This is a genomic window from Gilliamella sp. Gris1-4, from assembly GCF_001690335.1.
In the GTDB taxonomy this organism is placed as follows: Bacteria; Pseudomonadota; Gammaproteobacteria; order Enterobacterales; family Orbaceae; genus Gilliamella; species Gilliamella apicola_P.
Window position 1 is genome coordinate 1 of sequence record NZ_LZHA01000043.1, and the last position, 57671, is coordinate 57671.

Genomic DNA, 57671 nt, shown 5'->3' on the forward strand with positions numbered 1-57671 from the left:
CTTTTTTAGACCACAAATTAAATCGCCTATAGACAGTGCTCCATTCACCAAACTCTTCTGGCAAATCTCGCCAAGGAATACCGGTTCTCATTCGGAAAAGGATCCCTTCAAACGTCATCCGATGCTCGGATTTATTATAAACTCGGCCGGTATTTTTCATTATTTGTAGTAGCTTTTCCCACCGTTTATCTGTTAGCATTGTTCTTGGCATGATGAATCGAGTTATGGTTGTTTTTGGCTGAATTATTATAACTCACATCATGCCGTCTAAAAAATAATCATGAAAGATCAACACGCCCTACTTATTTTGGCTATTTGTTTGATTCTCAATAAAGTGACCAAACATTATTTTTTAACACAAGAATAATAGAGTTTTATATTAGATTTCAAACATAGTTATTGCATAAATTAACTGTACATAAATAACCAGAAAAATTAATGGGAAAAACTTTACTTTTCAATCTACCGTTTATTTTTTAGTATTTATGTATAGTTACTTTATATTATTTTAAATAAAATCAATATAATAAAGAAAAGATTTTATGTCGTTAAAAGCACTCTCATACCATTAACAAAAAAAACTAATCTTATTGTTCATTTACATTTTTTACAAAAATCTCTCACCATGAAGCTAGCTAAAAGTTGATCAGTTCTCTATACTACCACTGTTTAAAAAACAAGTCTATTTTTTAAACAATTAGATAAAAAACAAAACGAAACAAAAACATAAAAACACTTAATTGGTGAAATAAAATGCGCAATAATTACCAGTGCCAGCATAGACAAACTTATGTTTCAAACCTTTTTAAGCATTTAAATCTTCAAAGTTTCACGCAAATCCAAATTTCATCCAAAAAATCTGCGAAATTGTTTGTATCCACTCCTCGATTAAAATTTATCTCAAAATTTCCAATTTCGTTGTCTCTGACTCCGCTATTGCTATTACCGTATTCATTTTCTTTACAAGCATTGTCCGCAAGTACAATTAATAACGTTCATGGTAGTGCGCCGTATTTAACATTTGATGGGGGACAGACAAAGGTAACAGATACTGACACGTTATTGGGTATAGAGTTGCCGGATGGAAGGGTTATCACGCCATTAACTAACACATCAAGTTCGGCAAATCCGATAATAGTTTCCGATGGAGGAACACTTAATGATATCCATATGGTGGTGCCATCAGGGGAAAATACAGTCAGCTTAAGTGACTTAGTTTCCTTAGGTAATTGGGGAGATGATGATGGAGATGGACAGGGAGCTGGGGGAGTAGCGGCATCAGGGAGTATATCGTTAGCAATAAAGGATAAAGATGGCACTACGGTTAGTCGTGGCGATACATTAAGTAAATGTAGTGCACCTTATAAGGTAACTTTAAGTAGTACAGGGGGAAGTTTAACTACACAGTATGGTTTGCCAAATAGAAGTACATTTAGTGGAGGCAGTGTAGAGTATTACATCAAGCCGGATTCTTCAGGTAGTTGTTATTTTGTGCAATCGGTCAGACCGAATTTGTTGGTGGGTGGAACAAGTGACATTGTTTCTTTCGACAACCCTCGTTATGCCGGTCCATCTAACATATGGAATCCAGATAAGGGCTTTTTAGTTCAGTCAACAAGTCCATCATCTTACGACAGAAACTTTCCTACTACAGGAGCAGATGGTTTGTATTTTGATTTAGAAATTCCTACTGAGATAGATGCAAGTCAGTTGAGTTGGACAGTTAACACAATTGGTAGTCTAGGTGTGACGGTGAGTTGGGTAACGCCGCTAACAGGGACATTCAGAGACCCAAGGAGAGATACTGTACCAGCTGATCTGTGGATTACGGATAAATCCAAGAATGTAACACGGGTAACGTTGCATGGTCCAGAGGCAAGAAGCCAGTGGAGTAATCCTGATCCTTTTCAAATTACCGTGCCATCTTTGCCACAGACCTTTGAGTTGGTGGGTAGTGATGGTAGCGGTCATGAGGTTCGTTATGGATTTGTATTGAGGCAGTGGTTCGTCCATCGGGGTGGTCGAGAAGTTAACCTTTTTAATCAAGCAGCATGGTGTAATAGTTTGGGTTATCGGATGTCACGGGTAAGTGATTTAACCAACGCGGTCAAAACAGATAACCCTCCTATTTCAGGCGCAGCCCCTAGTTCATCAGGTAATTATTACCAGCGTCACATAGGAGCAGGATTTTTCACGGAGTGGGGCGACATGAACCTCTACGTTGATGCGGGCTTCGTCCGCAACCCCTACTGGGCAAGCGACGCAACAGGTAGCGGCGATGGCTTGATTATCTACTCGAACCTCGGTCCCGTCAACATCCGTAGCGTTTCCGATAACGGTTCTGCTGTTTGCACCGCACCTTAACTTTTATTTCTTATTCTTTAATACTTGGGCCGCGGGGGAGGTTATGGTGTCTGAGAGGACAATATAAAAAAGAATAAAGCCCCCGCGAAGTTGGGCGTTTTCCCTTAGGGTTGCGCAGTTGTGGCAAAGCCAAAATAGCGCCGCCCCCGCCTCCGCCGCCGACGCCGACGCAGAAAGCGTCGATGGCAGTCTTAGTGGATTACGCTGTGGCGGTTTAAAGCTGTGGTCTATTTTAGTTTGGCAAGGTTTCGGAATGACCAAAGCAAAAACTTCCGAAACCACCACACCAAACCGATTCTATCCGCCAACAAAAAAGACATTATTTTCCACAAAAAAAGTGGTAATTAAAATTATTGATTTCATTATGGTTTTGTTTTATTTTTTTACAAAAAACAGACACTACCATTCTTCACTTAATAAAAAACCAGACATTACGTCTGGTTTTTTACTTTTTATCACGACAATATTTAAAAATCTAAATTCGCCGCTTTAAGGGCATTTTCTTCAATAAATAGTCGGCGTGGCTCAACTTCATCACCCATTAATGTGGTAAATAATTGATCCGCTTCAATTGCATCTTTTATGGTGACTTGCAACATGCGACGACTGGTTGGATCCATTGTGGTTTCCCATAACTGTTCTGGGTTCATTTCACCTAGTCCTTTATAACGCTGAATAGTTAATCCACGACGTGATTCTTTAATTAACCAATCAACAGCTTCATCAAAAGATTCTACGGGTTGTTTGCGTTCTCCACGTTGAATAAAGGCGCTGTCTTCAAGTAGATCTTTTAATTGTGCACCAAGGTGGCAGATATTACGGTATTCATTACTATGGATGAATACTTGATCTAATGGATAATTAGTATCTACACCATGAGTTTTTACTTTAATGATTGGCACATATAGCTGTGCTTTTTCATTATATTCAGCTGAATAAAGGTAGCTGCTACCATGTTGTTCTTTATTTGATAGTTTTTCAACAAGGGTTTTTGCCCAATTTTCGGCTTGTTGTTGGTTTTGTAAAATACTTTCGTTTAATACATCATGATAAACCAATTCCGATAGCAACGCTTTTGGATAGCGACGTTCCATTTTTGTAATAAGTTTTTCGACTTTTTGATATTCAGCAATTAGTCTTTCTAATGCTTCGCCTGCAAGTGCTGGTGCATGGTCATTGACATGTAACGATGCATCTTCAAGCGCTAAGGCAATTTGAAATTGCGTCATTGCCTCATCATCTTTGATATATTGTTCTTGCTTGCCTTTTTTGACTTTGTATAAAGGTGGCTGTGCAATATAGACATAACCTCGCTCAATGATTTCTGGCATTTGTCGGTAGAAGAATGTTAATAATAACGTTCGAATATGCGAGCCATCAACGTCGGCATCGGTCATGATAATAATGCTGTGGTAACGCATTTTGTCTGGGTTATATTCATCACGGCCAATTCCACAACCTAATGCGGTAATTAGTGTTCCGACTTCTTGAGATGAGAGCATTTTGTCAAAACGGGCTTTTTCGACATTTAAAATTTTACCTTTAAGCGGTAAGATTGCTTGATTTTTGCGGTTGCGTCCCTGTTTTGCTGAGCCCCCCGCAGAGTCCCCTTCCACTAAGTATAATTCAGATAAAGCTGGGTCTTTTTCTTGGCAATCAGCAAGTTTACCTGGTAATCCGCCTAAGTCTAAGGCGCCTTTCCGACGTGTCATTTCGCGCGCTTTACGGGCGGCTTCTCGTGCTCTTGCGGCATCGATGATTTTTCCGACAACAATTTTGGCATCACTTGGGTTTTCAAGTAGATATTCTGTTAACTTTTCGCCCATTACGGATTCAACGGCGGATTTTACTTCTGATGATACCAATTTGTCTTTGGTTTGTGATGAGAACTTAGGATCAGGTACTTTAACTGACACTACCGCAATTAACCCCTCACGAGCATCATCACCTGTGGCGCTGATTTTTGCTTTTTTGCTGTATCCTTCAGCTTCCATATAGTTGTTTAATGTTCGTGTCATTGCTCCACGGAAACCGGCTAAGTGAGTACCGCCATCTCGTTGTGGGATGTTGTTAGTAAAGCAATAGATGTTTTCTTGGTAACCATCGTTCCATTGTAGTGCTACTTCAACACCAATACCGTCTTTTTCTGTGCTGAAATAAAATATTTTAGGATGAATAGGATTTTTGTTTTTGTTTAAGTATTCAACAAACGCTTGAATGCCACCTTCGTAATGATAGTGTTCACTTTTACCAGTACGCTCATCAAGTAATCTTATAGATACACCTGAGTTTAAGAATGATAATTCTCGTAGTCGTTTTGCTAATATTTCGTAGACAAACTCAATATTGGTAAATGTTTCTGGGCTTGGCCAAAAGCGTACATAAGTGCCAGATTCAGATGTTTCACCAATGACTTTTAGTGGCTCTTGCGGTACACCTAAGTTATAAACTTGTTGGTGGATTTTTCCATCACGATAAATAACTAATTCTAATTTATCTGATAAGGCGTTAACAACTGAAACACCTACACCATGCAAACCACCAGATACTTTGTAAGAATTATCATCAAATTTACCACCAGCATGTAATACGGTCATGATAACTTCTGCTGCTGAAACACCTTCTTCTTCATGAATACCTGTTGGAATACCACGACCATCGTCACGCACAGAAACAGAGTTGTCGGGATGGATAGTTACTTCAATATGGTGACAATACCCAGCTAATGCTTCATCTATGGCATTATCAACAACTTCAAAAACCATATGGTGAAGTCCTGTGCCATCATCAGTATCACCAATATACATACCTGGACGTTTACGGACAGCATCAAGCCCTTTGAGTACTTTAATGCTAGAAGAATCATAAGAATTGGACATGGATTTCTCGACTTTTTTGATTGTTTATATCGTTCTGTATATTTACGAAATTATACCAGATCTTATGTGAAAAATCTTATCATTTTCATCGATCATATGGGTAATTTGCGATTGGTTAACTGCAGTTATGAATACTTGTGAATTAGCTTGTTTTAAACGTTTGGCTAATAATTCGCGTTTATTGTTATCTAATTCAGATGCAAAATCATCAAGTAGGTAGATACAAGCTTGGGTATTTTGCTTAGAGTAATATTCACCTTGAGATAAACGTAATGCGCACATTAATAATTTTAATTGACCACGTGATAACAGATCTTCAACTGGAATGTTATCAACTCGTAATCGAATATCTGCTTTATGTGGTCCGGCTGATGTGTAGTTAAGGAGTTTGTCTCGTTCATACTGTTTGCGTAATATTTCAGCATAATCAGTACCATGCTCCCAACCTTGATAATATTGGCAATTAAGTTGGTATTCGGGTAAAAAATCATGGCATGTTTGTATAATTTCAGGAAAAATATGTTGTGAGTAGTTTTCTCTAATGTGGCTAATTTTTTCAGCGATGGGCACGAGTTCTTTGTCCCAAGGTAATAATTGATTATAGCTATGGGATTGCTTTAATAATGCATTGCGTTGTTTAAATAAACGCTTTAGGTTATTCCATAAATACACAAATTCTGGGTAATGATGAAAACATCCCCAATCAATAAATGCACGGCGATATTTAGGTCCACCAGTCAATAAATCAAATCCTTCAGGTGTGATTAGTTGTATGGGTAATAATTTGGCTAAATCGGTTAATCGATAACCTTCATCTCCATCTATTCTGATTTTGTTATCATTATTACGCGATTTAGCAAGTCCAATTGAGTGAATTTGTTGATTGGACGTGTTTAGTTCGCTGAATAATACTAGCTCTGGCTGTTCGTGTTGAATAATTCGATTAGATTGAGTATGTCTAAATGCACGACCATGACCAAGCATATAAATAGCTTCAAGTAAGCTTGTTTTTCCACTCCCATTATCGCCAACAATGAAGTTGAAATGTGGCGATAAAGATAACTGTGCATAACTAATATTACGAAAATGATGAACTTTGATTTTTGAAAGAGTCATATGCTTTAAATTATTCCGGCCGAAGCCGGAATATTAAGTAGGATTGGATTATAAGCGCATTGGCATAACAACATAAGTTGCTGTTTGATTATTGATATCTTCTATTTGTACACTTGATGTTGCATCGGTTAATAATAGTTGTACGCTATCACATTTCAATGTATTTAATATATCAAGTAGATAGGTTACATTGAAGCCAATTTCAAGCTCTGCTGATTCATATTTTACGTCAATAACTTCTTCTGCTTCTTCTTGTTCTGGGTTATTTGCTGTAATTTTTATTTGATTGTTATGGACATAAAGTCGAATACCACGGAATTTTTCATTAGATAAGATTGCGACTCTTGATAGGGCGTTTTTAAGTTCTTCGCAAGATACTTCAAGTGGTTTATCTGGGTTGCGTGGTAATACTCGTTTGTAGTCAGGGAATCTTCCATCAATGAGTTTTGATGTGAAAGTGAAATCACCAAGATTAACCCGTAAGTTATTATTACCAATTTGCATATTGATTAATTCTTCGTTATCACTAACCAGTTTTGCAAGCTCTAGTACCCCTTTTCTTGGTAAAATGACAGAATGATTAGTTTTAGTATCTTGTTCAATAGGTTGTGCGCATAAAGCTAATCGATGTCCATCTGTTGCAACTGATTTTAGTAAACCATCTTCAATTTCAAATAACATGCCATTTAGGTAATATCTTACGTCTTGATTTGCCATTGAAAATTGTACTGCATCAATCAGGCGTTTAATGGTTTTTTGTGGAACTGAAAGTTCAACATCACTTTGCCAATTTTCTAAATTTGGAAAATCGGTAGCTGGTAGTGTTGATAATGAAAATTTACTACGCCCTGATTGAATCATCAATCGGTTATCGTCAACGCTTATCGAAATTTTGGCATCATTAGGTAAGTTTCGACAGATATCAAGAAACTTTCTTGCTGGCACGGTTGTAGCACCAGGTTCACTTGGTTCAACTAATGGTAGATGAGATATCATCTCTATTTCAAGATCAGTTCCTGTCATCGATAGCGTGTTATCACTTACTTGTAATAATAAATTCCCCAAAATTGGTAGTGTAGGGCGACTACTTAGTGGAGCACTTACAAGTTGTAATGGTTTTATTAGTTTTTCACGATCTATAATAAATTTCATAGTATTGATTCTTTTTAAGTTGATAATGTTCGAATTAAATTGGAGTAATCTTCTTTAATATTATTGCTTTCTTCTTTTAACTCTGCGATCTTTCTACATGCATGTAATACAGTCGTGTGATCTCTGCCACCAAAGCCATCACCAATTTCAGGTAGGCTTTTATTGGTAAGTTCTTTGGCAAGCGCCATTGCTACTTGTCGTGGTCTTGCTACAGAACGTGAACGACGTTTAGAAAGTAAATCTGATACTTTAATTTTATAATATTCGGCAACTGTCTTTTGTATATTTTCAATAGTGACAAGTTTTTCTTGTAAAGCGAGTAAATCTTTTAAGGCATCTTTAACAAAATCAATGGTAATAGCCTTTCCTGTAAAATTAGCATTAGCGATAACTCGATTAAGTGCGCCCTCTAATTCACGAACATTAGAACGTAATCGTTTAGCAATAAAAAATGCGACTTCTTCAGGTAATTTTATTTGATTTTCCTCGGCTTTTTTCATTAAAATCGCAACTCGTGTTTCTAGTTCAGGAGGTTCAATTGCAATGGTTAGTCCCCAACCAAAACGTGATTTTAGTCGGTCTTCAACGCCATTAATTTCTTTTGGATAGCGATCTGACGTTAAAATAATTTGTTGATTACCTTCTAATAAAGAGTTAAATGTGTGGAAAAATTCTTCCTGAGATCGCTCTTTATTGGCAAAAAATTGGATGTCATCAATCAACAATGCATCAACGGAACGATAGTAATTTTTAAATTCTTCAATAGCATTATTTTGTAGTGCTTTGACCATGTCTTGCACGAAGCGTTCTGAGTGCATGTAAACAACTTTTGCGTTGGCTTTTTCTGCCATTATTTGGTTACCAACAGCATGCAATAAATGCGTTTTACCTAATCCTGTAGAACCATATAAGAATAACGGGTTATAAGCTTTTCCTGGGTTTTCAGCCACTTGTTTTGCAGCCGCAACAGCAAGTTGATTTGATTTACCCTCAACAAAACTATTAAAAGTGTGCTTATGATTAATACCTGAATGATACACTTGATTATTATTGGTTTCTTTTGTTGTTTTCCATGCCGGAACAACATCTGCTTTTTGTTGGTTACCCTGTTCTTTTTTATCTGTGGATACGGTTGAACCAACTTCAAGAAATAATTTTAGAGAATCGTCATTAAAAAGTTTATTTAATAATTGTGAAATAGTAGTTAAATATTTATTTCTTACCCAATCTAGAACAAATCTATTGGGCGCATAGATATAGAGTTTATTATCAACCATTTCCGCTTGCAAAGGGCGAATCCATAAGTTGAATTCTGTTGTGGGGATTTCTTCTTGTAATTGAGAAAGGCAATCTTGCCAAATAGCGGTAGGCACGGCAACTCCTTTAACTTTGCTTACTAACAATATCGTAAAGTATTATAATCTTTTTTGTGGATAATTTGTAGATCTAAGGTAATATTTAATTTAGTTGTTAACAATAAAATAAGAAAAAACCCGGTATTTAACCGGGTTTTAATGAAGAATCTAAAAACAAAAATTAATTTGTTTTATTAGTTACTCGAACTTCTTTTTCATTACGAGCTTTAACTTCAATTTCAACACGACGATCTGGTGCTAAACATGCCTTTAAGTCAGCGCCACGAAGTGCGTTACATTTTGTTCCAGTAACTGGTTGAGATTTACCCATACCATGAGCAGTAATTAGGTTAGCAGGAACACCTTTTTCAACTAAGTATTTCATTACTGAGTTAGCACGTTGTTCTGATAGTTTTTGGTTATAATTAACTGAACCAATACGGTCAGTATGACCAATTACTACGATAGCGCTTTCAGTTGGGTTAAGTTTAACAAGGCTTGTAAGTAAGTTATCTAATGCTTGACGACCTTCAGCTTTTAAATCAGCTTTTGCATAAGCAAATAGTACATCTTCATTTAATACATAACGGTTTACTTCAGTTTTTAGTTCAACCGGAGCTGGAGTAGCTGGTGAACCTAAACGGTAAGTAATACCTAAACTTACAGTACCTGCGTCTGGAGATGCGTCAGTTTTAGTATGAATATGTTGAACATATTGGTATTCTAAACGAGTAGAGAAGTCTTCGTCGAAACGATAGTCAAGACCTAATGCATAAACTGGAGATAGGTCAGTTTTTGTACCATTGTCAAGTTTATCATATTTTTTAACTAAGCCACCATTTTTCCATTTAGCGATAGTAACCATACCACCTGCACGACCATAGATATCTAGTCCATCAATGATAGGATAGCTTAATTTACCAGTTAAAGAAACGCCTTGTGCAGAAACTTTACTATGTCCTACATCATAGCTTCTTCCAGCATAACTGAAAGATCTTTTATATTTAGCAGATCCTAACCAGTCATAGCCTAATTCAAAAGCTAAGTAAGGATTTGCTTGGAAACCGAGGAAAGCTCCACCAGCAACGTTGCTACGGTCTGATGTACTAATGCCAACGTTATCCCATACACGAACTTTATTTGCATCTAATCGATAAAGTTCTGACCAACCTAATTTTGCACCTACATAAATAGTGTTGTCATCGTATGCTGCGTTAGCTGCAGTAGCTGTTAAACTTGCAACTGCGATTGCTAGAGCTAGAGTAGTTTTTTTCATTTTATTGCCTCAACTTAAATGTTGTTATAGACGTTGTTTAGTTTCTTTATTGTTATAAAATTATGTTACCCATAATCTGTTGCCTAGTATAGCATAGATAATAGGCAAATCTATAGTTATTGCTGTCACAACAAAAAAATATTTAAATAATTTTATCAAATAATTTTGTTAATTGTTATGTAAAAGTCATTAATGGAATTTGCTAATGTATTAGCCATAATAAAGAAGTCAGCTTCTAATCTTTTATCAAATTCATCTGAACCGATATCTTCGTTTTCATCCAAAATAATAGAATCGAACTTAATTCGTTTAAATGTTAGGTCACTATTAATAATAAAGCTAACGCCTCTTTCATCAATAATTTTTATTTTAGTGATCCATTTCCCTGAATCGAAATGGACACGCATTTCATCACTGGTGATTTCTTGATTTTTACAGCTAATAATTCCATTCCCTTCAAGAGGATCTTTTAGTTCGGCTTGATCGCCTAATAAAAATGGTGGGAATTTTAGGTTTTCCTTAGCCCATGTGGTCATAACCTGTTCAAGCGGTTTATCAATCGATAAAGGCGTTAAAGCGAGTGAGCCAAGCTCTTTACGTAAAATCGCTAAGATATCTTCTGATTGTTTAAAGCTACTGCAGTCAACAATAATGCGTTTATTATGCGTATCTAACCATAACCAATAATGATTATATTTACTAAAAGCTCTTGGCATTAGATCGATCATAACCTCATCTTTTAAGGTGGCTTTTTCGTTTTTAGTTAGTTTTCTGCTTAGTGCTTGTTCTTGTTTATCGATTTTTTCTAATAAAGCTTGTTTTATTACGGGAGCTGGTAATATTTTTGTTTCTTTTTTTATCCGTAATAATAAATGCCCTTGCATGTCAACTATAAAATCATCTTGATTATTATCATGATAAGGTGAAACCCAGCCCATCTTTGTGGTGTCTAAATTACCACATGGAGTAAAAGGGTGAGACTTTAGCGCTTTTTCTATTGCATCTTTATTAAGTAACGTGTCGCTATTAAGTTGGTAAATTATGGCATTTTTAAACCAAAGCATACTTTTCTATTTCCTGCATTTTTGTGATAAAGAGTTATCATTGTTTAAATGAGTAACAACTTATAGAGAATAATAAGCTGTCATTATTTGGTTATTGAGTATAAATGTATATTTATCAGAAGCTATAAGATACACCCATATAAATCGAGGTTACCGTGCTATTATCCACCATTGGGCTATCTGCCGCATCACCAGTTAATTTGTCAATATGAACACCACCAAATGTCGCAATATTTGGGGTTAATGAATATTGTGCAGCTAATTCAGCATAAGGTGTCAATGACGCATCAGCATTAAAGTATCGTAATCCTGAACGAGAGGTTTCTTTATGTGAAACACCATAATAATAATCATTGTGCTTATTATTAGCCCAATTTATACCGATGGTGGGCGCAACAATCAAATTGCCTTGCATATAAGGAACGGTATAATCAGCATTTACTAAAATACTATTACTTTCATTTAATACATCAGTTCCTACACTACTGGAAAAACTTCCCCAATTGGTATCAATAGAATACTCGATTTCTGCAAGTAATGTTGAATGGCGGCTATCAAGTAGCCTTAATTGGTGGTTATCTGAATTATGTGGCTTAAATTCGTTAGATAAATAACGTGCGCCAATAGAGACGCTTTGATTGTCTTGATTATAAGCATAAATACCTGCCGACAGGTCATCGATAAAAAACAGACCATTATCATAATCAATATGAGGAATAGGGTAATAATTAGCACTATAACTTTTATACGGTGAATTAGTCCGACCCACACCAACCCCGATAGAGGTAGAGTCAGCTAATGCAATTTGGGTAACTCCTAAAGTTATTATTGATAAAATAGATAGTGTACAAAATGTTTTTTTCATTTTTCATACCCATATATAAAAGGTGATCACCTGTCGTTATTTATACTAATTTTATATCTTATTGATGGTTAGTTTTGCCGTCACACAATCTATACATTAATTGTACATTGTAACAAACAAATTTCCTGAATAATAATGCCACATTTTATCATGTTTGAATATCAATTAGTGAGACTAACTTATGAGTAAACCAACTTTAGAAATGATTAATAGCCGTCCTGATGATGCTATCTTGTTAGCAGATGAGGCAAAATATTGTTCTTTTGGTGATACAGTGCATTATGTAGAACCACCAAAAATTTTTGATGGTTGTGAAGGTAGTTATATGTATGACAAAGAAGGCAAAGCTTTCCTTGATCTACAAATGTGGTATTCTGCATGTAACTTCGGTTATGCCAATGAACGTTTAAACAATGTTCTTAAAAAGCAAATTGATACCTTACCACAATGTGCTAGCCAATATTTACACCCAACTAAAATTGAATTAGCTAAAACTATTGCTCAAGGTATGGAAAAGCGATTTGGTTATGAAGGGCGAGTACATTTCAATGTAGGTGGTTCACAGTGTATTGAAGACTCTTTAAAAGTTGTTCGTAATGCTACTGGTGGTAAATCATTAATGTTCGCTTTCCAAGGTGGATACCATGGTCGAACTTTAGGTGCTTCATCAATTACATCAAGTTATCGTTATCGTCGTCGCTATGGTCATTTTGGTGATCGTGCGATGTTTGTTCCTTTCCCATATCCTTTCCGTCGTCCAAAAGGCATGACAGCGGAGGAGTATGGTGAACATCTAGTCGCAGAATTTGCGCGTTTATTTGAAACTGAATACCACGGTGTTTGGGATCCAAAAGTTGGGCAAGCTGAATATGCAGCGTTCTATGCTGAACCTTTACAGGCAACAGGTGGTTATATTGTTCCTCCTCGTAATTACTTTAAAGGACTTAAAAAAGTTTTAGATCAGTATGGTATTTTATTGGTGGTTGATGAAATCCAAATGGGCTTTTATCGTACAGGTAAACTTTGGTCAATTGAACACTTTGATGTTAAACCTGATGTTGTTGTTTTTGCTAAAGCATTAACTAATGGTCTTAATCCACTAGGTGGTTTATGGGCGCGTGAAGAATTAATCAATCCTCAAGTATTCCCAGTTGGCTCAACCCACTCAACTTTTGCATCAAATCCATTAGGTACAGCTGTTGGTCTTGAAGTATTAAAAATGACTTCTGAAACAGATTACGAAAAAATGGTAATGGATAGTGGTGCTTATTTTCTTGAGGGTTTAAAAACACTTGAGAAGAAACATAAAGAAATTGGTGAAGTTGATGGTTTAGGCTTGGCACTTCGCGCAGAAATTTGTACAGAAGATGGCTTTACGGCTAATAAAGCCTTAGTTGACAAAATGGTTGATATTGGTATGTCAGGTGATCTTGATTGGAAAGGTACCAAAATGGGATTAGTGCTTGATATTGGTGGTTACTATAAAAATGTGATTACTTTTGCACCATCATTACACATTTCACGTCAGGAAATTGATCAAGGTATTGAACTTCTAGATCAGTTAATTACCCGAGCGAAAAAAGAACTTTAATTGTTTGATCTTCATAATCCCGTCAATGTCTATTGGCGAGATTATGTGTTACAGCCAATCATAGATTTACCTTATGAAATACATTAATCAGTTAGAACCTAATGAATTAATAGACAATTTTTTAGCCCATCCTCCGCAAGATTTTTCAGTTTGGCTGAGCGAAGATGGTGTGCCTATTTTTTCTGCTAAGTTTGATCTTCTTACCACTGCAGATGATGATTTCAGGCATAAAGTTCAGAAATTTCCTTTTTATAATAAATGGCGACGTTATTTAAAACCTCATACTTGTTTTGTTGGTGCTACTGTTTCGGAATATGCATTATTAACTGATAACGTTGATGCGAATCAATTGGCTGAACACCTTAAAGCAGCTTATGCTAAGCAGTATCCTTTTTTTATTGTTAAAGATATTCCTGTTGCGTCTCCTTTACTAAACGAAAAAGACAACCATTATTCAATGCATTTTATTTCGTCATTAAAAGAAAATGGTTTTATCGAAGTTGAAGGGCAGGCATTAGCTTGGGTTCCGATTGACTTTGCAAATATGGACGAGGTTTTTTTACGGTTTTCTTATAGCCGACGTAAAAATTTTAGAAGAAAATTAAGATCACGTGAAAAATTAAATATTAATGTTTTGCATAGTGGTGATGATTGTTTTTTTGATGATACTGTTCTAGATGAGTATTATCAATTGTATCTTAATGTTTATCAGCAAAGTGAAATACATTTTGACTTATTGACCAAACCGTTTTTTACCCAACTATTACAATGCAAAATCCAAAATGCACATATAGTGACTTATCACTATAATGATAGGTTGGTGGGGTTCAATATTTGTTTTGTTGTTAATAATATGCTAGTTGATAAATATATCGGTATGGTTTATCCACAGGCAAGGGAACTTAATCTCTATTTTATAAGTTGGTTTGTTAATCTTGAATATGCTTTACAGCAAGGTTTTAGTCACTATATTGCAGGTTGGACTGATCCCGAAGTAAAAGCTTCGTTAGGTGCAAAATTCACCTTTACTAAACATCTTGTCTATATTCGCAACCCATTATTAAAAACCGTATTGCGTAGATTCATTGGTCATTTTGAAAGTGACAAGGAGAAAGTAACATGACATGTCCTATTATTCTCAATTTTGATAGAAGTGTTGGTGAAATTTGTCATGCTAAAACGATTGATTTTACCCAATGGCAAGATGCGATTCGTTTTGGTTGTACTAAGAAAAAATTTCACCAATTTAATGATGTGTTACAGCAATCTTTACCTGAAAGCCATGGCACGGTATTAATGGGTAGTGGTGATTATCACCATATTTCATTATTACTGATTGAAAATCTAGCTAAACAATACTCTGCCGAGAATCCAATTCAAGTCGTAATTTTTGATAATCATCCAGACAATATGCGATATTTGTTTGGTATTCATTGTGGTTCATGGGTTAGTTATGTGGCAAGTTTGCCTTTTGTTAGTCATGTACATGTACTTGGTATTACGTCTCATGATATTGGGCTTTTTCATTTTTGGGAAAATAGATGGTCAACGCTTTTTCATAAAAAGTTGACTTATTGGAGCTTGGAGGTTAATGTTGCATGGGCAAAAAAAATTGGTTTAGGGCACGCTTTTCGACATTTTGCAACACCAGATGATCTTATTGCGAGCTTTTTATCAGAACAGTATCACAGTGCACAACCCGTTTACTTATCGATTGATAAAGATGCATTGAGCGAAGATGTAATTCATACCAATTGGGATCAAGGTAAGCTACAAACATATCATATTCTTGATACTATATCATCAATAAAGCCTAGAATTATTGGTAGTGATATTACGGGAGAGCTATCTATATGGCAGCCATCAAATTGGTTCAAACGTTTACTCAGTTCGCTCGATAAACAACCTACCATATCGCCAGATAAGCTTATCAATTGGCAACGAGAGCAACATCAACTTAATTTAACCTTATTAAAGGCATTAGCAGTATAAACTGGCAAAAAAGTTTTAGGAAAGCAGGTATTTTAGGTATAAAGCCTTACCTACCTTCCCATTATTGTGATCAGAATTTAATGTTGATGATTGTGTAAATTTTGTTTAGATAATTTACTTTCTGCTAAAGCTAAAAAGAGAATACCTGAAACAATTAATATTGCACCTATTAACTTGAATAATGTAATAGGTTCGTGAAATAACCAGATTGAAACAATCATAACTGTCACAACTTCAAAATGTGATGCAGCAAAAGCAGGGCCTACAGGTGCTTTTTTTAATAATGTCATCCAAGTGAAGAAAGTAAGAATATATCCCACTATTGAAATATAAATCCAAGGATTGGTAAATACTCGAATTAACCATTGAATACTCATTTCTAATGGTTGAGCTTCGATAGCCGTTAATTTAAAACTACATTGCGCAATTGTGTCAAAAAAAAGCAATACAGAAAAGCCAATTAAATAAAATCTAGCCATATTAAGACATTCCTACAAAAATGACACCAGCAGTGATTAATAGCATCCCAATTAAGCGATAAATGGCTAGCAATTCTTTAAAAATAATTCGACCAACTAACATAATCGTAATGATATTAAATGAAGCAAGTAATACGCCTTGAGAAAGAGGGACTAAGGTTAAAAAGGCTAACCATAATAAAAATTCAGCAATATAAGATATAACACCAACCCAAATCCACTTATTTTTCGATAAATCTAGCCAGTAGTACCAACCATCGCGATTATTTGGTGCGATGGCTGCAAATTTAAAAGCGACTTGTCCTAGAGTATCAAAACAGATATTACTAATCCAAAGTATAATAACTAATGGCGACATTATGCTTTTATTCCTTCTGCGATATTATCAAAGAACGATGCACACTCTTTGATCACTTCACGACGTTGGCTGTCAATAGTAATTAAATGATAACTATCATTTAATACCACTAATTTTGTTGAGCCTGATACCGATTTTTCAACCAATTTGGCATTAGTTTCTATATTGGCGATATCATCATTGCCTGAATGCATAATTAAACAAGGCGAAATTACTTTAGGTAATTGTTTGCGCATCTCTTTTGCCAATAACTGCATTTCGGCAAGTGCAGGAAACGGGTTACCAGCAAGCCCTGCTGATGCCGCATCGCCACTTAACATGCTTTCGGACACTACTGCGCGAATGCGTTCATCTTTAAGTCCATAGGGTGGTTTTTCAATGAAAACCTTTTTTTGAAAAATACCCAATTTTTTAAAATAGACTAATAAGAAGAAAAGTTTTTTTGCCCAAAATGGCATACTCCAACCATCATAACAAAATGTGGGGGCTAAAACACCAACACCTTTAATTTGTTTAGGTCTATCGGCAGCAAGTTTTAGTGCAAGTAGCGCACCCATTGATAATCCAGCAACAAAAACATTATCTACATGCTGTGCTAAATAATCTGCGCCATTTTGTACGCTTTTATACCAATCTTGCCATGTTGTTTTACACAGATCTTCTTCAGTACCACAATGCCCAGCTAATTGGATTGCATAAACAGTAAATCCAGCTTTATTTAATCCATTAGCTAAAATGCGCATTTCATTGGGGGTACCAGTTAAACCATGAATCAAAAGTACGCCATTTTTGTTACCTGGTAGAAAGTAAGATAAATCTTGAATTGTACTCATTAATATTCCTTATTATTTTACCATCATGACAGGGATAACAGCATGTTGCGCCTGTTTTAATGCCGAGGTTACATCTGCGAAACTAGTAATCTTACAATGTTCAATTTTATTTTTTTCACAATAATTAACTAACTTGTCTTTGGCAAAAACGAAATCAACATTATGTGATACGCAATAGTCTGATGTGCCGTCACCAACATATAATATTTGCGAAAAGTGCTGTTGTTTTTTTACATGATTACATTTGCAATTGCCACTTTGCTTAATACAGTCCTTATTTGCATAAGGAAACTCAAGGCGCCAACTGCGTGCATTATTATGCATCAATTTATTAGCAAAAATAGGTAAATGTTCAATACCATGACGTTTTAAAATAAACTCAATGGCATAATCTAAACCGTCGCTGAGCACATGTACGGGAATATTGTTCTGTTCTGTATAATGAATAAAAGATTTAAAATCTGGGTCAATTTCAATTTGTGATAAAACTTGATTGAGTTCATCTAAGCTTGCATCCATTAATGCAATTTGTTTACTCATACATTCTTGAGAGCCAATTTTACCGCTAACCCACAATTCTTCAAGCTCATCACAACCATGTTGACCAAAGTGGCTTAGTAAAGTATCTGTGACATCTTTAACACTAATCGTACCATCAAAATCACACAAAACAATTGGCGTGTGATTTTGTGGATAAGATGGATGAAAAAGATGGTTTGCTATTGATGAAAAAGTATTCATTTTGATAAAAAATAGTCTATTTATAGATATTAGCGTAAATTCTCTCATAGAGTGGCTATAAACTTTGTAGCCTCTTTGTATATATTTTGTAACGGGAAAAGAATTATCTGTATAATGAGGTATCTCTAGGTACAAGCTACAGTAATCGAGAACAGATAATGAGTGAACGTATATTAATCATTGAAGATGATCAGCGCTTAGCCAATTTAATTCAAGTTTATCTAATTCGGCAAGGATATCTTGTTGAATGGCATAATAGTGGCGAAGGGGCAGAAGAAAAGATTCAACAACTTAATCCCGATCTGGTTATTTTAGATGTAATGTTACCTGTAAAAACAGGTTTTGATATTTGTCGAGATATTCGTACATGGTTTAGTAATTTTATACTGATCATGACAGCAAGTGAAGATAATATTGATGAAATTGTTGGGCTTGAATTGGGAGCGGATGATTATTTAGCAAAACCAGTTGAACCCAGATTATTACTAGCGCGAATACGAGCTTTATTACGACGGAAACAGATAGAAACCGACAAAGACAATACGAAAGAGTTTGTTTTACCACAGAATAATAAAACTTTAATATTTGATAATCTAGTCATAGACGGTGAAAACCGAAAAGTACTCTTGCACGAGCAAGAAATTGATTTAACCACTGCCGAATTCGATCTGCTATGGTTGCTTGCTTATAATGCTGGGGCAATTCTTTCTCGAGATGATATTTTTTCTCAAGTAAGAGGGATCGATTTTGATGGTAGTGATCGTTCTATTGATGCTCGTGTTTCAAGACTTCGTCGTAAATTACTTGATGATCCAGATAATCCATCTCGCATCAAAACAGTGCGAGGAAAAGGCTATTTATTTATGCGAGAAGGAGAAAATCATTGAGTCAACTATTAGCCAAGCCGTTGTTTTTTAATCGCCGTATTGTATTTTATCTAGTTATTTTACTTTTATTGCAAAGTATTATTGCTTATGGCGCTTTATTGGTTTTTGATTCATTACCTTCATCATTAACCGATATGCCAGATGATCATGTTGTATTTCGTGAATCTCAACGAGGTACAGTGAATCTGATTCGTATGCAAATTAAAGAACATAAAGATCGTCCCCTTCAAGAAGTGGTTAATGAATTGCAACCTTATTTTGGTTACCCTATCGAAGTGTTACCAATTAACACACCGTTACCTGATACTGTACTTAACGAGTTAAAAAAACTTGGATTTTCTTATGATGGTGATAATGAGGTTGTTTATATAGATTTAAAAGATGGTAATTTGCTTCAATTAGGTCCGATTGTAATGCGGGATATTTTGGCATCCAATACTATGTCATTGACCATCTTTCTTGTTATTTGGGCTTTGTTTAGTGCTATTGTTTTTTTTATTTTAATTTATATGGCTTTTAGTGCCGTATGGAAGGATCTAGTTAATATCAGACAAACTGCCGAGCAGTTAGGACAAGGTAATTTAAAAGCCCGAACCGAAAATGTTAAAGGTTGGTTATTTAAGCCACTAGCAAATGTTTTAAATAATATGGGAACGCATATTGAACATCTAGTTGGTACCAATCAAACAATCTCACATGCGATGGCTCATGAATTACGTACTCCTCTTGCCCGTATGCGATTTGAACTTAGTATGCTTGAAGAGTCAAGCGATGAAAAAGAGAGATTTGCGCTACAAAAAGGCATGAGTGATGATATTAATGAACTTGAGACATTAATTAATGCTAGTTTAAATTACTTTAAAATGCAGCAAAGCAATATTGAACTAAACTTCACGAGGGTATCATTAAAACAGTGGAGTGAAAAAGTTTGCCAATCCCTAACATTATTTAAACCAAAAGGATTTGAACTAACTTGTAATAGCCAAGAAGCATATGCAATGATTGATACTAATTTAGTTGAAACCATAGTTAAAAATTTGTTACTAAATGCTTTTAAATATGCTGCACATAAAGCAGTTTTAAATATCACAAAACAAGAAAATCGAATCATCCTTGAAATCGATGATGATGGTGCTGGTATTCCTTTTGATGCGCGTGAAAAAATATTTATGCCGTTTGCAAGGCTTGATACTAGTAGAACTCGAACTACGGGTGGCTATGGCTTAGGTCTCGCTTATGTAAAACTTATGGCAGAATTTCATAATGGTAAAGCTTTTGTTGTCACTAGCCCACTAGGAGGAGCAAGATTTGTGGTTTCGTTAAAATCAGGTGATGAATAAATATAATCAGTTATATTTTTTAGCAAAAAAACTTTCGGTAGATCATTGATTTTATTGGATTTTTGTTTTTTTGTGTTTTTTCCAAAAAAATATGTTTTTTTGTTAAAAATAGCAGGGTTTAATCAAAGACTAATTTTGTCGATGTGAATCGTTTGTTTTCCATTTCAGAAATAAGAAAAATTTGCTATATTCGTCACATAATAAGCAATAATATAGCAAATATTCTCAATTTGTTATTAATAAAGATATCATCAGAGGTTTTTTATGAGCGGTTCATTACCGAGCGAGACAGATAATCGTCCATCTAATTTTATTCGCCAAATTATTGATGCTGATTTAGCAGCAGGAAAATATAAAACTACGCACACTCGCTTTCCACCAGAACCTAATGGTTATTTACATATTGGTCATGCTAAATCAATATGTTTAAATTTTGGTATTGCGCAAGATTATAAAGGTAAATGTAATTTACGTTTTGACGATACTAATCCAGCTAAAGAAGATATAGAGTATGTTGACTCGATTAAAGAAGATGTCCGTTGGTTAGGGTTTGAATGGGATGGTGAAATTTGTTACTCATCTGACTATTTCGACCAATTATATGAATATGCTATTGAGCTAATCAATAAAGGACTTGCTTATGTTGACGAGCTTTCAGCTGATGAAATCCGTGAATATCGAGGAACACTTACTCAACCGGGTAAAAATAGCCCTTATCGTGATCGTAGCATCGATGAAAATTTAGCGCTTTTTACCAAAATGAAAGAGGGAAAATTTGCCGAAGGAAAAGCATGTCTGCGTGCTAAAATTGACATGGCATCACCATTTATTGTGATGCGAGATCCAGTATTATATCGTATTAAATTTGCAGAACATCACCAAACAGGTAATAAATGGTGTATTTATCCAATGTATGATTTCACCCACTGTATTTCAGATGCGATCGAAAATATTACCCATTCACTTTGTACACTTGAATTCCAAGACAATCGCCGTTTATACGACTGGGTATTAGATAATATTACAATCGAGGCTCGACCTCATCAGTATGAATTTTCAAGATTAAATCTTGAATATGCGATTACTTCAAAACGTAAATTAAATTTACTTGTGTCAGAAAAAATTGTTGATGGTTGGGATGATCCACGTATGCCGACTGTTTCAGGCTTACGACGTCGGGGTTATACACCAGCTTCGATCCGTGAATTTTGCCGTCGAATTGGTGTGACAAAACAAGAAAATACCGTAGAAATGAGTACTCTTGAGTTTTGTATTCGCGAAGATCTTAACGAAAATGCACCTCGTGCTATGGCGGTGCTTGATCCGGTTAAAGTTGTCATTGAAAACTTCTCGGATACTATTGATGAAGTGCTTAGTATGCCGAATCATCCAAATCGTCCTGAGCTGGGTCATCGGGAAGTCACTTTCACTCGTGAAATCTATATTGATCGTGCGGATTTTAGAGAGGAAGCCAACAAAAATTACAAACGTTTAGTATTAGGTAAAGAAGTGCGGTTGCGTAATGCCTATGTGATTCGAGCAGATAGAGTTGAAAAAGATGCCGAAGGTAATATTCAAACTATTTATTGTAGTTATGATCCAGCAACCTTAAATAAAAATCCTGAAGATGGTCGTAAAGTCAAAGGTGTAATTCATTGGGTTTCAGCTAAATTTGCAAAACCAGCCGAAATTCGCCTGTATGATCGTCTATTTAATACGCCAAATCCAGGTGCAGCAGAGGACTTTTTATCAACCATTAATCCTACTTCGTTAGTGATTAAGCAAGGTCTTGTTGAACCTAGTTTACAAAAAGCTCAAGCGGGGCAAGCTTATCAATTTGAACGAGAAGGTTATTTCTGTTTAGATAGCAAGTTTGCAACTGAAGATAAACTAGTGTTTAACCGAACCGTAGGGTTAAGAGATAGTTGGAACGAAGCGTAATTTAATATGCCACAATTCGCCGGTTTAAGTCGGCGAATGTTCGTTACCACAATGACTTAAGCCAAAATCAAAGCCTTTTATTGTCTCTATCATCTTACCTAATTAAAAATTATCAGTATTTAGATGTGTGGTGCACTCAATGGAGTAAATTTCTATTAAGTGCTTATTTCTAGTCATTTTTATATTTTAGCTTTCATTTTTATGACTTTTTAACTTCGTTAAGTAATTTTAATGCAATAATAATTAATATGATAGCGCCAATAACTAAGCTAACCCAAATTAACCATTTAGGTAAAATGGAATCTCTTGTCGGATCATTATTTGCTTGGGATAATACTTTTTTACCTGCTAGTTTAATATTTTCACCAACAAAGGCTTGTGGCACATCAACTACAGATATTGAATCTGAAAGTAATGCTTTTTCACTTAACGATGCAGACGTTGCTTTTGCTGATCCCCAAGCTAAAATGAAGGGACCATTATTGGCGCTATTAAAAACAACACTCATGCGATTGCGGTAAGCTGTTAGTTGTGGTGCTTCATCAAAGCTTGCGTTGATGGCTTTAATTTTTAATTGTTTAATAATTAATCCAGCACTGATATGTTGGCTATGATCATTGCTATCTATGTTTCGAATAATATAGTCATCAAGGTTATGCCATGTTTTATCTTTGTCATCGGTTTTATAATAGATGCTAGTAGGTAAAACCATACGTGGGTTTTGTAGCTTAATTGATAACTCTCTAACTGGTTGAGGTGATGGTAACTGATAAGTTGCTTCTTGACCATCTGATGATGTTAGTTCGAAGTTAATTGGGAAAAGAGCTAATTTTGGTGTTTCTTTTCTTGAAGTAAATTCAATTTTTTTGACGTTAGGAACTGTGGATTGATCTGACTTTAATAATAAAATCCAATAGCGTGCTTTGTAATTAGTGTTTGCTGGTATATCAATTGTATTTACTTTAAGTGACTGATTACTATTGTTATCAGTCAAAGACATCATTGGAACATTATTGAGTGCAGTTTGCCAATTACTTAAATCTTGGCTATAAAGCAATTTAGCAATTGCTTGCCAATTTTGATTTTCAGCCACATCAAAATCAATGGATAAACGGCTTATGGCTTGTTCTAACTTAACATCTTCGGGAATTTGCAATAAATACCTTGCGGTATAGTCACCTTGGCTATTTGCTTTATCGAGATAAATTTGAACATCTTTATTGTTGATATTGATATTATACTGTTCAATCGCCATTTTGCTTTGATTTTCATCTTTTTTTTCATTTAACGCGTAAATAGCCACTGGAAAAGTTTGATTATTATCACTTTGCTGATAAACATTGACTAATGCATAAGGTACAGGCTGACCTTTTTGGTTAAAAATGCGAATATCATCTAATGAACTTGATAATGTTTGTGTATAAACATCATGAGTCAGTTCTATTCGGCTATACATGCTAGTATCGTTGGAGATATCAATCATGGCACCATAGGCATACTGATTAGTTTTGTCTATCGCTTGGCTAAATCCACTTATTAATAACAGCGAACTCAATAGAAATTTTTTCATAATTTTTTATCCATAATAATCAATGACATTCACGAATTTTTATTTATTGTTATATTAAACTGAATGATATTATCAGAATGATTTCTGAAAACGTCATTGTTAAACTTAAACCTATTTTTTATAGTGTATTTATTCATTAGTATTACCATTTTTTAACTTAGGTGGTAATGGTGCTAAATACCCAATTAACAGCATTAATAACGCAACACCAATAAAGGCAAATGCACGAAGTAATCCATCAAGCTCACGGATATCTACAAATATTAATTTAATAATAACGATCACTTGAATAAATTCACCGCTATACCATATTTTCCGAAGTGAATAACGGTGTCCAATAGTCACCAATATTACTGCAGTTAACATCCAAAGTAATGATGCAGTCATTTGGACAATATTATTGTGCCATAAAGAATTAGCTGTCCAAGATATGTCAAATATTTGGCTTAAGCAGCGTAAAACGATACTGTTTCCCCAGAAAAAGGTTAAAACAATTAAAGGCACTAGAACCATATTAGGTAATGGTATTTTAAAGCTTGCAAGATTCATTATCCTGCTATTTAGTTGTAAATGGTTTATTGCAAGTTTTAACCAAACGCTAAACATCATTAAAGTAAAGATTGCACTTTCTTCAAGTGGATTAATGATAGGAACATAATTCCAATAAATGATTTGGCCACTCATACTAAGCCCAACTATTAAATAAAATCCTAAATAGATAACAACAGGTAATAAACCTATCATCCAATAAGATTTAATTAATGATGTTGTGGTCATAATTTGGCGTTTAATCAGTGTATAAAATAGCAGAATAATGCTGCTAGCAATAGTTGCAGTTACACTCCATTTTATTACATCGTATCCCCATGGTAATTGGTTAAGTAAATGAGTAGATTCTCGTGTTATCCAGTATAAAAACATCCAAAATAAACTGATGTGTAACATATCAAATAAACGATGGGTATTTTGTTTATTTATTTTATAACTACGATTTACAATACTGTTTGTGATAAGTGTTTTTTCAATATGTAAATAATAGTAAGCACTAACAAAGGCTATGACCCAAACCACGCTCCAAATGCCAGAGTTTAATAAATAGCAGGATTCGGCATAACTTTTAAACAAAGCTAGTAATATCATTAGCCATAAGGTTAACCCAGAATAACAGAGCTGATGCCAATTGATTTTTTTCCCAACGATATACCATAGCCATGAAGAAAAAGTGAAGCATAATAAAATTGGTAATACTTTTGATGTTGTATTGTCAATATGTAAATGAACACTTGATAAAATCCAGATTACCCAAAATATAACAGCAACAGCGATAAACATCGTTTTAAGTAAATTATTTGTAGTAATTCTACGACCATAGCAATGCCATAAACAGGCATTCACTAGCAAAATGGCACTTATAATACCAAGTAGTAGTGTAAGTGAGCTCGGATTTAATTGTTCACATTCGAAAGATATACAAGCGGAAACAATACCAAATAATGTAATTGCGACACCTAATAAAGCAGTACGATAATGTTTTTGCGAAAGCAAAATCCAACTTAATGCTGTTCCTTCAAATAACCAAATTGTGGCAGTCCAATTGGCACTAAAGGCAAGTGGAATAGCCAACGTACTAAATGATAGACCAATGGCCAAGCCATAAAGCGAGATTTTTTTTGCTGAAGATTTCAACAAGCGCAGAATGAAATAAGAGCCAATAATATAAAACAGACCAAATGCCAATGATGAAAATGCAGGTCCAAATTCCCACTGATTGGTAATAGAATATTGTAATGCAAAACCGGATAACGGTGTGCCAAATAGTAAAATTAAATCAATAGCATTTTGATTATGTTCTTTATTAAAACTTCGAACCGAGAATAAAACAGCTAAAATACCATAAATTAACATATTGGCGATGATAAATATTTGGCATTCAATGTAAAACTCAGGGCGGAAATTACTCATTCCCCATAGTAGAGATATTACAAAGGTGAATAAAAATCCTAATAAATTAAGTATTCGCCAAGACTGCCAGATGCTAACAACTAAAATAGCACTGGAAATCATCAAATAATAACTAAATAAAGCAATATGATTGCCTGAACCATTGGATAGTAAAATCGGTGTCACATAACCGCCGATACTGGCTATAATTGCTAGACTCATAGCTCTTTGCAAAATGGAAAATAAAATGCTTGTTGAGCAAATAATTAACAAAATAGCAAACGTAATTAACATAGGTACAAGTTCGTATAACCTATAGGCGGCAAATATGGTCAGATATAAAATAGCAAAAGCACCGCCTTGTAGTATTAAGGCGTAGATTTCTCGTTTATGTCTTAATTTCCAACCGATTCCTAACAAAACAAAACCTAATACTAAGCTTCCTAAGATTCTGATCTCAGGTGAAATATAATCATGTTCAATACTGTATTTAAATAGATAGGTTAGACCTAAAAATAAGATCACAATAGCAATTTTGGCAATTACATTGCCTTTAATTAACCAATTAAAAAAAATAAATAACGGATTGGGTCCAGTATTTGTAACTGGTCTGTATTGTGGGTTAAATGGATCTGCTGTTTGTAATGCAGCTTCATCAAGATTGATTTTTTCTTGTTCTGGAGTTTCTATCGCCAGAGATTCGCTAGCTAATGTTGGTAACTCTTCTTCCTGACTGAATTCTTGATATTGAGAATCGGGTTGTTCTACTGTTACTGAATCAAGTTGCATATTTTCTTGTAACAGGGCGGGTTCATTTTGCTCATTAAGTTGCAAAAGTCCATCGTTTAAATGGTTATTATTAGCTGCACAAGGTAGAGAAATTTCGGTTGGAGGCTCTATTTGAACAGCAATATCCGCTGTTTCTTCAGTAGTATTGCTATTTGAATATTCAAATTGCGAATTAGTATTATCGTGCTCAATATCCTCTTTTTCATCTGAATTTTCTTCTAACTCAGCCGAACTATTTTGTTGATAAAGTTGTTCTTTGAGTGATAAAAGGACCTCTTGTACCTCTGTTAACTGAATTCTTAACCGGACAATTTGATCTTTCAAACTAAAAAGATTAATAAATGCCACTATAATTATTACTACTGCGAAGAAGAAATAAAAAAGAAATTCCATTCTAATTTTTCCTTATATTTTTTATTTCATGATCATTTATTTGTTTTTATAGTTAATTAAAATAATAAGTTAGTATTTTTCTGATGAACAGTAAATCAGTAATTAATCAATAAATCAATAAACCAACTATTATCTTGAAATTTGTTGTACTATTTCACTCATATCAACAGCCATTGCAGTTAAGCTTCTGGCTGCTCGTTTTCAAGAGTGACATCGGGGTCGTTGTATACTGTCATATCCATAAGGCCAATTTCTTTATCGGTTGCGACAGCGGCTGTCATAGCTCCAGATACATTAGCTAAAGTTCTTGCCATATCAATAATTGGATCAACAGCTAAAACCATACCAATTAATGGGAAGTATTCGGCCATGCCCATACCTGATAAAACAACGGTTGCGGCAACTGTTGCAGTGCCAGGAATTCCAGCTATACCAATTGAACCAATAACCACTACAATGACAAGCATAATATAAAATTGGATATTAGTATCAATGCCAACCATATGAGCTACCATAACAGCAAGTAAAGCAGGAAAGAAACCGGCACATCCATTCATTCCCATGGTACTACCTAGAGAGCCAACTAAATTTGCGGTACCTGTATTAACACCCATTCGGACGGTTAGTGTTGAAATAGTCATTGGTAACGAACCGACAGAGGAACGACTTGTAAAGGCTAATAACCATGTTCCTAGCGCTTTTTTTATAAACATGATTGGTGAAATACCATGAATCACAATAATGGCAACATGTACAATCAACATAATCAATGTGGCGATGTAGATCGCTGCAACAAAACTTGAAACCTGAATAATTGCGGGTATTCCGTTAGAAATGATGGTGCGAGCAAGTAAAGCAATTACTGCATAAGGCATGTATTTTATGACTGTCATCGCAATCGACATGATGATCTTATAAAGTGCTTCAATAAACGTTTTAAATAGGGCAATCGGTTGTGAGTTTTTCTTTTCCATTCTGTTGGCGGCAATCCCCATTAAGGCAGAGAAAATGACCAATCCAACAATATTTTCGTTTACCATTGATGCAATAATATTGCTCGGAATTAGATTTATAAAGGTATCAATAATATTAGTGTATTGTTTTGCCTGAGCTTGATGTACAGAACTTGAGCTTATTTCACCTAATGCAAATAGATTAGCTAACAAAATACCAACAATACAGGCAATTGCTGTTGTAAACAGTAACCAAAAAATTCCTCTGAATGCGATTTGGGGTAGATTTTTTTTACCAGAGAAATCGATAATTACTTTAACAATAGATACAAATATGAGTGGTATCACTAACATTCGGATAAAAGCGATAAATGCTCGACCAAATAGTCCATACCAAGTTGCGGTTTCTTGCATCCAGATTGTTGATGTGTCAGGAAACCCTGCTACAGCTTGAATGCTTAAACCAAGCACGGCACCAAGTATTAACCCAACTAACATACGTATTGAAAAATTAACCTTTCGCTTTTGTAATGGTCTCATTACTGTAAAAAAACAGATGAGCAATAACCCAATACCAATTAATGTCTGGTAATGAGTAATAGATAAGAACTTTTCAAAAAAGACTCCTTGAAAAATGGCATCTGGCATATTTAATCCTCACCCTTTAATAATAAATTTAATTATCTAGTAAAATATTTATTGATAGGTTTATTAATACCTATCTTATTTTGCGATTGAGCCTACAATATTTAAAATATCCCACGGTCTGGAAAATGGTGGAGCATAAAGAAAATCCATCATGGCTAATTCATCAATTTTCAAATTCATCCATATTGCGGTTGCAAGAGTGTTGATCCTTAATGCCGCACCTCGTCCTCCAGCTATTTGACCACCTAAAATCACTCGAGTGTCGGCATGATAGATAAGTTTTGCTGTTACACTTGTTTGACCGGCAACATAATTACTGTGATTTTTATCTTTAACTATGACAGTTTTATAAGGAATTCCAGCTTTTTTGGCTTCGCTTTCAGTTAAACCTGTTCGTCCTGCTTCAATATCAAAGACTTTTAAGGCTGAAGTGCCAATAGTGCCAGGATATTCACAATTTCCGCCACCTAAATTTTCGCCTACAATTTTGCCTAGTTTGTTCGCCCCTGTAGCAAGTGGAATATATACCATTGAATGACTAACTCTATGGTGAAGGGCAACACAATCTCCAGCAGCATAAATATCTGCCATATTAGTTTGTCCAAAGCTGTTGGTGATTATGGCACCATTTGCAAGTGTCTTGATACCAAGGTTTTTATAGATATCATTGTTTGGCCTAACACCGGTTGCAATAATAACAACATCGGCTGGATATTGTGATTTATCAGTAATTACATGTGTGACGTTGTGCGATCCTTCAAAGCCAAGTACTCGCTCTTGCAAATGTAGATCACAATGTTGTTTAATATTTTCTTCAATTAGTTCAGTAATTTGTCTATCAAATGCATCGATAAGAATTCTGTCATCCAATTGAATCAATTTGACGTTTTTTTGTAAAGCAACAAGCGATTCAGCTATTTCAAGCCCAATATATCCAGCACCTATAACAATCAAATTTTTGATATTTGAGTTGGATAATGTCTGTTTGATAGCTAACCCGTCATGCAGGTTGCGTAATGTGAAGATATTTTTTAGTTGGCTATTTTCAAAAGGGGGAATGATGGGACTTGCACCAACTGCAAGTAGTAACTTGTCATAGCTATCATCAAAGCAATTGCCAGTATTGAGATCTTTAACAGTTAATTTTTTTTGATTAGTATCAATAGCAATGACTTCATGTAAAGTTTTTATTTCAATACCATCTTTTTGAAATTGTTCGGGCGTTCGGGATATCATTTCGTTGGCGTCAGTAAAGTGGTTACCAATAAAATAAGGTAAACCGCAAGCACCAAACGAAACAATATCTGATTTTTCATAAATACGGATGGTTGCCTCAGGGTTTATTCTTTTAGCCTTTGCAGCAGCACTTGCACCTGCGGCTTGAGCGCCAATGATGATTATTTTCACTTAATTTTCTCCTCAGTGCTCAGATACTGAATTATAAAATAATACCTTATCATACCCCATAGATTACCTTGGTGATAGATAGTTAGCATTAATATTCGTTAATTTAAAATTTTATTCGTTTGAAAATCAACAATTACTTGTTTAGTGTAATTTTTTTAGTCGTATTATTTTTGTTAAAAAGTTTCCGATAACTATGTGTTTCAGTATAAATTATTAAGTATAGGTGGCTGAGTTTGGTTGATTAATGTCATGATTAAATTAATCTGTAAGTCTGTGTCATTTAATGTGGGAATATAATAAAATGATTTTCCACCTGCATTTAAAAAGATTTCTCGATTTTCTTCGTCAATTTCGTAAATAGTTTCAATACAATCTACCGAAAATCCGGGACAGATGACGTGCACATTGTTAACACCATTTTTTGCTAATGTTTGTAGTGTATCGCTGGTACTTGGCGTAACCCATTTACCTTTTCCAAATTTAGATTGATAAGCCATTTGAATTGGTATATTTATGTTATTTGTTCGGCATTTTTCGATTAATAACTGTGTGGTCATTTCACAACGCTGAATATAATCATCTTTTCGTTTGTAAATATAACGCTCTGGAATCCCATGATAAGAAAGTATAAGCACTTCCGGCTCACCTTTGTATTGAAATGCTTGCTTAATTTGTAAATAAAGTGCATTGATATAGCTTGGATGATCGGCATAATCACGAATATAGTCAATACTATTTATGGTTTTGTCGGTTGCTATAATTTGTTTAAGCTTATCAAGTACAGCGAGTGTTGTAGTCGTTGAGTATTGTGGAAAAAGTGGCAATACCGTAATTTTTGAACATGATTGAAGCTTGTTCAATGCAGATTGAATATTGGGTTCACCATAGGTCATGGCTAATTCACATTGAATATTTGGTAAGTGGAGTTGTAATTTATCACATAATAATTGGCTGTAATGAAGTAAAGGTGATGAGCCATCTATCCAAATTTTTTGATAATGATGGATAATATAAGGCACTCGTTTAGGTATTACAAGGTACTTTAAAATCGGATACCAAAACAGTTTCGGTAAATCAACGACATGGCGATCGAGTAAGAACTCGGTTAAGTACCGTTTTATTGAATCTGGTGTTGCCGCGTTTGGTGTACCTAGATTAATCAGCAATAACCCTTGTTTTTTATTCACAAGTAATCCTTATTTTGAGCAAAGATAATAGTTGATAATGTTAAAAAGCCTATGTAGTGCGCCTTGATTTTGTTTTAATACTTGATACGCTTGTTCGCCAATTTGTTGACTACGCGTTTTATTTTCTAAAAGCCCATTAATCGCTGAATAAAGGGAATCGGCTGTGCTAGCACAAATGATCATGCCATCAGCTGAAATAAGTTGCTCACAAATCACTTTAAAATTGAAAAAATGTTCGCCACTAATGATTGGAATGTGGTGAAGTGCGGGTTCTAATGGATTATGCCCTCCATGTTTCACTAAACTGCCACCAACGAAGGCGATATCGGCAATACCATAAAGCTCTATTAATTCTCCCATCGTATCACCCAAAATGACTTGGGTTTGTTTAGCTGGAATTTGACCGCTACTGCGGTTTATATAATTTAATCCGCAATCATTAATTAATTTTTTGACGGTTTTAAAGCGTTCTGGGTGGCGGGGGACAATAATCAATAACAAATCAGGATATTTTTGTAATAACCGCTTAAAGGCAGATAAGATGATTTCATCTTCTCCATTATGTGTACTTGCGGCAATAAAGATAGGGCGATCTAATTGCCACTGCTGTTTTAGCGTTTTGATTTTTTGCTGTTGTTGATCTGTTAAATCAATATCAAATTTAATACTACCAGTTATTGTTAAGCGATCACGAGGTAAGCCCAGTGAAGTAAAACGTTCCCCATCTTGCTTATTTTGTGCGGCAATTGCACTAATTTTTGATAGTAAATTGCTAATGGATCGCCCTAGTTTACTGTATCGATTAGCTGAGCGTTCTGATAATCTGGCATTGGCAATAATTAGCTGAATATTTCGTTTATAACACTGACAGATAAAATTAGGCCAAAGCTCAGTTTCCATAATGATCACTAATTTGGGCTTAACCGTATTTAAAAAACGATTTATCGCGCAGGGCAAATCATAAGGTAAATATACATGGCTGACGCTATCACCAAGTAATGATTTAACTTGCTCTGAGCCTGTTGGCGTCATGGTGGTAACAGTGATAGGTAAACTAGGATACTGTTGTTTAAGTGCTTTGATTAGTGGGATGGCTGCTATCGTTTCACCCACCGATACGGCATGCACTAAAATACCGTTAGATTTAACTTTATTTTTGCAAAAACCATAGCGTTCAAGCCAACGCTTTCGATAAGCTGGTGCTTTACGACTACGCCAAAGCAGTCTTAGCCAAACCAGTGGTTGAATCAAATATAATAAAAAAGTATATAAAATTTGCATACTAATTATAAGTTGGTTAGATCAAAAAAGTGTTCACGATAATAAACAAGTTCAGCAATTGAGTCACGAATATCATCAAGAGCTTGATGAGAACTCTGTTTGCTAATCCCTTTTAGTATTTCAGGTTTCCAACGTTTAGCTAATTCTTTAATTGTGCTGACATCTAAATAGCGATAATGAAAATAACTTTCTAAATTAGGCATATAGTTAAATAAAAAACGACGATCTTGCCCAATAGTATTACCACAAATTGGAGAGCTGTTTTCTGGTACCCATTGTTTTAAAAATTCGATGGTTTGTTGCTCGGCCTGTTGTTCACTAATAGTACTTTTGCGAACACGCTCAATAAGTCCTGATTTGCCATGGGTGTTTTGGTTCCACTCATCCATTAATGCTAATTGCTCATCAGATTGATGAACTGCAATCACAGGTCCTTCAGCAAGAATATTTAAGTTAGAATCGGTAACAATGGTTGCGATCTCAATAATGCGATCAGTTATTGGATTGAGTCCAGTCATTTCAAGATCTATCCAAATAAGATTGTTACTATTAATTTGAGATTGTTTGTTCATAATTTGCTATAGAGATTTTCTTTTTGATACTGAGTAGTGTAGCATAACTGACAATCTGTTTTAGTAAAAAATGAGTACTATGGCAAAAAATAAACTATCCAATAATCAAAAAAGACGTGTAGCGGCAAAACATCAGCAACGATTAGCAATAAAGCAAGATGAGAGTCTAGCAAATTTTTCGTCACCTCGTGACGGTGTAGTAATAAGTCGTTTTGGTAAGTCTGCTGATGTTGAAGATAGTGCAGGTCTTATTTATCGTTGTAGTATTCGTCGCACGTTACCTTCGATAGTCACTGGTGATAAAGTAGTATGGCGCGAAAGTTTAGAGCCAAACACCAATGGTATTATTGAAGCGGTTCACCCGAGACATTCTCAACTTGTCCGGCCTGATTTTTATGATGGCGTTAAACCCGTTGCCGCAAATGTTGATCAAATCGTGATTATTTCGGCTGTCTTGCCAGAATTATCACTAAATATTATCGATCGTTATTTAGTTGCTTGTGAATGCACGGATATAAAGCCTATTATTGTTTTAAACAAAATTGATTTACTTAATGATGATCAACGCACTGAAGTTGAAAAAAAGTTGACGATTTATACTCATATCGGTTATCAAGTTTTGTATGTCTCATGTCAAAATCAACAAGGCATTGCTGTATTACAAGAAGTTTTGCAAGGTAAGATTTCCATTTTAGTTGGGCAGTCTGGTGTGGGAAAATCAAGTATTATTAATTTACTGTTACCTCATCAATCACAATCAGTTATGACTGGAGGTATTTCAGAAATATCCGGACTTGGTCAACATACAACTACTTCCTCTCGGCTTTACCACTTACCAAATGGTGGAGATATTATTGACTCACCAGGGATCCGCGAATTCGGTTTATGGCACTTAGAGCCTGAACAAGTGATTAGTGGTTTTAAAGAATTTGATAATTATTTAGGCGGTTGCCACTTTCGCGATTGTAATCATTTTGATACGCCAGGTTGTTTACTACAAAAAGCAGTACAAGACGGTAAAATTGCACCATCAAGGCTTGATAACTATCATCGAATTTTACAGACAATGCAAGAAGTTAAGGCAAAAACTAACAAAATCTATAAATAATCAGCTTAATTTATTTATAACAAAATTAACTTAAATAAGTTATATTTGTGTTCAAGTCATTACTTGCTGCTCACAATTAGTGGTAACCTTCTTGAAAGTCATTGCTAGATTGTGAGCAACGAATATGTTATTTAACATCTATTTTTTTAATGCAAAACCAATAGCTACATATGCCCAACCTTGGAAAATAAGGTCAATACCTAAAAACATACCTAATACCCAAAGACTATCATATGGCCAACCTGCAATAATCATAAATCCTAAAATTAATGTAATAATCCCTGAAGTTAAAACCCATCCCCAACGAGGTAAATTGCGGTTATTCATAGCCGCAAATATTTGTGTAAAGCCGCTCATAATTAGCAAGAATGAAATCACCAATGTTAAGGCTGATGAAACCGCAACAGGTTGGAAAAATGACATTAGACCAATAAAAATGTATAAAATTCCCATTACTGCCCATAATGCTGACTGACCAAAATCTTTAATACGAAATGAATGTAGCGCTTGGGCAATACCTGCAATTAAAATTAATGAACCAATAAAATAAACAGAAAAGACGGTTGCCATGAACTGATAACCTAATGCTAAGCCCCCCAATATAATTAAAATAACACCAACTAAAATAAACCAGCTTGATTTTTCTTTAAGATTATAGACTTTGTTTTCGTTAGATATCATGTTATTTACCTATTTTTATAAGTTAATTTTGGATTTCAAATTAAAACCACTTTTTAAGACTTATAGTTTGTCAATGGTGATTTAGTAAATGAAAAGAAAGGTAGTGAAGGTACAATTTATTGCACAGTAATTAGTTTCTGTTCAAACCGTTACTGTGCATATAAATTAGTTAATATAATAAATCTAATTTTAGAATTAATCTTTATCTTTCAGTGCTTCTTCTAGCGTTGAATAGAACATTAGTTTGTTAGAAATTGGAACAATTTTTGCGCGAGCTAATGTTTTTAATGGTTGAAACTGTAACTCACAAATTGATAGATCAACTTGTTCAGGTAGTTCATCAATAAAATGAATTAAAGCATTGAGCCCACCAGCATCAAGAATTGGTACCGCATCCCATTGTAGCACTATGTGTTCATATCCATTAATCTTTTGATAGATTTCTAAAAATGTACGTTCAGCGGCAGCAAAAAATAGTGGTCCGTTAATACGTAGTACTAAGGTTTTATCGTTACTGCGATTAAGTTCAACTAAGCGAGTCATACGAGCGATACGGCGCATAAATAGGATTGAAGCAAGTATAATCCCAAGTGTAATTGCAATCACCATATCAAATAGCACTGTTAACGACATGCAAATAAGCATAATCAAGATATCATCTTTAGGAGCACATTTGATAATATAAATGACGCGTTGAACTGCACTCATATTCCATGCCACGATAAGTAATAATGCCGCCATAGCAGAAAGTGGGATAAATGATAATGCTGGTGCGAAGCAAATAAGAGCAAGTAAAACAACTAAAGAATGCAAAACGGCTGCAATAGGCGAGGTTGCACCTGCTTTGACATTTGCCGCTGAACGTGCAATAGCCGCTGTTGCTGAAATGCCACCAAAAAATGGTGCAATAATATTACCTAAACCTTGGCCAATGAGTTCACTATTTGAGTGGTGTTTAGTGTGTGTCATTTCATCTAATACCACAGCACAGAGTAATGACTCAATTGCGCATAACATTGCCATGGTCAGTGAAATTGGTAGTAAGGCAGTAAATGTTGACCAATCCCAAGTAAAATCAGCGTGCTGCCAAGGTAAAATAAACTCTGGTAGAACAGAGGGTATGCCATGACCTATCGTATTCTCAGCTAGTGTATAGGTAAATCGTGAACCAATTGTTTCAATTTGATAGCCAAATTGATTAAAAATAAACATAACAGCAATACCAGCAATTAGAGCTGGTAGGTGTCCTGATATTTTAAGTCTAAGTTTTGGCCATACTATTAACACAATCAGTGTTACTACACCGACTAAAGTGTCAGCAATATTAATGGTTGGTAGTGTTTTAGCTAGTTCCGTAACTTTACCAATATAACTTTCTGGCATATGCTCAAGTGTTAAACCAAAAAAATCTTTAATTTGCATGGTTGCTATAGTTATGGCAATGCCCGATGTGAAACCTAATACAACGGGTAAAGGAATATATTCGATTAATCTACCTAATCGAATTAATCCCATTAATACAAGAAATATACCGGATAGCAATGTTGCAATTAGTAGTCCAGATAATCCGTATTGTAATGATACAGGGTATAAAATAACTACAAATGCTGCTGTAGGTCCAGAAACACTAAACCTTGACCCCCCCGTTAATGCAATGATAAAACCACCTATAATTGCTGTATATAAACCATGCTGTGGAGGTACACCACTAGCAATAGCTAGTGCCATTGCTAGTGGTATAGCAATAATCCCAACAGTTATGCCAGCTATTAAATCTTTAATAAAACGAGTTGTGTTGTAAGGGGTACTTATACATGCAGATATAAATGCACAGCTAATTTTTGTACCTGAAAGGCCATATAATTTCATTGTGTTTAATTAATTAAAAGGAAGTTGTATCGAGTGTCTAATAAGATAATCTTTTTTACGAAAAATGAAAGAGTGTTATGAAAATAATCATCTTTTTTGTGAAATAGTTTTATAGATATTGTTTTATTAACACTATCATTTTATAAGTACTGCTTATTTTGATTTTTATGCTAATCTACACTATAGATAGTGATGTTGAGGCCATTTTTAATGGTATATTAACGTTGTTTATTTCAAGGGGAAAAGCGAATGGTTATGGTTCGTTTTCGTAAGTGGTTTATTGTTTTTTTATGTGCGTTTTCTTCTGTAAGTCTTGCTCAACAAACTATGTGTGTGGGTTCTAAAACAGCCTATCAATATGATGCTGAACAAAAGATTACACCAGCGCCGACAGGGTATATGGCTTTTTACATTGATCATGTTGGACGACATGGCTCACGTTATATCAGTAAACCAAAATCTGAAGATATTGCTTATCAAATTTTGTTAATGGCTGAAAAGCAAAATCAATTGACTAGCTTAGGAAAAGATTTATTTAGGCAGATAATTCGTATTGCTGAGTTAAATAAAAATCATTACGGCGAGCTTACTGATTTTGGTCGTAAAGATATTGCTTTTATTAGTCAGCGTATGCAGAAGAATAATCCAACTGTTTTTAAAGGAAATAAAATTGATGTTGTTTCATCTCGAACCCCTAGAGCCAAAGAAACCGCAGAAATATTCATTAGTTCTTTCAAATCTAAATATCCTGATATCCATGTTACACAGCAGCCCGAAGATCAACAAACGTTATTGCGCTTTTTTGATTATTCATCAGTTTATAATGAATATAAACACAGTAAAGTAGTGAAAGATTCGGTGAAATTGATAGAAAATGCGCCTAAAACACAGCAAATAAGCGAACAGGTAGTAAAAAAGATTTTTGCTGATGATTTTATCCAAAAGCTAGATAAGGGCATTGAGGTTGTCGATAAATCATTAGTAAAAACACGGGATTTTGTGATTTCGGTTTATCAATTGTATCAAGAGCTACAAGCATTTTCGCCGCAAGTATTAAAGGATAATTATTTTGACCTTGATCCGTATTTTTCGGTTGATGAAAATACTTGGCTTAATACCGTAGTTACGGCTAAAAACTATCTGGAAATTGGTCCTGCTTTTGATGCCAATGGTATCCAAATAAAAATTGCCGCTCCATTGTTGTGGGATATGTTAAACACTGCCGATATTGCAATAGCGAATAATAATATTGATGCCAATTTGCGTTTTGCCCATGCTGAAACCATTTCGCCTTTAGCCACTTTACTTGAAATTGAAGGTACATCCTCTATTGCTGAGTCTATTTTTGATTATTATGCTGTTTGGCAAGCGGATAAAATTATTCCTATGGGAGCTAATATTCAATGGATTTTTTATAAAAGCGAGAAAGAAAATCAGCCTGTATTAGTTAAAGTATTATTAAACGAGCGTGAAGTGCATTTACCTATAAAATCAGTGCAATATCCTTATTATCGTTGGAGTGATATAAAGCAATTTTATACAGATAAGCTTAATAAATTAGGTTTAAGTTATATCCCGTCACTAGCAACAGCAAATTAAGTGGTAATGGAGTTAATTGCTATAGATAAAAAGCAATATTTCTATCAGAAATATTGCTTTTTGATGATTAACCTAAAAGCAAAGCATCATCGGTAACTTTTTCACCACGTGTTTTTTCAAACATATCTAATAAATCCGTTACAGTTAATTTAGCTCGTTGTTCTCCAGATACATCAAGCACAACTTGTCCTTGATGAAGCATTACCGTTCGGGTGCCATATTCTAATGCTTGTTTCATAGAGTGAGTCACCATCATTGTTGTTAATTGGTTTTTTGAAACAATTTCATTGGTTAGCTCTAAAACAAATTGTGCAGTTTTAGGATCAAGCGCTGCGGTATGTTCATCAAGCAATAATATTTTAGATGGCTGTAAAGTTGACATCAACAAACTAATAGCTTGCCTTTGACCTCCAGAGAGTAATCCCATCATATCCGATAATCGATTTTCAAGACCTAAATTTAAAGTAGCAAGTTTTTCTTTAAATATTGATCTGATATTGCGATTAAGAGCTGAAGATAAGGTAAAACGATATCCTCGGTTATAAGCGATAGCGAGATTTTCTTCAATAGTTAAGTTTTCACATGTGCCAACCATGGGGTCTTGAAATACGCGAGCAACCATACCAGCTCGTTTCCATGCTGTCCAGCGAGTGACATTTTTACCATTAATAGCAATTTTTCCTGAATCAGGAAGTAAATCACCACTAATCACATTCAATAAAGAACTTTTACCTGCTCCGTTACTACCAATTATGGTAACGAATTCACCTTCTCTAATATTCAGGTTTAGTCCTCGTAATACATGATTTTCAATTGGTGTACCCTGATTAAAAGTCAATTGTAATTGTTCAACTTTAATCATGCTTACTTACCTCTTATTTTTGCGTGTTTTTTTAATTGCTTAGGCACAACAAGAGCCAGCACAACGAGTATCGCTGTAATTAGATTTAAATCTTCTGTTCCAACCCCGATCTCTTGTAAAAACTCATTACTAAGTGCAAATGCAATAAATAAACGATATAAAATAGAACCAACAATAACTGCTAGCATCACAGCCCAAATTCGTTTAGCGGGGAATAAGCTTTCGCCAATAATAATTGATGCAAGACCGATTACAATTGTACCAACACCAATGGTGATATCAGCTCCACCTTGTGTTTGTACAAATAATGAACCTCCGAGAGCAATTAAACCATTTGATATAGCCATACCAAGTATTGTGACTCTTCCAGTCGGAATGCCTTGCGATTTTGCCATTCGTTGGTTGGTGCCAGTTGCTCTTAAGGCCAATCCCATTTGGGTATTTAAAAACGCATTGAGTAAAGCCCAAAACACAATGACAAATCCTAAAGCCATAAGAGGTTGTACAATATATTGGTTGCTGTAATCTTCAGCAATAAATGGTGAAAATATAGTTTTGGCATCAAGTAAAGAAAGATTAGGGGATCCTGCCATTCTTGATGTTTCATCCATAATATACGGACCAACACCTAATATTCTTAAATTGATAGAGTAGAGTCCTATCATGACAATAATACTTGATAATAATTGAAGAATATTGAGTTTAACATACAGTATTCCTGTCATTGCTCCAGCAAGACAGCCAGCAAACATACCTAATAACGTTGCAATCCATGGATCGATACCGATATAAATGCATAATCCACATATCGCTCCACCAAGAGGAAAACTTGCATCAGCAGTAAGATCTGGGAAATCAAGTAAACGAAACGAAATAAATACACCCAAACTCACCAACGCATAAATAAGCCCAATTCCAATTGAGCCTAATAAAAATTCAGAAGACATGAAAAAAATCCATAAAAGTTAACCGCCAAAGTTGGCGGCTTAGTTATAAAAAAAGTAAAAATTATTTTTCAACAATTTTGGTAGCTGATTTTAATACATTTTCAGATAATATAACACCTTGGCGTTCAGCCGCTTTTTTATTAATTGTTAATTGAGTAACATTACCCACTTGTGGTGGAATATCACCAGGATTTTCGCCGTTAAGTATACGGATAACAATTTTACCAGCTTGACGACCAAGATCATAATAACTCATGCCTAAAGCGGCAATAGCACCACGTTCTGCCGATTCTGGGTTGGATGCAATAAGAGGAATTTTACTTTCATTAGCCACTTTTGCTAAAGCTTCATAAGCAGAAACCACATTATTATCGGTAGTAGTATAAATCATATCTACCTTACCTTTTAAACTTCTAGCCGCGGTAGATATATCAGAAGTACGTTGTGCAGGAGCGGCAATAATTTTCATACCCCGTTTTTCTAGCTCATTTTGTAATTGTTTTAGTATGATTGTTGAGTTAACTTCGCTAGGGCTATAAACATAACCAATGTTTTTAGCCTCAGGTTTTATTTTTAGCATCATATCGATTTGAGAATCTAGTGATAAGGCGTCAGATACACCTGTTACATTTGTTTTTGATGCATCCCAACCTGGGGTTAATTTAGCTGCTACGGGATCGGTAACGGCAGTGAAAACAATAGGAATAAGTTTTGTTGTAGCAACTAATGCTTGCGAACTTGGTGTGGCAATTCCTACAATAACATCTGGTTTATTTGCTACAAATTGTTTAGCAATTTGGGCTGCATTTGCACTACTACCTTGTGCGCTTAAAAATTGTAACTTTAAATTTTTTCCAGCAATATAACCACTATCTTTTAACTCATCCTCAACACCTTTACGCACATTATCTAATGCTGGGTGTTCAACAATTGCTGTAATGGCAACAAATTTTTGTTCGGTTTTAGACTCAGCGAAAGAATAAAATGTTGCTAACGATAAACTAAGTAACATACAAAGTTTAATGATAGAATTACGCATAGAGCACTCCTGTAATTTTTTTTTTACAATCAAGCTAAATATTGAGTTACTATAAAGCAAAAAAAGATAATTTTCTAGTATAAAAACAGTTATAAGTGTAAATTTTTTATTACACCTTATCGGTGATTTGATGTTAACTTGGTAAACTTGATTAATTGATGTTAATCCAGTTATTGGATTACTGTAGGTTATATTTTTTGCTCACCTAACTACTAAGTGAGCAAAATTGTTAATTAATTTTAGTGAAGTAGGGCTTAATTATTTTCCTATGATTTTGTCTGCAGATTGAATTACCTCAGGAGGCAAAGCAACCCCTTGTTTTTTAGCTGCATCACTATTAACAACAAGGCGTAATGCTTGCCCTATTTCTGGAGTTATACTTCCTGGTTTTTCACCTTTTAATATGCGCACAACAAGCTTACCTGATTGGCGTCCTACATCATAGTAGCTCATGCCGTATGCAGCAACGGCTCCTCGTTCAATCGCATCAGGGAACGATGCTAAAAGAGGAATTTTATTTTCATTTGCAAATTTGACTAATGACTCATAGGCTGAAACAACATTGTTATCGGTTGTCGTGTAAATTAAGTCTACTTTACCTTTTAATGTATTGGCAGCAGTTGAAATATCAGCAGTTCGTTGAGCAGGTACCGCAATAAAATTAATATTTTGTTGAGATAAAAGATTTTGTAGATTTTTTAATACCACGGTTGAATTAATTTCACTTGGACTATAAATATATCCTACTGATTTAACATTAGGTACAATTTTTTTCATAAATTCGATTTGTGGACCAATTTCTTGATAATCTGATACACCAGTAATGTTTGTGCCAGCAGGTTGCCAATCTTTAATTAATTTAGCGGCGATAGGATCGGTAATTCCAGCAAATACAATAGGAATTTGTTTGGTCGCTGCAGCTGTTGCCTGTGCACTTGGTGTCGCAATTGCCACAATAACATCAGGTTTTGCTGCTACAAATTGCCTTGCAATTTGAGCTGCAGTAGCACTACTTCCTTGTGCACTTTTGTATTGGACAGTTAAATTTTTGTTTAACGTATAGCCGCTGTCTGCTAATTCATCTTTAATACCATCGCGGATTTGATCTAATGAAGGATGTTCAACAATTGCCGTAATGGCCACATTTTTAATTGTATCTGCAAAACTTAAAAAAGGTGTAAGCAATAATATTGTTACTAATAAAATAAAACGTTTCATGAATTAAACTCGCAAACTAGTACAATAGTTTGATTCTAGCTTTATTAATCAAAAATGTGAAGCTGTATTTTATTTATTTGATGATCATGTTACAAAATAATCGTTATTGTAAAATAGTTAAATAATTAATGAGCTTTGAATGAATTATTTCATATTCGATATAATGCCTATAAAACTATATTATCAGTATCTTTGTTTTTTACTGAGCAAATATAAAAGGATTTATCCCACTTTTAGCAAACCCTTCTTCTTCGGTTTTGATATCTAATATCAGCGAAGCAATATCATCCGCGATGACTTCAATATGAGGATCTTTATCTTGATCAAATATTTTTAAATAGCTATGGCAAGCATCACAACACTCGGTTTTAATTGCAGCGAGTTCTTTTTCTAAGGAGAGGTATTGTATGTCCTTCATATTATCGCAACAGGTACATTTAATTCTAGGTACATACCATTCACTTTCACATAAACTACAATGTAAATAGCGTAATCCGTTGTTACCGCCTAATTGAATAATACTAGCAGTAGGCATACTATTACAAACTGGACATAACCAGAGTTTATCTGTATTTTCTGCGATAGCTTTACTTTTAATTTGACTAGCCAGTTGGCAATAATAAACAGATAATGATGACCAAATAAATATTGCTTCATTACCATCAACTTTATCAAAGTCTCCTTTAAGCAAATGTAATGCTTTATTTTGTAATTCTAAAGCGCCATTTTTTTTAAGCTGTTCAATGACTATAGCGATTTGCTGCGTGGTATCAGAAAATGAGTCGAGTAATGAAGTAAAGTAATCTTGCCAAGTATCTTTAAGAGGTAAATTATCTAAACTAAGTGGAGGATATTCGCTATTTAATAAACACGATACATCAATATCTATAGGCTTATGTTTAACTAAATTGGCTTGTTGTTCAGCTATAATTGCACAAAAATTCAAATAATCACTAATTGGATTATTGTTTGCAAGAGTTTTTAAACGTTCTGCTCGATGAGTATAAAGTGTTTTAGGTGATGGATAAAATAGTAACGGGATTTGTCTAATAACTGAGTTTATGGCTTGTTGTTCAAGTTGTTCTTGGGGGATAATTTTTATACTCATTATAAATGCTCATTAATTGTGATTTTATTCATCACTGCTTTTTATTTTTACTATTAAAATGTCACCGCTGATAGTTACTATCAGCGGAAAATACCATTATAGATGCAGGCAAGTTACTATGCTGGTTTATGCTTAATATCTGTAGATTCTTCTTCAGATTTAGCCTTTAACTTTAGTTCATTTTGATAGATCTTTTCCATTTCTTCTTCATACCAAGTTGAATGATTTTTTTGTGCCCAAGCACGCGAAACATAGCCAGTTATCATCCCTTTAATGGAACCTTTAACCCAAATTGCCATATAAGCATGACCAATTGCAAGCAGAATTAAGCCAATTGCAGCAAGAGAATGAAGAAATATCGCAATACGGACAACTAGAACAGAAAAATTATCCGCAAAATAACGGCGCCACATGATGAGACCTGTAACAAATAAAACTAAAATTAACCCCATAATGCACCAAAATAAAAACTTTTGTCCTACATTATATTTGCCTATTGGAATGCCTCTTTCTTTGCCCAAAATGACATGTTTAAAGTTTTTAATCCATAAAAGATCATTTTTATTTGGAATATTATGGTGAGCGAGTTTTATAAACATAAACATGAGTAAAACAAAAACAATGCACCCTAAAAATGGATGCAATGCTCTTACTAATTGTGGCGTACCAAGAAATAATCCAAACAGTTTTATAGATGGAAAAAATAAAGATAAGCCAGATAGTGCAGTCAAGATAAACAGACAGACCATACACCAATGACAGAAGCGAACAATAAGTGGTGTTCTTAATATCATGCTTTTCTTATCCATGATGATTCTCCTGTTGTGATGAATTAGAGTCAATTTTCTGTTCTAAAACAGGCAAACCTAAACGCTTTCGAGCTTGTTTATCTGCTTCTTTTTCTTCTTCAATGTCTTCTTCATCAACTTCAATTGCACCAACACCCATGTAATGGAACAGCAAACCGCCAAAAGTTGCCACAAATGCAGCTGCAGATAACGGTTTCCAAATACCCTTCCAAAATCTAACAATTTCACTAATTTTAGGGTTTTTTGGTAAGCCGTGATACAATTCTGGCTGATCTGCATGATGAAGAACATACATAACATGTGTTCCCCCGACTCCTTGCGGGTCATAAAGACCAGCATGTTCAAAACCACGTTTTTTCAAATCTACAATTCTGTGTTTAGCATGGCGAATCATATCTTGTTTAGTACCAAAGTGTATAGCGCCAGTAGGACAAGTTTTAACGCAGGCGGGTTCTTGACCCACAGCAACGCGATCGACACATAATGTACATTTATAGGAGTGATTATCTTCTTTACTAATTCGTGGAATATTGAACGGACAACCTGCTACACAGTAGCCACAACCAATACAGTGTTCCGATTGAAAATCAACAATACCATTAGCATATTGAATGATAGCACCTTCTGATGGGCATGCTTTCAAACAACCAGGATCAGAACAGTGCATACAGCCATCTTTACGAATTAACCATTCAAATTTTTCATTTATCTCGACTTCTGAATACCGCATTACAGTCCATGCTTTTGGCTCTAAATCGGCAGGATTATCATAAACACCAACAGTATTGCCAACTTCAGCTCGAAGGTCATTCCATTCGCTACAAGCAACCTGACATGCTTTACAACCTATACAGGTGGTTACATCAATAAGTTTTGCAACTTCTTGTTGATAGTCCCTAGCTCGTGGCGCTGGAGTTAAAGAATTGGTTGCTGAGCGGCGTATAATATCTTGAGTTTGTAATGACATAATTTATCCTCCCATCTTATGCCGCTGTAGTAACTTTTTCGATATTGACTAAGAATGATTTATATTCTGGTGTTTGTGAATTTGCATCACCTAAATGTGGCGTCAATTCATTAACCAAAAAACCTTTCTTTGTCTGACCTGTGAATCCCCATACTATTGGGATTCCAATAGTTTCGATCTCTTTACCATCAACTGTTAAAGTTGGAAGACGTTTAGTCACAACTGCTTTAGCTTTAATATAACCTCGATGTGAAGTGATTTTAACCGTATCACCTAATTTGATTCCTTTTTTGAGGGCAAGATTTTCACTTAACTCAACAAATTGCTCAGGTTGAGTAATTGAAGCTAGCCTTGCATGTTGCGTCCAAAAATGGAAATGTTCAGTGATACTATAAGTGGTACCAACATAAGGAAATTCGCTAGCATTCCCTAAGCGAGCCAAATCTTCTTTAAATGCGCGAGCTACAGGGCTGCTGACTTGATTTGGATGCAATGGATTATTACTAATAGGTGTTTCAAACGGTTCATAGTGCTCTGGGAATGGCCCATCGACTAACCGATTTAAACAAAATAACCCACCTAAACCATCATTATTCATGATAAAAGCACCTGCCCCACTACTTGGTGGTAATGTTGCTGTAAAATCAGGTACATCATTGCCTACCCAACTTGAGCCATTCCATTTTACTAAAACTCGTTTAGGATCCCATGGTTTACCATTTTCATCTGTTGAAGCTCGGTTATAAAGTACTCGTCGATTCATCGGCCACGACCATGCCCAACCAGCATGAACACCTTTACCAGATGGATCGCTTGGATCACGCCTTGCCATTTGGTTACCTTGTTCTGTCCAACAACCACAGAATATCCAAATACCCGATGAGGTTGTACCATCTGCTTTTAATTGTGAAAAACCACTTAGTAATTGACCTTTTTTAAGAATAACATTGCCATTTTCGTCGGTTATATCAGCAAGTGCTCGTCCATTATAATCTTTGGCTAATTCCTCAGCCGCTGGGCCTTCTGGCTCCTTATAATCCCAAACTAAGTTTTCAATTGGCTCGTAATAAGCACCACCTTCTTCAGCATACAGCTCTTTTATTCTCAAAAAGATACGCGCAATAATTTCAGGATCATATAAAGCTTCATAAGGCGGTCTTGCTGCTGCCCAGTGCCATTGTAGCCAGCGAGATGAGTTAACTATTGTACCGTTTTCTTCTGCAAAACAGTTTGATGGCAATCTAAAGACTTCGGTTTGAATTTTGCTAGAATCTACATCATTAGATTCGCCATGGTTTTTCCAAAACTCAGCTGTTTCTGTTGGCATTGGATCAATGCTCACCAAGAATTTTAAGTTAGACAAACCTTCGCGAATACTATTTTTATCGGGAAGTGCAGCAAGTGGGTTAAAGCCCTGACAAATAAAGCCATTGGCTTGACCATCACGCATCATTTTGCTAAATCTTAAAACATCGTAGGTTTTATCCCATTTAGGTAACCAATCAAATCCCCAATCGTTATCTTTAGTCGATTTATCACCGTACATTGATTTCATAAAGCTGACAAAGAATTTTGGATAATTCCCCCAAAAATTCACTTCGCTTGGACCAAGTGGTTTTGGTGTTTTTTCATCTAGGTACTGAGTAAGTGAAACTTGAGAATCTTTTGGTAAATCAAGATAAGCAGGCAGACGATTTGATAATAAACCAACATCAGTTAAGCCTTGAATATTTGAATGTCCACGTAGTGCGTTAATACCTCCGCCCATTACGCCAATATTGCCTAAAATAAGCTGAATCATGGCAGCAGTACGGATAATTTGTGATCCATAAGTATGCTGAGTCCAACCTAATGCATATAAAAATGTGGCTGCTCTATTGTTAGCTTTAGTGCTAGCAAGTGAGCGGCAAACATGCAAAAAACCTTCAATAGGACTTCCCGTTATTTTATTTACCATTTCGGGTGTATAACGTTTGACATGCTGTTTTAATAGATTCCATACACAACGGGGATGACTTAACGTTTTATCCCGAAGAGCATACCCGTTGTCATCCTTTTGATATGCCCAACTTGTCAGATCATACTGTTTGGTATCAGCTTCATAACCACTAAATAGCCCTGTAGCTTCATCAAAATTAAAATCATCACGAACAATTAGGCTTGCATTACTATGAGTAACTAAGTAGTCAAAATTAACTTCGTTATTGCTAATAAGATAATTGATAATACCAAGTAGAAAAGCAATATCAGAACCTGAGCGAATAGGTACATACAAATCAGCCACTGAGGCTGTTCGATGAAAACGAGGGTCAATGGCAATTAGTTCAGCACCATTATTAATTTTTGCTTCTATAGCCCATTTAAAACCAACCGGATGAGCTTCAGCTGCATTTCCCCCCATTACGATAACAACATTAGCATTTTTGATATCATTCCAGTTGTTAGTCATGGCGCCGCGACCAAAAGTAGCCGCTAAGCTAGATACAGAAGGACCATGACAAACTCTAGCTTGGGTTTCAAGGCTTAACATACCTAATGCGCGAGCAACTTTGAACGCTAACCAACCTGTTTCATTACTAGCTGCTGAGGTAACAAGCCAGCCTGTTGTTGTCCAGCGATTGACTGTTGTGCCTTCCGCATTTTTTTCAACAAAATTTTTATCTCGATCAGCTTTCATTAAACGAGCAATACGATCAATGGCTTCATCCCAACTTATTTGTTGCCATTTATCTGAACCAGGGGCACGATATTCAGGATATTTAACTCGTTGTTCACTTTTTACATAATCCAGAACACCTGCACCTTTAGGGCAAAGAGAGCCTCGACTAACAGGATGATCGGGATCTCCTTCTACATGGAAAATAGACGATTCGGCATTTTTAGCCCCATCGCCACGGCTATATAGCAACATACCACAGCCAACAGAGCAGTAAGTACAATTATTTCGAGTTTCTTTTGATTTCAATAATTTATATTGGCGAGTTTGAGCAAGCGCTACATTTGGAGAAAAACCAAGCGTAGCTACCGTTGTTCCAGCCATACCACCAGCACAGATCTTAAAGAACTGCCTACGGTTAAATAGCATATGGACTCCTTAGAAAGCTGACATTACGTTTTAATTTATTATATTGGAAGCATTTACATCCTTACTAATTGTAATGATAATCTTTAATTAAATGAAAATAAAGGGAAAACAGAGGAAGAATAATGAAAATTTGATATGTGTCAAATTTTAGCCAAAATGATTGTTTTTAAAACAGTTTATTTTTATTTTGTATCTATATTATAGAACTCATTTATAAACATAAGCTTGCTCATTTCAATAATTGAGCAAGCTGAACTAAATAGTTTTGTTATTTTATTGTTTGGTTAAAGGATTAATTTCGTCAATGGTCTGCATAACCCTTGTGGTAATAAGTGGTTTAAGGATTTCGTTCATTTTTTCGATTTTTGGGATGTTTTCGTCACCGTGATCATCTAGATAGCCTTGTTCACGTAACGATGCAACGAGTGTAGAAAATACGCCTTTGTCAAAGAACTCGGGGGCATTGATGCCGTGTAAAATAGATAATCGTTCGGCTATTAATTGGCCTTCTTTTTCTAGTTTTGCACGGCTAATAGTTGGATCTTTTTGCAATAAAGAAAACGCAATAGCATAACGTTGTAAAGTATCTTTAGAAGATGAAGCAATTAATTGTAATCCCGAAATTTTTAAAGAATTTACTGTCAATTTATCTGTCGAGTCGCTAATTAAATTCAATTTGGCATAAGTTGCTATGATTTGTTGTACATATACAGTTAGCTGTTCATCATTATGATAAAGGAATAGTTCTGATTTTATTAAAGGGAAAAACCGTCTTACTTGTTCTAATATTTCGCCAGATGATATTTGGTTATATTTGAGCACAATTCTAGCTACGATTGCAGGAATAATCAGTAAATGCTGAATATTATTTCGGTAATAGGTCATTAATACTGCTTGTTCAGTTGTAAGTCCAACCATTTCACCAACTTCATCGGTAGTAATAATGAATTTACCCATTTGTTTGGCGTGTTCAAATAATTCTTCAGGTGTTTGATCTGGAATAGTTATCAAATCTGAATAAGGAATATTTTTTAATAATTTTAAAAAATAATCGATATGTTCCAGTAACCTTACTTTGGTTAGTGCGCGTTGGTCTGCGGCCAATAATATTGAACAGCATAAGTTCATCGCATTAATTGCAGCTGAAGAGTTAATATGCTCCATAATTTGTTTAGCAAGTAAATTGGTTGTTGGTGTTAACCAACTAGGGCGCTGTGTACCAGTTGGTTCTATTTCATTTCGCCAATCAGGAACTTGTTGGTTTAAAAATTGATTCAAAGGTATAGGTTGGCCAAAATTAACATAGCCAAACCCTAATTTTTTTAATTTGAAAAATGCTTTAATTGTGCGTCCTAAACTCTCTTTTTCTTTTTTTGCACCACGGAGTTCATTGGCATAAGTTGCAACTTCTAAAACATGTTCATAACCAATATAAACAGGAACAACAGTAATTGGGCGTGCATCACCACGCAATAATGTTTGGATTGTCATCATCAACATGCCTGTTTTAGGATCGAGTAACCGGCCTGTGCGTGAGCGTCCACCTTCAATAAAATACTCAACAGAATAACCACGGATAAATAGTTCAGCCAAATATTCACGAAAAACGGCAGTATAGAGCTTATTTCCTCTAAATGAGCGGCGAATAAAAAATGCACCTAATCGCCTAAAAATAGGACCTGCTGGCCAAAAGTTTAAATTAATGCCAGCAGCAATATGAGGAGGAACTAAACCTTGTCGATAAAGCACATAGGATAATAAAAGGTAATCCATATGACTACGATGACAAGGAGCATACACAATTTCGTGTCCGTTTTGCGCAAGCTCACGAACTGGATCTGCGTTTGTCACTTTAAGACCTTGATAGAGCCTATTCCATGCCCAAGTGAGAACAAAATCAGTTATTCTTAACATACGATAAGAAAAATTTGCGGCAATTTCGTTTAGCATTGCTAAAGCATTTTTTTTCGCTTTATCAATATCAATATTTTTGCTTTTAGCCTCTTCTTGTATTGCTTCTGACAGTCCAGGATTATTTAATAATTTATTAAGCATTTCTTGGCGAATGGGCAGTTTGGGGCCGACAGAAGCTATCCTTTGCTTTGCAAAATGAATACGCGCAACGCGAGCCAATTTATGTGCTAACACTGAAAGATCTTGTTTATCGACATGAATATCTTTAAACGAAACAGTACGAGAAAAGCGTGTATAACAGTCTCTGCCTGATGTCATTATTTTTAATAATTTACTGGGTGCACCAAGTACTTGCAGTGAAAGTTTTTTTTCTCCTTCTTTATCAGGGCGGCGACCAAACATGACCGAAATAGGTAGCATCTGAATATCAAGATCATGATTTTGTTGATGTGCAGAAATATAATCCCTTAAAATTTCAATCGCTTTACTTTTTTGTTGATTGGATGCAAAAATACCAGGTCCTTTATCAATATAGATATAAGCTGGAATAACTTTACCATTAATATCTATGCCAACTAATGGATCAGGTAAACTATATTGCAAACAAAGAGATCGAACCACCATCAAATCGATTTGAGAGTTATAAGGAAGTACGTATAAAATTGGCTTGTTGGTATCGAGGTCTAATTCTGTTATTGGATCGGTAGGAATTGGCTTGCTTTTAACAAAAAGCTTCACCAAAATTTGGATTAGAAAAAAATAAACTTTAGTCCACCAAGAAAACATAAAAAAATAAACCTCATACGTTTTTATTAATTATCCATTTAACTAACTTAGACTCTGCACTTTCTAACCAAACTGAGAAATAAATGTTTAGATTAAAAATTTAAAGCAGTTTTGTTTTTAGTCTGCAAAAGCATTTAATAGTTAATGCAGTATATACTTCTTACTGCTTATCTGTTAGTAAATTTGCACAATCTTTAGTCCATGTAATTAGCTGATAAAAACAACTTATATAACAATATCCAAGTCTAATATAAAGGTTTATTGATATCAACTAAATGGATCTCTCTGTTTTTTCTTCTTTAGCTAATTGATTAATAAAATAGTTTCAGTTGAATTAACTACGACTTTGGTATAATGCATCTAAAATATATCGTAATTGTTTAACATCTAATTGACCTGGTGCCGATGGATTTTTAGCCGCTCCAAAAGTCATTGCTGAACCAAATGTCGAACCAGCAATACGACTAACAGTTCCAAGTCCAGCCATTGACATGGTAATAATCGGCGTAGTTGAGTGTTTTTTGTCCATTTCTGTGGTGGCAGCCAACAAAGTTAATACATCATCCTCGGTGTTGGGCATAACAGCAATTTTGGGAATGTCTGCGCCAAGTTCTTGCATTTTTTTTAGTCGATAGACAATATCGCTCTTAGATGGCGTTTTTTCAAAATCATGATTTGATACCACAACAAATACCTGATGTTTGTGTGCGACATCGATAATATCTTTTACATAGTCATCACCAATAAACATCTCAACATCAATCAGATCGATAAGCCCACTACAAGCCATTTCTTTATTCAATTGGACATAAGATGTTAATGGCCATGGCTTAGCTCCACCTTCGTTTGCGGTTCTAAAAGTGAATAAAATAGGTTTATTTGGTAGTAAATCTGCTATTTTTTTAGCGACTAACTTTACAGTATTAAGATTATCAACATGGATAAAGTGATCAACACGCCACTCTAAAACGTCAAAATCAATTGATTGTAAAAACTGTACTTCACCAATTAATTCTGCTTCAGTTTTACCGATAATTGGCACAATAATTTTGGGTGCGCCTGAACCGATTTCAAGTTTTTTGATGGTAAGTGTTTTCATTTTGTATCCTGTTAGCTAAAAATTCCGTTAATAGACCATAATTTTATCTGGTTTTAATTTTGTATTAAATAAAACAGTAGCATGCAGTCATTAGCATAAGAAATTATTTATTAATCATTAAAACCCATTTGCTCTTTCACATATTCAATAGGGGCATCTTCGCCTGTCCAAATTTTTATTTGAGCTGCACCTTGCCATAACATCATGCCAATACCATTTAATATTTTACAACCTTGTTGCTCAGCTATTTCAAGTAGTTTTGTTTTACGCGGACTATAAATACAATCTGTAACAACAAGATCGGGGGTTAACATTGTTGGATCTGTAATTAAGCTTTTTCCTTCTAACGGTTTCATTCCGACACCTGTTGCATTGCAAAGTACGACACTATCTGAAATTTCTTTGCGTAGTTGATCTTTATCGGCCAGATCGATAACGCGTACATAACATTGAGTATTTTGATTTAATTTTTTCGCAATAGCTTCTATTTTTGTATAGCACTCATCCTTTTGATTAAAGACAGTGATCTCTTTTACGCCATCAAGAGCAGCTTGTACAACAATGGCCGTTGCAGCCCCTCCAGCGCCTAGAATGGTTATTTTTTTGCCTATCACATTAATGTTGGCTTCTTTTAGCATACGCATGTAGCCCATTCCATCTGTGTTATAGCCTGTTAAAACACCATTATCGTTTGAAATAGTATTACACGCACCACTCATTTCCACAGCAGGTGTTAACTTATCAAGGTATTGGCAGACTAGTTGCTTGTTGGGCATAGACACGGCACTGCCACGTAATCCTAATGCTCGAATTCCTTTAATTGCGTCAGGGAGTTTTTTTTGGTCAACTTCAAATGCTAAATAAACATAAGGCACCTTTAGTTTAGAATAAATGGTATTTTGCATTTGAGGGGATAAGCTATGGCGAATAGGGTAAGCCATTAAACCAATCAATAGAAAATGTCCGTCGATGTTATTTCTCATTAGCAACTCTCCATAATAGCCCTACTGATTAGTAAGGGGGTATTTTTAGAATTCTTTATTAGAATATTTTTAATTTTATATATATTTATATATAGATGAAAGAGTGAGTATACACTATCGATTGCACTTTCAACATCTATCACCTAGAATAATAAGTTTTCGTCTTAACTAAGAATCTATTTTTATGAATACAGTGCTTGATTTGTTTTCTTCAATAAATGCGGTTGTAGTTGCGGTAATTTGTATGTTAATTTTATCTCTTTGCCGTGTTCATGTCGTTATTAGCTTAATAATTGGCGCATTTGTTGGTGGGCTATTTAGTCATTTATCGTTAAAAGAAACCATTGATGCATTTAATACTGGGATCAGCAATGGAGCTAATATTGCGCTTTCTTATGCTATGTTAGGTGCGTTTGCAGTGGCAATATCGAAATCTGGCTTACCCGAATTATTGGCTGATAAAGCTATTAAGCAACTTACATCAAGCGACGCAAAAAAACGTATCAAGTGGATTTTGATTGTTATTATTGGGTTAGTAAGTATTTCATCGCAAAATGTTATTCCTATTCATATTGCTTTTATTCCGCTTTTAATTCCACCGCTTTTATACGTAATGTCCCGCTTACAGCTTGATAGAAGAATGATTGCTTGTATTATGACATTTGGATTAATTACGCCTTATATGTTTTTACCAGTAGGATTTGGGAATATCTTTTTAAATCAAATTTTATTAAAAAATATTACCGCATCAGGAATGGATGTTAGCCATGTAAATGTAATGCATGCAATGGCAATTCCTGCATTAGGCATGTTTGCTGGTCTATTATGGGCTATTTTTGTTAGTTATCGTAAGCCTAGAGAATATAAAATTATTCGTGGAGAGGCAAATCAAGATGCTTTAAAAGATGTGAATAAGCGTTCTCTTATTGTTTCATTATTGGCGATTGTTCTATCTTTTACTGTTCAACTTTATACTGGTTCAATGATTTTAGGTGCCTTAATTGGTTTTATTTGCTTTATTGTGTCAGGTTCGATTAAATGGGGCGAAGCTGATGGCGTTTTTACGGACGGCATCAAAATGATGGCTATGATCGGGTTTGTAATGATTTCAGCACAAGGTTTTGCCGAAGTGTTAAAACAGACTCATGAAATAGAACCTTTGGTTATCAACAGTGCAGCATTATTTGCTGGTAATAAAGTGATTGCAGCTTTTGTGATGATGCTAATTGGGCTGGTTATTACATTAGGTATTGGATCTTCATTTTCGACAGTCCCTATCATTGCTGCAGTATATGTCCCACTTTGTGTACAACTCGGTTTTTCACCAATTGCCACCGTATGCTTAATTGGTGCATCAGGTGCGATTGGTGATGCGGGATCGCCGCCATCAGATACTATTTTAGCGACCTCAGCAGGGCTAAATCATGATGGACAACATGACCATATTCGCGATAGCGTTATCCCAACATTTACCCATTTTAATATTCCATTATTTATTGCTGGTTGGGTTGGATCGTTAATTTTATAAGTTAATCCAATTAAATGAATTAAGGTCGTTATTCATTATGAATAAAAAATCATCCCAAAATATTAGAGCTATTTGTGCGCAAGCTATTTTTAATGTGCTAGAAGAAGGACAGTCATTAAGCGCTACATTGACAACTTTAAACCACAAAATAGCCGATAAAGATAAGGCGTTAGTACAAGAAATTTGTTTTGGTGTGATGCGAGTATTACCTGAACTCAATTTTTATATTCATACTTTGATGAGTAAAGTGTTAACGGGTAAAAATAGAATTTTACATGACCTATTGTTAGTGGGTATTTATCAGATTCTTTATACCCGTATCCCAGCACATGCGGCAGTCGGTGAGACAGTTAATGCGGTCAATACTCTCAAAAAAACACAGCTTAAAGGGGTTGTAAATGGTGTGTTGCGTGAGTTTTTGCGCCAACATACATCATTACAACAAAAATTTACGCAAGACAGCAAGCAACAAAACCAGAAAACATTACACCCAAGTTGGTTGTTAACACGCCTTAAGCAAGCCTATCCAGAGCAGTGGCAAGCTATTGTTCATGCTAATAATCAAAAACCACCAATGTGGTTGCGAGTTAATCTTAACCAATATTCAGTAAGTGATTACCAACAATTACTTGCTGAACAACAAATTGAGTCTGATAGCTTTCCAGAGTTACCTAGTGCTCTGCGATTATTGTCGCCTGTCAATGTAAATAAATTACCTTGTTTTGATGGGGGTGCTGTCACGGTACAAGATCTGTCTGCGCAATATGCCGCTTATTTGTTAGCACCGAAAAATGGCGAGCTCATTTTGGATATGTGCGCAGCACCTGGTGGTAAAACCACACATATTTTAGAAGTTGCTCCAAAAGCACAAGTTTTAGCGGTGGATATTGAGCCTAGCCGAGTGAAGCGCATTCACGAAAATTTAACTCGATTAAAATTACATGCCGAAGTTAAAGTTGGTGATGGATTAACCCCAGAACGATGGTGTGAAGGGCAACAATTTGATCGTATTTTACTTGATGCACCTTGCTCTGCAACAGGCGTTATTCGCCGTCATCCAGATATAAAATGGTTACGCCGAGATAGTGACATCATGCAGTTGACTGAATTACAATACGCCATTTTAACTAAAATCTGGGCTTATTTAAAAACTGATGGTACTTTGGTTTATGCCACTTGTTCAATCCTACCAGACGAAAATAAATTACAAATTGAGCGTTTTTTACAAGAAAACACCAGCGCCAAATTACAAGGTGAACTTAAACAATTTTTACCTACTGAAAATGGTGGTGATGGTTTCTTTTATGCAGTATTAAAGAAAGTATAATTTGACTTTTTACTTTTATTAAAAACTTTCCGGTTACTATGTGTTTGAGTATAAAAAACTAAAAAAATCACACAATCCTGATTTGGACAATCTTTAGTAGTTGTGATAAATTTTGGAGTTATTTTATCTTATAAAGATGTTCAGATATGGCTTATACTCTCACCTACAATGATTTACCTGAAAATATCCAACATTGGCAAGGTTTACCGCTGTCATTAAATGGCTGTGAAGTGGTTCCTTTAGATTATAATGCAGGTAAAACAGGCTGGATTATTTATGGTAAAAAGTTAAATAAAACAGTCTTATCAAAATTCCAAGATCAACTTGCTATGCCAATGGTGATTGTTTCATCATGGAAAATCAAAACTTATCAGATTGTTCGTATTGCTGGGGTGATACCTAAAAAAGCCAAATCAATTTCATTAGCATTAGGTATTGATGTTGCCCCAATCGATAATTTACCCACGCTACGCTCCCCGGGGTTACTTGTTATGGACATGGATTCGACAGCGATTGGCATTGAATGTATTGATGAACTGGCCAAATTGCATGGTGTAGGGCAGCAAGTTGCAGCGGTAACTGAACAAGCGATGCGAGGTGAACTTGATTTTGCCACGAGTTTGCGAAAACGTGTGGCAACCTTAAAAGGCGCACATCAAGCTATTTTAGATCAAGTTAAAGATAATTTACCACTTACTCCTGGGCTTACTTATTTAGTAAAAGAACTGCATAAAAAAAATTGGCATGTTGCTATTGCCTCAGGCGGTTTTACCTATTTTGCTGATCATTTAAAGCAAAAGTTAAAATTAGTTGACGTTTATGCTAATGAATTAGAAATCAAACATGGTAAATTAACTGGTAAAGTTTCTGGTCAAATTGTTGATGCAAAATATAAAGCAAGGACATTACAACAACTAGCAGCATCGTTGGAAATTCCCATTGAACAAACTGTCGCAATTGGTGATGGAGCCAATGATTTGATGATGATTCGTATTGCTGGTCTAGGTGTTGCTTATCATGGTAAACCTAAAGTTGTCGAAAAAGCACGAATTAGTATTAATTATGCTGATTTAACGGGTTTATGGTGTATTTTATCCACTAGTTTATTAAGTGAAGGTTAGGAGATTAAATTGGCAAAAGCAGTAAAACGTGCTTATGTTTGTAATGATTGTGGAGCAGATTACCCACGTTGGCAAGGGCAATGTAGCTCATGCCATGCTTGGAACACCATTACCGAAGTTAGGCTTGCAAGCACCTCTTCACGTAACGACAGATTAACGGGTTATGCAGGTAGCGGGATTGGGCAAGCCAAAATTCAAAAATTGTCCGAAATCAGTTTAGAGGCACTGCCAAGATTTTCAACCGGTTTTTCAGAATTTGATCGTGTGCTTGGTGGTGGTGTTGTACCAGGTAGTGCTATTCTCATAGGAGGGAATCCCGGAGCAGGTAAAAGTACGTTATTACTGCAAACCATGAGTAAGCTCTCATCACAAATGAATACACTTTATGTTACTGGTGAAGAATCACTCCAACAAGTTGCAATGCGTGCCCATCGATTAGGGTTACCTGCGGATAATATTAATATGTTGTCCGAAACCAGTATTGAGCAAATCTGTTTATTGGCTGAGCAGTCCCAGCCTAAATTAATGGTGATTGACTCTATCCAAGTGATGCACCTTACTGATATCCAATCTTCGCCTGGTAGTGTCGCTCAGGTTCGAGAAACAGCTGCTTATTTAACACGTTTTGCTAAAACAAAAGGCATTGC

46 protein-coding genes (1 of these 46 running past the window's edge) are annotated in these 57671 nt (G+C 35.2%); 14 read left to right on the plus strand and 32 right to left on the minus strand.

The window, feature by feature from the left end; translation table 11 throughout:
* Positions 1-211, minus strand: a 211-nt coding sequence (locus A9G31_RS05675; RefSeq protein WP_141671392.1) for a transposase, incomplete at its 3' end; no start/stop codon positions are given.
* 725 nt (positions 212-936) lie between these two features.
* Between A9G31_RS05675 and A9G31_RS05680 the strand changes: the two genes are divergently transcribed.
* Together A9G31_RS05680 and A9G31_RS05685 are read left to right on the plus strand one after the other, a co-directional pair.
* Entirely contained in the window at positions 937-2364 is a 1428-nt protein-coding gene (locus A9G31_RS05680) for a hypothetical protein (protein ID WP_141671393.1), read from the plus strand.
* 118 nt (positions 2365-2482) lie between these two features.
* Positions 2483-2857 carry a hypothetical protein gene (locus A9G31_RS05685; protein WP_065560830.1) on the plus strand — a complete coding sequence of 125 codons (375 nt, stop codon included), beginning with the start codon at positions 2483-2485 and terminating at the stop codon, positions 2855-2857.
* Here the strand turns inward: A9G31_RS05685 and gyrB are convergent.
* From gyrB to A9G31_RS05720, 7 genes are all read right to left on the minus strand, one after another.
* Positions 2832-5243: a DNA topoisomerase (ATP-hydrolyzing) subunit B gene (gene gyrB, locus A9G31_RS05690; RefSeq protein WP_065560831.1), complete on the minus strand. Its 2412-nt coding sequence runs from the start codon at positions 5241-5243 to the stop codon at positions 2832-2834. The genes A9G31_RS05685 and gyrB overlap by 26 nt on opposite strands.
* A gap of 42 nt (positions 5244-5285) precedes the next feature.
* The gene (recF, locus tag A9G31_RS05695) at positions 5286-6359 is read right to left on the minus strand and encodes a DNA replication/repair protein RecF (RefSeq protein ID WP_065560832.1); all 1074 of its coding nucleotides are present in this window, start codon (positions 6357-6359) and stop codon (positions 5286-5288) included.
* A gap of 48 nt (positions 6360-6407) precedes the next feature.
* Positions 6408-7511 (minus strand): DNA polymerase III subunit beta, encoded by a 1104-nt coding sequence (gene dnaN, locus A9G31_RS05700; protein WP_065560833.1) that lies wholly within the window; start codon positions 7509-7511, stop codon positions 6408-6410.
* Positions 7512-7525: 14 nt separating this feature from the next.
* A complete protein-coding gene (gene dnaA / locus A9G31_RS05705; protein ID WP_065560834.1) occupies positions 7526-8884 on the minus strand; it encodes a chromosomal replication initiator protein DnaA in 1359 nt (452 codons plus the stop codon).
* A 163-nt stretch (positions 8885-9047) separates the two neighbouring features.
* Positions 9048-10142, minus strand: a complete 1095-nt coding sequence (ompA, locus tag A9G31_RS05710; protein ID WP_065560835.1) for a porin OmpA — start codon at positions 10140-10142, stop codon at positions 9048-9050.
* A gap of 155 nt (positions 10143-10297) precedes the next feature.
* Complete coding sequence (locus A9G31_RS05715; RefSeq protein WP_065560836.1) at positions 10298-11206, minus strand: recombination-associated protein RdgC; 909 nt, start codon at positions 11204-11206, stop codon at positions 10298-10300.
* A 115-nt stretch (positions 11207-11321) separates the two neighbouring features.
* Positions 11322-12071: a MipA/OmpV family protein gene (locus A9G31_RS05720; protein ID WP_065560837.1), complete on the minus strand. Its 750-nt coding sequence runs from the start codon at positions 12069-12071 to the stop codon at positions 11322-11324.
* A 181-nt stretch (positions 12072-12252) separates the two neighbouring features.
* On the opposite strand from A9G31_RS05720, the gene A9G31_RS05725 reads away from it, so the two are divergent.
* The 3 genes from A9G31_RS05725 to A9G31_RS05735 all read left to right on the plus strand — a co-directional run bounded on the left by A9G31_RS05725 (position 12253) and on the right by A9G31_RS05735 (position 15654).
* A complete protein-coding gene (locus A9G31_RS05725) occupies positions 12253-13662 on the plus strand; it encodes an aspartate aminotransferase family protein (protein WP_141671394.1) in 1410 nt (469 codons plus the stop codon).
* A 73-nt stretch (positions 13663-13735) separates the two neighbouring features.
* On the plus strand, positions 13736-14785 hold the full coding sequence (locus A9G31_RS05730) for a GNAT family N-acetyltransferase (RefSeq protein ID WP_065560838.1): 1050 nt from the start codon (positions 13736-13738) through the stop codon (positions 14783-14785).
* The gene (locus tag A9G31_RS05735) at positions 14782-15654 is read left to right on the plus strand and encodes an arginase family protein (protein ID WP_065560839.1); all 873 of its coding nucleotides are present in this window, start codon (positions 14782-14784) and stop codon (positions 15652-15654) included. The genes A9G31_RS05730 and A9G31_RS05735 overlap by 4 nt, the downstream gene beginning before the upstream one ends.
* Positions 15655-15731: 77 nt before the next feature.
* On the opposite strand, the gene A9G31_RS05740 is transcribed toward A9G31_RS05735, so the two are convergent.
* From A9G31_RS05740 to A9G31_RS05755, 4 genes are read right to left on the minus strand one after another with little or no spacing between them, the layout of a single operon-like run.
* Entirely contained in the window at positions 15732-16133 is a 402-nt protein-coding gene (locus A9G31_RS05740; protein WP_065560840.1) for a DMT family transporter, read from the minus strand.
* Between the two features lies 1 nt (position 16134).
* Positions 16135-16491, minus strand: a complete 357-nt coding sequence (locus A9G31_RS05745) for a hypothetical protein (protein ID WP_065560841.1) — start codon at positions 16489-16491, stop codon at positions 16135-16137.
* Complete coding sequence (locus tag A9G31_RS05750; RefSeq protein ID WP_065560842.1) at positions 16491-17324, minus strand: alpha/beta hydrolase; 834 nt, start codon at positions 17322-17324, stop codon at positions 16491-16493. The genes A9G31_RS05745 and A9G31_RS05750 overlap by 1 nt, the downstream gene beginning before the upstream one ends.
* Before the next feature lie 12 nt (positions 17325-17336).
* The gene (locus tag A9G31_RS05755) at positions 17337-18065 is read right to left on the minus strand and encodes an MtnX-like HAD-IB family phosphatase (RefSeq protein WP_065560873.1); all 729 of its coding nucleotides are present in this window, start codon (positions 18063-18065) and stop codon (positions 17337-17339) included.
* A gap of 158 nt (positions 18066-18223) precedes the next feature.
* On the opposite strand from A9G31_RS05755, the gene A9G31_RS05760 reads away from it, so the two are divergent.
* The 3 genes from A9G31_RS05760 (at position 18224) to glnS (ending at position 22233) form a co-directional block, all read left to right on the plus strand.
* On the plus strand, positions 18224-18952 hold the full coding sequence (locus A9G31_RS05760) for a winged helix-turn-helix domain-containing protein (RefSeq protein WP_065560843.1): 729 nt from the start codon (positions 18224-18226) through the stop codon (positions 18950-18952).
* Positions 18949-20292, plus strand: coding sequence for an ATP-binding protein (locus A9G31_RS05765; protein ID WP_065560844.1), 1344 nt, complete (start codon positions 18949-18951; stop codon positions 20290-20292). The genes A9G31_RS05760 and A9G31_RS05765 overlap by 4 nt, the downstream gene beginning before the upstream one ends.
* Before the next feature lie 264 nt (positions 20293-20556).
* Positions 20557-22233 (plus strand): glutamine--tRNA ligase, encoded by a 1677-nt coding sequence (gene glnS / locus A9G31_RS05770; protein WP_065560845.1) that lies wholly within the window; start codon positions 20557-20559, stop codon positions 22231-22233.
* A gap of 199 nt (positions 22234-22432) precedes the next feature.
* Here glnS and A9G31_RS05775 read toward each other — a convergent pair whose 3' ends face one another.
* From A9G31_RS05775 to orn, 7 genes are all read right to left on the minus strand, one after another.
* Positions 22433-23803 (minus strand): DUF3999 family protein, encoded by a 1371-nt coding sequence (locus tag A9G31_RS05775; RefSeq protein WP_065560846.1) that lies wholly within the window; start codon positions 23801-23803, stop codon positions 22433-22435.
* 129 nt (positions 23804-23932) lie between these two features.
* Complete coding sequence (locus A9G31_RS05780; RefSeq protein WP_065560847.1) at positions 23933-26926, minus strand: DUF2339 domain-containing protein; 2994 nt, start codon at positions 26924-26926, stop codon at positions 23933-23935.
* A gap of 179 nt (positions 26927-27105) precedes the next feature.
* Positions 27106-28527 (minus strand): cation:dicarboxylate symporter family transporter, encoded by a 1422-nt coding sequence (locus tag A9G31_RS05785; RefSeq protein ID WP_065560848.1) that lies wholly within the window; start codon positions 28525-28527, stop codon positions 27106-27108.
* Between the two features lie 75 nt (positions 28528-28602).
* A complete protein-coding gene (locus A9G31_RS05790) occupies positions 28603-29934 on the minus strand; it encodes a CoA-disulfide reductase (RefSeq protein WP_065560849.1) in 1332 nt (443 codons plus the stop codon).
* A gap of 200 nt (positions 29935-30134) precedes the next feature.
* On the minus strand, positions 30135-31121 hold the full coding sequence (gene hemH / locus A9G31_RS05795; RefSeq protein ID WP_065560850.1) for a ferrochelatase: 987 nt from the start codon (positions 31119-31121) through the stop codon (positions 30135-30137).
* Positions 31122-31130: 9 nt separating this feature from the next.
* Positions 31131-32402, minus strand: coding sequence for a lipid IV(A) 3-deoxy-D-manno-octulosonic acid transferase (gene waaA, locus A9G31_RS05800; protein WP_065560851.1), 1272 nt, complete (start codon positions 32400-32402; stop codon positions 31131-31133).
* A gap of 5 nt (positions 32403-32407) precedes the next feature.
* Positions 32408-32974, minus strand: coding sequence for an oligoribonuclease (orn, locus tag A9G31_RS05805; RefSeq protein WP_034911832.1), 567 nt, complete (start codon positions 32972-32974; stop codon positions 32408-32410).
* Positions 32975-33053: 79 nt separating this feature from the next.
* Here orn and rsgA point away from each other — a divergent pair, with 79 nt between their 5' ends.
* Entirely contained in the window at positions 33054-34082 is a 1029-nt protein-coding gene (rsgA, locus tag A9G31_RS05810; protein ID WP_065560852.1) for a small ribosomal subunit biogenesis GTPase RsgA, read from the plus strand.
* Between the two features lie 138 nt (positions 34083-34220).
* On the opposite strand, the gene A9G31_RS05815 is transcribed toward rsgA, so the two are convergent.
* Positions 34221-34763: an HdeD family acid-resistance protein gene (locus A9G31_RS05815; protein ID WP_065560853.1), complete on the minus strand. Its 543-nt coding sequence runs from the start codon at positions 34761-34763 to the stop codon at positions 34221-34223.
* A gap of 195 nt (positions 34764-34958) precedes the next feature.
* Positions 34959-36632 carry a C4-dicarboxylic acid transporter DauA gene (gene dauA, locus A9G31_RS05820; RefSeq protein WP_065560854.1) on the minus strand — a complete coding sequence of 558 codons (1674 nt, stop codon included), beginning with the start codon at positions 36630-36632 and terminating at the stop codon, positions 34959-34961.
* A 249-nt stretch (positions 36633-36881) separates the two neighbouring features.
* Between dauA and A9G31_RS05825 the strand changes: the two genes are divergently transcribed.
* A complete protein-coding gene (locus A9G31_RS05825; RefSeq protein ID WP_065560855.1) occupies positions 36882-38231 on the plus strand; it encodes a histidine-type phosphatase in 1350 nt (449 codons plus the stop codon).
* 67 nt (positions 38232-38298) lie between these two features.
* Here A9G31_RS05825 and A9G31_RS05830 read toward each other — a convergent pair whose 3' ends face one another.
* From A9G31_RS05830 to A9G31_RS05880, 11 genes are all read right to left on the minus strand, one after another.
* Positions 38299-39093: an ABC transporter ATP-binding protein gene (locus A9G31_RS05830; RefSeq protein WP_065560856.1), complete on the minus strand. Its 795-nt coding sequence runs from the start codon at positions 39091-39093 to the stop codon at positions 38299-38301.
* 2 nt (positions 39094-39095) lie between these two features.
* On the minus strand, positions 39096-40040 hold the full coding sequence (locus tag A9G31_RS05835; RefSeq protein ID WP_065560857.1) for an ABC transporter permease: 945 nt from the start codon (positions 40038-40040) through the stop codon (positions 39096-39098).
* A gap of 61 nt (positions 40041-40101) precedes the next feature.
* Positions 40102-41079 (minus strand): ABC transporter substrate-binding protein, encoded by a 978-nt coding sequence (locus A9G31_RS05840; RefSeq protein ID WP_065560858.1) that lies wholly within the window; start codon positions 41077-41079, stop codon positions 40102-40104.
* A 258-nt stretch (positions 41080-41337) separates the two neighbouring features.
* Positions 41338-42297 carry an ABC transporter substrate-binding protein gene (locus A9G31_RS05845; RefSeq protein ID WP_065560859.1) on the minus strand — a complete coding sequence of 320 codons (960 nt, stop codon included), beginning with the start codon at positions 42295-42297 and terminating at the stop codon, positions 41338-41340.
* 199 nt (positions 42298-42496) lie between these two features.
* Positions 42497-43405 carry a formate dehydrogenase accessory protein FdhE gene (fdhE, locus tag A9G31_RS05850; RefSeq protein WP_065560860.1) on the minus strand — a complete coding sequence of 303 codons (909 nt, stop codon included), beginning with the start codon at positions 43403-43405 and terminating at the stop codon, positions 42497-42499.
* Between the two features lie 116 nt (positions 43406-43521).
* Entirely contained in the window at positions 43522-44214 is a 693-nt protein-coding gene (locus tag A9G31_RS05855) for a formate dehydrogenase subunit gamma (RefSeq protein ID WP_065560861.1), read from the minus strand.
* On the minus strand, positions 44207-45181 hold the full coding sequence (gene fdxH, locus A9G31_RS05860; RefSeq protein WP_065560862.1) for a formate dehydrogenase subunit beta: 975 nt from the start codon (positions 45179-45181) through the stop codon (positions 44207-44209). Before fdxH ends, A9G31_RS05855 begins: the two co-directional genes overlap by 8 nt.
* 16 nt (positions 45182-45197) lie before the next feature.
* Positions 45198-48266: a formate dehydrogenase-N subunit alpha gene (fdnG, locus tag A9G31_RS05865; RefSeq protein WP_081299362.1), complete on the minus strand. Its 3069-nt coding sequence runs from the start codon at positions 48264-48266 to the stop codon at positions 45198-45200.
* A 273-nt stretch (positions 48267-48539) separates the two neighbouring features.
* Entirely contained in the window at positions 48540-50966 is a 2427-nt protein-coding gene (plsB, locus tag A9G31_RS05870; protein WP_065560863.1) for a glycerol-3-phosphate 1-O-acyltransferase PlsB, read from the minus strand.
* 334 nt (positions 50967-51300) lie between these two features.
* Positions 51301-52065 carry a type I 3-dehydroquinate dehydratase gene (gene aroD / locus A9G31_RS05875; RefSeq protein WP_065560864.1) on the minus strand — a complete coding sequence of 255 codons (765 nt, stop codon included), beginning with the start codon at positions 52063-52065 and terminating at the stop codon, positions 51301-51303.
* Positions 52066-52175: 110 nt separating this feature from the next.
* Entirely contained in the window at positions 52176-53048 is an 873-nt protein-coding gene (locus A9G31_RS05880) for a shikimate dehydrogenase (protein WP_065560865.1), read from the minus strand.
* 184 nt (positions 53049-53232) lie between these two features.
* Between A9G31_RS05880 and A9G31_RS05885 the strand changes: the two genes are divergently transcribed.
* The 4 genes from A9G31_RS05885 to radA all read left to right on the plus strand — a co-directional run.
* On the plus strand, positions 53233-54576 hold the full coding sequence (locus A9G31_RS05885) for a Na+/H+ antiporter family protein (RefSeq protein ID WP_065560866.1): 1344 nt from the start codon (positions 53233-53235) through the stop codon (positions 54574-54576).
* A gap of 37 nt (positions 54577-54613) precedes the next feature.
* A complete protein-coding gene (gene rsmB, locus A9G31_RS05890) occupies positions 54614-55903 on the plus strand; it encodes a 16S rRNA (cytosine(967)-C(5))-methyltransferase RsmB (RefSeq protein ID WP_065560867.1) in 1290 nt (429 codons plus the stop codon).
* A gap of 146 nt (positions 55904-56049) precedes the next feature.
* On the plus strand, positions 56050-57024 hold the full coding sequence (serB, locus tag A9G31_RS05895) for a phosphoserine phosphatase (RefSeq protein WP_065560868.1): 975 nt from the start codon (positions 56050-56052) through the stop codon (positions 57022-57024).
* A 9-nt stretch (positions 57025-57033) separates the two neighbouring features.
* Positions 57034-57671 carry the start of a DNA repair protein RadA gene (gene radA, locus A9G31_RS05900; RefSeq protein ID WP_065560869.1) on the plus strand. Its footprint extends 742 nt past the window's final position, so only the first 638 of its 1380 coding nucleotides appear in the window; the start codon lies at positions 57034-57036; the stop codon falls past the right edge of the window.

What these genes read in the sequence shown, in the direction of transcription:
- gyrB (WP_065560831.1), bottom strand. Translation starts at nt 5,243, where the DNA reads ATGTCCAATTCTTATGATTCTTCTAGCATTAAAGTACTCAAAGGGCTT.
- recF (WP_065560832.1), bottom strand. Translation starts at nt 6,359, where the DNA reads ATGACTCTTTCAAAAATCAAAGTTCATCATTTTCGTAATATTAGTTAT.
- dnaN (WP_065560833.1), bottom strand. Translation starts at nt 7,511, where the DNA reads ATGAAATTTATTATAGATCGTGAAAAACTAATAAAACCATTACAACTT.
- ompA (WP_065560835.1), bottom strand. Translation starts at nt 10,142, where the DNA reads ATGAAAAAAACTACTCTAGCTCTAGCAATCGCAGTTGCAAGTTTAACA.
- A9G31_RS05715 (WP_065560836.1), bottom strand. Translation starts at nt 11,206, where the DNA reads ATGCTTTGGTTTAAAAATGCCATAATTTACCAACTTAATAGCGACACG.
- A9G31_RS05720 (WP_065560837.1), bottom strand. Translation starts at nt 12,071, where the DNA reads ATGAAAAAAACATTTTGTACACTATCTATTTTATCAATAATAACTTTA.
- A9G31_RS05725 (WP_141671394.1), top strand. Translation starts at nt 12,253, where the DNA reads ATGAGTAAACCAACTTTAGAAATGATTAATAGCCGTCCTGATGATGCT.
- A9G31_RS05730 (WP_065560838.1), top strand. Translation starts at nt 13,736, where the DNA reads ATGAAATACATTAATCAGTTAGAACCTAATGAATTAATAGACAATTTT.
- A9G31_RS05735 (WP_065560839.1), top strand. Translation starts at nt 14,782, where the DNA reads ATGACATGTCCTATTATTCTCAATTTTGATAGAAGTGTTGGTGAAATT.
- A9G31_RS05740 (WP_065560840.1), bottom strand. Translation starts at nt 16,133, where the DNA reads ATGGCTAGATTTTATTTAATTGGCTTTTCTGTATTGCTTTTTTTTGAC.
- A9G31_RS05745 (WP_065560841.1), bottom strand. Translation starts at nt 16,491, where the DNA reads ATGTCGCCATTAGTTATTATACTTTGGATTAGTAATATCTGTTTTGAT.
- A9G31_RS05750 (WP_065560842.1), bottom strand. Translation starts at nt 17,324, where the DNA reads ATGAGTACAATTCAAGATTTATCTTACTTTCTACCAGGTAACAAAAAT.
- A9G31_RS05755 (WP_065560873.1), bottom strand. Translation starts at nt 18,065, where the DNA reads ATGAATACTTTTTCATCAATAGCAAACCATCTTTTTCATCCATCTTAT.
- A9G31_RS05760 (WP_065560843.1), top strand. Translation starts at nt 18,224, where the DNA reads ATGAGTGAACGTATATTAATCATTGAAGATGATCAGCGCTTAGCCAAT.
- glnS (WP_065560845.1), top strand. Translation starts at nt 20,557, where the DNA reads ATGAGCGGTTCATTACCGAGCGAGACAGATAATCGTCCATCTAATTTT.
- A9G31_RS05775 (WP_065560846.1), bottom strand. Translation starts at nt 23,803, where the DNA reads ATGAAAAAATTTCTATTGAGTTCGCTGTTATTAATAAGTGGATTTAGC.
- A9G31_RS05780 (WP_065560847.1), bottom strand. Translation starts at nt 26,926, where the DNA reads ATGGAATTTCTTTTTTATTTCTTCTTCGCAGTAGTAATAATTATAGTG.
- A9G31_RS05785 (WP_065560848.1), bottom strand. Translation starts at nt 28,527, where the DNA reads ATGCCAGATGCCATTTTTCAAGGAGTCTTTTTTGAAAAGTTCTTATCT.
- waaA (WP_065560851.1), bottom strand. Translation starts at nt 32,402, where the DNA reads ATGCAAATTTTATATACTTTTTTATTATATTTGATTCAACCACTGGTT.
- orn (WP_034911832.1), bottom strand. Translation starts at nt 32,974, where the DNA reads ATGAACAAACAATCTCAAATTAATAGTAACAATCTTATTTGGATAGAT.
- rsgA (WP_065560852.1), top strand. Translation starts at nt 33,054, where the DNA reads ATGGCAAAAAATAAACTATCCAATAATCAAAAAAGACGTGTAGCGGCA.
- A9G31_RS05815 (WP_065560853.1), bottom strand. Translation starts at nt 34,763, where the DNA reads ATGATATCTAACGAAAACAAAGTCTATAATCTTAAAGAAAAATCAAGC.
- dauA (WP_065560854.1), bottom strand. Translation starts at nt 36,632, where the DNA reads ATGAAATTATATGGCCTTTCAGGTACAAAAATTAGCTGTGCATTTATA.
- A9G31_RS05825 (WP_065560855.1), top strand. Translation starts at nt 36,882, where the DNA reads ATGGTTATGGTTCGTTTTCGTAAGTGGTTTATTGTTTTTTTATGTGCG.
- A9G31_RS05830 (WP_065560856.1), bottom strand. Translation starts at nt 39,093, where the DNA reads ATGATTAAAGTTGAACAATTACAATTGACTTTTAATCAGGGTACACCA.
- A9G31_RS05835 (WP_065560857.1), bottom strand. Translation starts at nt 40,040, where the DNA reads ATGTCTTCTGAATTTTTATTAGGCTCAATTGGAATTGGGCTTATTTAT.
- A9G31_RS05840 (WP_065560858.1), bottom strand. Translation starts at nt 41,079, where the DNA reads ATGCGTAATTCTATCATTAAACTTTGTATGTTACTTAGTTTATCGTTA.
- A9G31_RS05845 (WP_065560859.1), bottom strand. Translation starts at nt 42,297, where the DNA reads ATGAAACGTTTTATTTTATTAGTAACAATATTATTGCTTACACCTTTT.
- fdhE (WP_065560860.1), bottom strand. Translation starts at nt 43,405, where the DNA reads ATGAGTATAAAAATTATCCCCCAAGAACAACTTGAACAACAAGCCATA.
- A9G31_RS05855 (WP_065560861.1), bottom strand. Translation starts at nt 44,214, where the DNA reads ATGGATAAGAAAAGCATGATATTAAGAACACCACTTATTGTTCGCTTC.
- fdxH (WP_065560862.1), bottom strand. Translation starts at nt 45,181, where the DNA reads ATGTCATTACAAACTCAAGATATTATACGCCGCTCAGCAACCAATTCT.
- fdnG (WP_081299362.1), bottom strand. Translation starts at nt 48,266, where the DNA reads ATGCTATTTAACCGTAGGCAGTTCTTTAAGATCTGTGCTGGTGGTATG.
- plsB (WP_065560863.1), bottom strand. Translation starts at nt 50,966, where the DNA reads ATGTTTTCTTGGTGGACTAAAGTTTATTTTTTTCTAATCCAAATTTTG.
- aroD (WP_065560864.1), bottom strand. Translation starts at nt 52,065, where the DNA reads ATGAAAACACTTACCATCAAAAAACTTGAAATCGGTTCAGGCGCACCC.
- A9G31_RS05880 (WP_065560865.1), bottom strand. Translation starts at nt 53,048, where the DNA reads ATGAGAAATAACATCGACGGACATTTTCTATTGATTGGTTTAATGGCT.
- A9G31_RS05885 (WP_065560866.1), top strand. Translation starts at nt 53,233, where the DNA reads ATGAATACAGTGCTTGATTTGTTTTCTTCAATAAATGCGGTTGTAGTT.
- rsmB (WP_065560867.1), top strand. Translation starts at nt 54,614, where the DNA reads ATGAATAAAAAATCATCCCAAAATATTAGAGCTATTTGTGCGCAAGCT.
- serB (WP_065560868.1), top strand. Translation starts at nt 56,050, where the DNA reads ATGGCTTATACTCTCACCTACAATGATTTACCTGAAAATATCCAACAT.